This is a genomic window from Streptomyces sp. NRRL F-5123, from assembly GCF_000721495.1.
Lineage (GTDB): Bacteria > Actinomycetota > Actinomycetes > Streptomycetales > Streptomycetaceae > Actinacidiphila.
Genome location: NZ_JOHY01000048.1, coordinates 1 through 54,718, shown reverse-complemented (window position 1 = coordinate 54,718; position 54,718 = coordinate 1). Strand labels below are relative to the sequence as shown.

The 54,718-nt window shown below is 72.0% G+C and carries 65 protein-coding genes and 1 pseudogene (1 of these 66 cut by a window edge); 41 read left to right on the top strand and 25 right to left on the bottom strand.

Going from position 1 to position 54,718, the window contains the following annotated elements; translation table 11 throughout:
- From IH54_RS0129595 to tap, 11 genes are all read right to left on the bottom strand, one after another.
- Positions 1-443: the 5' portion of a hypothetical protein gene (locus tag IH54_RS0129595; RefSeq protein ID WP_052398006.1), read on the bottom strand. 661 nt of this gene lie to the left of the window's left edge; 443 of the gene's 1,104 nt are visible here — the first part of the coding sequence; its start codon is at positions 441-443; the stop codon falls past the left edge of the window.
- Between the two features lie 22 nt (positions 444-465).
- Positions 466-768 carry a hypothetical protein gene (locus IH54_RS0129590; RefSeq protein ID WP_031522684.1) on the bottom strand — a complete coding sequence of 101 codons (303 nt, stop codon included), beginning with the start codon at positions 766-768 and terminating at the stop codon, positions 466-468.
- Between the two features lie 181 nt (positions 769-949).
- Positions 950-3,028, bottom strand: coding sequence for a hypothetical protein (locus IH54_RS0129585; RefSeq protein WP_031522682.1), 2,079 nt, complete (start codon positions 3,026-3,028; stop codon positions 950-952).
- Positions 3,029-3,061: 33 nt separating this feature from the next.
- Complete coding sequence (locus IH54_RS40380) at positions 3,062-3,562, bottom strand: hypothetical protein (RefSeq protein WP_043182628.1); 501 nt, start codon at positions 3,560-3,562, stop codon at positions 3,062-3,064.
- A 2-nt stretch (positions 3,563-3,564) separates the two neighbouring features.
- The gene (locus IH54_RS0129575) at positions 3,565-4,347 is read right to left on the bottom strand and encodes a hypothetical protein (protein WP_159012160.1); all 783 of its coding nucleotides are present in this window, start codon (positions 4,345-4,347) and stop codon (positions 3,565-3,567) included.
- 401 nt (positions 4,348-4,748) lie between these two features.
- Positions 4,749-4,997: a hypothetical protein gene (locus tag IH54_RS0129570; protein WP_159012158.1), complete on the bottom strand. Its 249-nt coding sequence runs from the start codon at positions 4,995-4,997 to the stop codon at positions 4,749-4,751.
- A 46-nt stretch (positions 4,998-5,043) separates the two neighbouring features.
- Positions 5,044-5,358, bottom strand: a complete 315-nt coding sequence (locus IH54_RS0129565) for a hypothetical protein (RefSeq protein WP_031522675.1) — start codon at positions 5,356-5,358, stop codon at positions 5,044-5,046.
- Between the two features lie 71 nt (positions 5,359-5,429).
- A complete protein-coding gene (locus tag IH54_RS45805) occupies positions 5,430-5,648 on the bottom strand; it encodes a hypothetical protein (RefSeq protein ID WP_159012155.1) in 219 nt (72 codons plus the stop codon).
- 241 nt (positions 5,649-5,889) lie between these two features.
- Positions 5,890-6,447 (bottom strand): telomere-protecting terminal protein Tpg, encoded by a 558-nt coding sequence (gene tpg, locus IH54_RS0129560; protein WP_031522673.1) that lies wholly within the window; start codon positions 6,445-6,447, stop codon positions 5,890-5,892.
- A 2-nt stretch (positions 6,448-6,449) separates the two neighbouring features.
- Positions 6,450-6,911, bottom strand: a complete 462-nt coding sequence (locus tag IH54_RS0129555) for a hypothetical protein (RefSeq protein WP_031522671.1) — start codon at positions 6,909-6,911, stop codon at positions 6,450-6,452.
- Positions 6,912-6,917: 6 nt separating this feature from the next.
- Positions 6,918-9,128, bottom strand: coding sequence for a telomere-associated protein Tap (gene tap, locus IH54_RS0129550; protein WP_031522669.1), 2,211 nt, complete (start codon positions 9,126-9,128; stop codon positions 6,918-6,920).
- A 139-nt stretch (positions 9,129-9,267) separates the two neighbouring features.
- Here tap and IH54_RS0129545 point away from each other — a divergent pair, with 139 nt between their 5' ends.
- Complete coding sequence (locus tag IH54_RS0129545; RefSeq protein ID WP_031522667.1) at positions 9,268-11,070, top strand: zeta toxin family protein; 1,803 nt, start codon at positions 9,268-9,270, stop codon at positions 11,068-11,070.
- On the opposite strand, the gene IH54_RS0129540 is transcribed toward IH54_RS0129545, so the two are convergent.
- A complete protein-coding gene (locus tag IH54_RS0129540) occupies positions 11,037-11,318 on the bottom strand; it encodes a hypothetical protein (RefSeq protein ID WP_031522665.1) in 282 nt (93 codons plus the stop codon). The two genes, IH54_RS0129545 and IH54_RS0129540, sit on opposite strands and share 34 nt — an antisense overlap.
- Positions 11,319-11,508: 190 nt before the next feature.
- Between IH54_RS0129540 and IH54_RS0129535 the strand changes: the two genes are divergently transcribed.
- Positions 11,509-14,217, top strand: a complete 2,709-nt coding sequence (locus IH54_RS0129535) for an ATP/GTP-binding protein (protein ID WP_324607830.1) — start codon at positions 11,509-11,511, stop codon at positions 14,215-14,217.
- A gap of 17 nt (positions 14,218-14,234) precedes the next feature.
- Here the strand turns inward: IH54_RS0129535 and IH54_RS0129530 are convergent, their stop codons facing one another.
- Both IH54_RS0129530 and IH54_RS0129525 read right to left on the bottom strand, forming a co-directional pair.
- Positions 14,235-14,531, bottom strand: coding sequence for a type II toxin-antitoxin system PemK/MazF family toxin (locus IH54_RS0129530; RefSeq protein ID WP_031522661.1), 297 nt, complete (start codon positions 14,529-14,531; stop codon positions 14,235-14,237).
- Entirely contained in the window at positions 14,528-14,719 is a 192-nt protein-coding gene (locus IH54_RS0129525) for a toxin-antitoxin system HicB family antitoxin (protein WP_043182626.1), read from the bottom strand. Before IH54_RS0129525 ends, IH54_RS0129530 begins: the two co-directional genes overlap by 4 nt.
- 157 nt (positions 14,720-14,876) lie before the next feature.
- Here IH54_RS0129525 and IH54_RS0129520 point away from each other — a divergent pair, with 157 nt between their 5' ends.
- On the top strand, positions 14,877-15,203 hold the full coding sequence (locus IH54_RS0129520) for a hypothetical protein (RefSeq protein ID WP_031522657.1): 327 nt from the start codon (positions 14,877-14,879) through the stop codon (positions 15,201-15,203).
- A gap of 153 nt (positions 15,204-15,356) precedes the next feature.
- Here the strand turns inward: IH54_RS0129520 and IH54_RS0129515 are convergent, their stop codons facing one another.
- Positions 15,357-15,884: a hypothetical protein gene (locus tag IH54_RS0129515; RefSeq protein ID WP_159012153.1), complete on the bottom strand. Its 528-nt coding sequence runs from the start codon at positions 15,882-15,884 to the stop codon at positions 15,357-15,359.
- A gap of 265 nt (positions 15,885-16,149) precedes the next feature.
- Here IH54_RS0129515 and IH54_RS0129510 point away from each other — a divergent pair, with 265 nt between their 5' ends.
- The gene (locus tag IH54_RS0129510) at positions 16,150-17,067 is read left to right on the top strand and encodes a Ku protein (RefSeq protein ID WP_031522654.1); all 918 of its coding nucleotides are present in this window, start codon (positions 16,150-16,152) and stop codon (positions 17,065-17,067) included.
- Between the two features lie 133 nt (positions 17,068-17,200).
- On the opposite strand, the gene IH54_RS0129505 is transcribed toward IH54_RS0129510, so the two are convergent.
- The 5 genes from IH54_RS0129505 to IH54_RS0129485 all read right to left on the bottom strand — a co-directional run bounded on the left by IH54_RS0129505 (position 17,201) and on the right by IH54_RS0129485 (position 22,525).
- Positions 17,201-17,410 (bottom strand): hypothetical protein, encoded by a 210-nt coding sequence (locus IH54_RS0129505; protein ID WP_031522652.1) that lies wholly within the window; start codon positions 17,408-17,410, stop codon positions 17,201-17,203.
- A gap of 91 nt (positions 17,411-17,501) precedes the next feature.
- Complete coding sequence (locus IH54_RS0129500; protein WP_063762400.1) at positions 17,502-18,461, bottom strand: DciA family protein; 960 nt, start codon at positions 18,459-18,461, stop codon at positions 17,502-17,504.
- Entirely contained in the window at positions 18,458-20,014 is a 1,557-nt protein-coding gene (locus IH54_RS0129495) for a transcriptional regulator (RefSeq protein WP_234344019.1), read from the bottom strand. Before IH54_RS0129495 ends, IH54_RS0129500 begins: the two co-directional genes overlap by 4 nt.
- An 898-nt stretch (positions 20,015-20,912) precedes the next feature.
- Positions 20,913-22,169: a helix-turn-helix domain-containing protein gene (locus IH54_RS43735; protein ID WP_078862626.1), complete on the bottom strand. Its 1,257-nt coding sequence runs from the start codon at positions 22,167-22,169 to the stop codon at positions 20,913-20,915.
- Positions 22,169-22,525, bottom strand: a complete 357-nt coding sequence (locus tag IH54_RS0129485) for a putative quinol monooxygenase (protein WP_052398004.1) — start codon at positions 22,523-22,525, stop codon at positions 22,169-22,171. The genes IH54_RS43735 and IH54_RS0129485 overlap by 1 nt, the downstream gene beginning before the upstream one ends.
- Positions 22,526-23,113: 588 nt before the next feature.
- On the opposite strand from IH54_RS0129485, the gene IH54_RS0129480 reads away from it, so the two are divergent.
- The 34 genes and pseudogenes from IH54_RS0129480 (at position 23,114) to IH54_RS0129300 (ending at position 44,327) form a co-directional block, all read left to right on the top strand.
- On the top strand, positions 23,114-23,476 hold the full coding sequence (locus IH54_RS0129480) for a hypothetical protein (RefSeq protein WP_052398003.1): 363 nt from the start codon (positions 23,114-23,116) through the stop codon (positions 23,474-23,476).
- Positions 23,473-23,631 carry a hypothetical protein gene (locus tag IH54_RS45800; protein WP_159012152.1) on the top strand — a complete coding sequence of 53 codons (159 nt, stop codon included), beginning with the start codon at positions 23,473-23,475 and terminating at the stop codon, positions 23,629-23,631. Before IH54_RS0129480 ends, IH54_RS45800 begins: the two co-directional genes overlap by 4 nt.
- Before the next feature lie 160 nt (positions 23,632-23,791).
- On the top strand, positions 23,792-24,058 hold the full coding sequence (locus IH54_RS0129470) for a hypothetical protein (RefSeq protein ID WP_031522640.1): 267 nt from the start codon (positions 23,792-23,794) through the stop codon (positions 24,056-24,058).
- Between the two features lie 150 nt (positions 24,059-24,208).
- Positions 24,209-24,562: a hypothetical protein gene (locus tag IH54_RS0129465; RefSeq protein WP_031522637.1), complete on the top strand. Its 354-nt coding sequence runs from the start codon at positions 24,209-24,211 to the stop codon at positions 24,560-24,562.
- Between the two features lie 344 nt (positions 24,563-24,906).
- Complete coding sequence (locus tag IH54_RS0129455; protein ID WP_031522635.1) at positions 24,907-25,128, top strand: hypothetical protein; 222 nt, start codon at positions 24,907-24,909, stop codon at positions 25,126-25,128.
- A 132-nt stretch (positions 25,129-25,260) separates the two neighbouring features.
- Positions 25,261-25,452, top strand: a pseudogene (locus IH54_RS0129450) (DUF5999 family protein); the annotation flags it as partial.
- Between the two features lie 316 nt (positions 25,453-25,768).
- On the top strand, positions 25,769-26,014 hold the full coding sequence (locus IH54_RS0129445; protein ID WP_031522630.1) for a hypothetical protein: 246 nt from the start codon (positions 25,769-25,771) through the stop codon (positions 26,012-26,014).
- Between the two features lie 103 nt (positions 26,015-26,117).
- Entirely contained in the window at positions 26,118-26,582 is a 465-nt protein-coding gene (locus IH54_RS0129440) for a hypothetical protein (protein WP_031522627.1), read from the top strand.
- A complete protein-coding gene (locus IH54_RS0129435) occupies positions 26,582-28,726 on the top strand; it encodes a hypothetical protein (protein ID WP_031522626.1) in 2,145 nt (714 codons plus the stop codon). Before IH54_RS0129440 ends, IH54_RS0129435 begins: the two co-directional genes overlap by 1 nt.
- A gap of 163 nt (positions 28,727-28,889) precedes the next feature.
- Positions 28,890-30,311 (top strand): hypothetical protein, encoded by a 1,422-nt coding sequence (locus tag IH54_RS42005; RefSeq protein ID WP_052398002.1) that lies wholly within the window; start codon positions 28,890-28,892, stop codon positions 30,309-30,311.
- A gap of 29 nt (positions 30,312-30,340) precedes the next feature.
- Entirely contained in the window at positions 30,341-30,517 is a 177-nt protein-coding gene (locus IH54_RS0129415) for a hypothetical protein (protein ID WP_159012151.1), read from the top strand.
- Between the two features lie 151 nt (positions 30,518-30,668).
- Positions 30,669-31,178, top strand: coding sequence for a hypothetical protein (locus IH54_RS42000; protein ID WP_052398001.1), 510 nt, complete (start codon positions 30,669-30,671; stop codon positions 31,176-31,178).
- Positions 31,175-31,693: an RRQRL motif-containing zinc-binding protein gene (locus IH54_RS47190; protein WP_063762399.1), complete on the top strand. Its 519-nt coding sequence runs from the start codon at positions 31,175-31,177 to the stop codon at positions 31,691-31,693. The genes IH54_RS42000 and IH54_RS47190 overlap by 4 nt, the downstream gene beginning before the upstream one ends.
- 89 nt (positions 31,694-31,782) lie before the next feature.
- Entirely contained in the window at positions 31,783-32,157 is a 375-nt protein-coding gene (locus IH54_RS0129400) for an RNase adapter RapZ (RefSeq protein ID WP_031522616.1), read from the top strand.
- 22 nt (positions 32,158-32,179) lie between these two features.
- A complete protein-coding gene (locus IH54_RS0129395; protein ID WP_031522614.1) occupies positions 32,180-32,425 on the top strand; it encodes a hypothetical protein in 246 nt (81 codons plus the stop codon).
- On the top strand, positions 32,422-32,892 hold the full coding sequence (locus IH54_RS0129390) for a Pycsar system effector family protein (protein WP_234344016.1): 471 nt from the start codon (positions 32,422-32,424) through the stop codon (positions 32,890-32,892). Before IH54_RS0129395 ends, IH54_RS0129390 begins: the two co-directional genes overlap by 4 nt.
- 101 nt (positions 32,893-32,993) lie before the next feature.
- Positions 32,994-33,653 carry a hypothetical protein gene (locus IH54_RS0129385; protein ID WP_031522610.1) on the top strand — a complete coding sequence of 220 codons (660 nt, stop codon included), beginning with the start codon at positions 32,994-32,996 and terminating at the stop codon, positions 33,651-33,653.
- Positions 33,654-33,730: 77 nt separating this feature from the next.
- A complete protein-coding gene (locus tag IH54_RS0129380) occupies positions 33,731-34,285 on the top strand; it encodes a hypothetical protein (RefSeq protein ID WP_031522608.1) in 555 nt (184 codons plus the stop codon).
- A gap of 89 nt (positions 34,286-34,374) precedes the next feature.
- Positions 34,375-34,947 carry a hypothetical protein gene (locus IH54_RS0129375; protein WP_031522607.1) on the top strand — a complete coding sequence of 191 codons (573 nt, stop codon included), beginning with the start codon at positions 34,375-34,377 and terminating at the stop codon, positions 34,945-34,947.
- On the top strand, positions 34,920-35,327 hold the full coding sequence (locus tag IH54_RS0129370; protein ID WP_234344013.1) for a hypothetical protein: 408 nt from the start codon (positions 34,920-34,922) through the stop codon (positions 35,325-35,327). The genes IH54_RS0129375 and IH54_RS0129370 overlap by 28 nt, the downstream gene beginning before the upstream one ends.
- An 87-nt stretch (positions 35,328-35,414) precedes the next feature.
- A complete protein-coding gene (locus tag IH54_RS47980; protein ID WP_031522602.1) occupies positions 35,415-35,642 on the top strand; it encodes a hypothetical protein in 228 nt (75 codons plus the stop codon).
- A gap of 87 nt (positions 35,643-35,729) precedes the next feature.
- Positions 35,730-36,419: a hypothetical protein gene (locus tag IH54_RS0129360; protein ID WP_031522599.1), complete on the top strand. Its 690-nt coding sequence runs from the start codon at positions 35,730-35,732 to the stop codon at positions 36,417-36,419.
- Between the two features lie 102 nt (positions 36,420-36,521).
- On the top strand, positions 36,522-37,208 hold the full coding sequence (locus IH54_RS0129355) for a GGDEF domain-containing protein (RefSeq protein WP_031522597.1): 687 nt from the start codon (positions 36,522-36,524) through the stop codon (positions 37,206-37,208).
- The gene (locus tag IH54_RS0129350) at positions 37,205-37,642 is read left to right on the top strand and encodes a hypothetical protein (protein ID WP_031522594.1); all 438 of its coding nucleotides are present in this window, start codon (positions 37,205-37,207) and stop codon (positions 37,640-37,642) included. The genes IH54_RS0129355 and IH54_RS0129350 overlap by 4 nt, the downstream gene beginning before the upstream one ends.
- Positions 37,639-37,875, top strand: coding sequence for a hypothetical protein (locus IH54_RS0129345; RefSeq protein ID WP_031522592.1), 237 nt, complete (start codon positions 37,639-37,641; stop codon positions 37,873-37,875). The genes IH54_RS0129350 and IH54_RS0129345 overlap by 4 nt, the downstream gene beginning before the upstream one ends.
- Complete coding sequence (locus IH54_RS41990) at positions 37,872-38,576, top strand: WhiB family transcriptional regulator (protein ID WP_052398000.1); 705 nt, start codon at positions 37,872-37,874, stop codon at positions 38,574-38,576. The genes IH54_RS0129345 and IH54_RS41990 overlap by 4 nt, the downstream gene beginning before the upstream one ends.
- Complete coding sequence (locus IH54_RS0129335) at positions 38,573-38,797, top strand: hypothetical protein (RefSeq protein WP_324607829.1); 225 nt, start codon at positions 38,573-38,575, stop codon at positions 38,795-38,797. The genes IH54_RS41990 and IH54_RS0129335 overlap by 4 nt, the downstream gene beginning before the upstream one ends.
- Positions 38,798-38,805: 8 nt before the next feature.
- Positions 38,806-39,726 carry an Lsr2 dimerization domain-containing protein gene (locus tag IH54_RS47185; protein ID WP_031522584.1) on the top strand — a complete coding sequence of 307 codons (921 nt, stop codon included), beginning with the start codon at positions 38,806-38,808 and terminating at the stop codon, positions 39,724-39,726.
- A gap of 3 nt (positions 39,727-39,729) precedes the next feature.
- Complete coding sequence (locus IH54_RS0129325; protein WP_031522582.1) at positions 39,730-40,287, top strand: hypothetical protein; 558 nt, start codon at positions 39,730-39,732, stop codon at positions 40,285-40,287.
- Positions 40,288-40,485: 198 nt separating this feature from the next.
- Positions 40,486-41,418: a ParA family protein gene (locus IH54_RS0129320; protein WP_052397999.1), complete on the top strand. Its 933-nt coding sequence runs from the start codon at positions 40,486-40,488 to the stop codon at positions 41,416-41,418.
- On the top strand, positions 41,418-42,335 hold the full coding sequence (locus IH54_RS0129315) for a hypothetical protein (RefSeq protein ID WP_031522577.1): 918 nt from the start codon (positions 41,418-41,420) through the stop codon (positions 42,333-42,335). The genes IH54_RS0129320 and IH54_RS0129315 overlap by 1 nt, the downstream gene beginning before the upstream one ends.
- A gap of 482 nt (positions 42,336-42,817) precedes the next feature.
- The gene (locus IH54_RS0129310) at positions 42,818-43,018 is read left to right on the top strand and encodes a hypothetical protein (protein ID WP_031522575.1); all 201 of its coding nucleotides are present in this window, start codon (positions 42,818-42,820) and stop codon (positions 43,016-43,018) included.
- A gap of 1 nt (position 43,019) precedes the next feature.
- Positions 43,020-43,625: an RNA polymerase sigma factor gene (locus tag IH54_RS0129305; RefSeq protein ID WP_052397998.1), complete on the top strand. Its 606-nt coding sequence runs from the start codon at positions 43,020-43,022 to the stop codon at positions 43,623-43,625.
- Between the two features lie 3 nt (positions 43,626-43,628).
- Positions 43,629-44,327 (top strand): hypothetical protein, encoded by a 699-nt coding sequence (locus tag IH54_RS0129300; protein WP_052397997.1) that lies wholly within the window; start codon positions 43,629-43,631, stop codon positions 44,325-44,327.
- 88 nt (positions 44,328-44,415) lie between these two features.
- Here the strand turns inward: IH54_RS0129300 and IH54_RS0129295 are convergent, their stop codons facing one another.
- Positions 44,416-45,126 (bottom strand): HNH endonuclease family protein, encoded by a 711-nt coding sequence (locus IH54_RS0129295; RefSeq protein WP_078862619.1) that lies wholly within the window; start codon positions 45,124-45,126, stop codon positions 44,416-44,418.
- Positions 45,127-45,638: 512 nt separating this feature from the next.
- Here IH54_RS0129295 and mobF point away from each other — a divergent pair.
- Positions 45,639-47,516: a MobF family relaxase gene (gene mobF, locus IH54_RS0129290; RefSeq protein ID WP_107060295.1), complete on the top strand. Its 1,878-nt coding sequence runs from the start codon at positions 45,639-45,641 to the stop codon at positions 47,514-47,516.
- Positions 47,517-47,560: 44 nt separating this feature from the next.
- Here the strand turns inward: mobF and IH54_RS45795 are convergent, their stop codons facing one another.
- A complete protein-coding gene (locus IH54_RS45795; RefSeq protein WP_159012143.1) occupies positions 47,561-47,785 on the bottom strand; it encodes a hypothetical protein in 225 nt (74 codons plus the stop codon).
- Positions 47,786-48,128: 343 nt separating this feature from the next.
- Here IH54_RS45795 and IH54_RS0129280 point away from each other — a divergent pair, with 343 nt between their 5' ends.
- On the top strand, positions 48,129-48,569 hold the full coding sequence (locus IH54_RS0129280; RefSeq protein WP_031522563.1) for a hypothetical protein: 441 nt from the start codon (positions 48,129-48,131) through the stop codon (positions 48,567-48,569).
- 17 nt (positions 48,570-48,586) lie between these two features.
- On the opposite strand, the gene IH54_RS0129275 is transcribed toward IH54_RS0129280, so the two are convergent.
- Both IH54_RS0129275 and IH54_RS0129270 read right to left on the bottom strand, forming a co-directional pair.
- Positions 48,587-49,093, bottom strand: a complete 507-nt coding sequence (locus IH54_RS0129275; RefSeq protein WP_052397994.1) for a DUF6233 domain-containing protein — start codon at positions 49,091-49,093, stop codon at positions 48,587-48,589.
- 270 nt (positions 49,094-49,363) lie between these two features.
- Entirely contained in the window at positions 49,364-49,543 is a 180-nt protein-coding gene (locus IH54_RS0129270) for a hypothetical protein (protein WP_031522559.1), read from the bottom strand.
- Positions 49,544-50,504: 961 nt separating this feature from the next.
- Here IH54_RS0129270 and IH54_RS0129265 point away from each other — a divergent pair.
- Positions 50,505-51,785, top strand: coding sequence for a replication-relaxation family protein (locus IH54_RS0129265; RefSeq protein WP_159012140.1), 1,281 nt, complete (start codon positions 50,505-50,507; stop codon positions 51,783-51,785).
- A 187-nt stretch (positions 51,786-51,972) separates the two neighbouring features.
- Here IH54_RS0129265 and IH54_RS0129260 read toward each other — a convergent pair whose 3' ends face one another.
- A complete protein-coding gene (locus tag IH54_RS0129260; protein WP_234344011.1) occupies positions 51,973-54,504 on the bottom strand; it encodes a DEAD/DEAH box helicase in 2,532 nt (843 codons plus the stop codon).
- Positions 54,505-54,718 lie beyond the last annotated feature (214 nt).

The window sequence follows — 54,718 nt, the reverse complement described above, 5'->3', positions numbered from 1 at the left end:
ATGACTTCGGTGACGGCGCCGACGGCGTTGATGACGGTGTAGAGGACCAGCGGGGTGAAAGCGCAGGCCATCACCGCGACCCACAGCAAGCCGACCGCTTCACCGAGGGCGGTGCCCATCGGCACGCCGCGCACCGCGCGCTTGGCCACGGCCAGCAGCCACAAGATCAGCGTCAGGATCGTGGAGGCGGCGAAGACGACCGCGTACTGCTGGAGGAAACCCTGGTTCGTGAAGTCGGTGGCCGACCTGTTGAGGACGACGTCGCCGAGGTGGCGCGCGGTCCAGTCGGCGGCGTTGGCGACCTGCTGGGAGACCTGGTGCAGCGGGTCGACGCTGTCGAGCACCCCGTCGCCCGAGCCGGTGCCGGGGCCGGTCTTGCCGTTGCGGCAGTAGTCGCCGGCGGCGCCCACCACCGCCTTGCACGGGTCATCGGCCAGAGCCACGACGTCCCCCTCCTTGCGTCACTCAGTGCAGCGTACGGCGTGCGTGCCGTAGCCGGGTAGCCGCGGTGACCAGGTGCTGCCCGGCCTCGTTCAGCGCGGCCGTTTCCTGGGTGGTGTGCGGCCCGGGGCGGTCCTGTCCGGCGTGCGCGGCGGCCAGCTGCTGCACGGCGGTCGCGGCAGCCTCGCACAGCCGCGTCAGGTCCTCGGTCGCCTGACGGGCTGCCACCGGTGTCCACTCGGCGCGGCCGAGCTGGACGTCGCGGAGCAGCCGGGCCAGAGCGTCGGCGGCAACCCGGGCGTGTACAGCGGGATTCTGTGCGGCCATGGGTCCCTCCCTGGGGGTCGAAATTGGCCTGTCTGGCCTGTCAGTGCAGGTCAGGGCCTGGCGGTGGCCTGTCCGGGCCGGACAGGCCGACAGGTCACCGGGCGCGCCGGGCGGGGCTGCTGACAGGCCGCCGGCGGGCCGGGGACAGGTCGGGACAGGCTGTGGACAGGCCGTGGACAGGTCACGGTGCCGGGTCCCTGAGGGCGGTGTGGATGTCGGCGAGCCGGTACGCGGTCGGCTTCCCTGGGGTGTCCAGCCGGACAGTCGGCACTGCCACCCCGGCCTTCCTCAGCGCGGCTTTGAGGGTGCGTCCGATCATCGCGACACGGTCGGCGCGACCCTCCCAGCGGCCCCACACGGCCGGGTCAGCGGCGACCAGGCGGTCGGCGAGCGCGGCCACGGGCAGCGCCTCGGGGTCACCCTGCGCAGCGAAAATCGCGAGCAGGTGCTGGACGATCTCGGGGGCGCCGGCGGGGTGCGGGCCGGTCGCGGTGACGGTGTCCAGGGGTGGCAGTCCGGCGGCGGCGCGCTCGCGCGCGAGGGCGGCCGCGGTGGCCGCCGTTACCTGAGGGCAGTAGCGCAGGACCGGGTCGCGGTGCCGGGGGGTGATGCAGTAGAACTTCCCGGCGTCGGCCGGCTCCCACTCGCCGGGGGAGGGTACGAGCAGGTGCGGCAGCCAGCCGCGGGAGACGGCGTCGGCGGTACCGACCACGAGCGGCACGTCGGCCTGACGGCACGGCAGCATGATCCGCACGCCGAAGGCGTCGGCGACCGCATCGCCGAGGACGTCGGCGGTTGCGTCCTGGGAGCACACCACCAGCGTGATCCGCGCCTTGCGGCCGATGCGCAGCAGGGCGAGCGCGGCCTCCTTCGCGCGCTTGGTCAGCTGCGGCCATTCGTCGACGAACGCGATGACCGCCGGGCTGGTCGGGCTGACGGGGTGGTTGTCCTCGGTGGTACCGAGGTCGGCGATCCGCTGCTTGGCTTTGGCGAGCAGCCGCTCGAGCACCCGTTCCGCGTCGGCCGGGGTGAGGGCGCGCAGCGCCGCGCACGGCCCGAGCGGCCCGAGTCCCCGCCCGGTGGGGTCGACGTCGACAGCGACGGCGTCCCGGCAGGCGGTGGTGTACTCGGCCATGGTGCGCACCATGGTGCTTTTGCCGCCGCCGGAGTCGGAGACGACCAGCACGTGCTGGCCGGCGAGCACCACTGGGGTCGCGTCGCCGTCGATGGACCTGCCGATGCTGACCGGGGAGGTGATCGTGGCCGACAGTGGCGCCCGGTGTGGTGGTGGGGCCGCCGAACGGAACGGGTCCGAGGTCAGGATGCGCAGCAGCACGGCGGAGGCGTCCTCCGGGTCGCTGCGCTGCGCCAGGAGGCGGTTGTCGCCGACCCGCAGCGTCACGGCCACTTTCGGCAGGATCCGGATCAGGTCGCCGAGGGTGCCGCCGGACAGCGCCAGCATCACGTTCCAGCCCCAGTCGGTTTCGGTCGGCGTCCTGACGGTGCCGATCCGAGCGCCCTCCTTCCGCAGGGCCAGGACCACCGACTCGCAGGCGCGGGCCGGGTCGCGGCCGGCCTCGCGAAGCGGGAACGGCTCCGGCTCCGGATCGGCGGCCAGCTCGGTGTGGTCCGGCACACTGGTCGGCACGAACATCAGCTTCGGCACCGGCGGGCGCCGGTACGTACGCCGGTCACCGGTCACCGCGGACGCGAAGACGAACAGCACGACGGCCGCAGCGGTCACGGCGAGCACGGCCAGCGCGGACACCCACCACAGGCCGACCCACACCGCAGCCAGCCCCGCCATCCACGCCAGCGCCGCACGGCGCCGGGTCCGCCGCACCTGCCCGTACCCGACCTGGAGCATCGAGTCGGTCACCTCGAGGTGCCGGAACTCCTGCTGCCCGACCCTCATCTGCAGCTGCGCCCACTGCATCATCCGGTAACTGATGATCGGCGACGCCCCGCCGCCCATCCCGCCGTAGTACCCGTAGCCGCCGTACCCGCCCCGGGCAGCGCTGCGCTTCATCATCTGCATCCGCTGCATCTGCGCGTACGTCTGCATCCGCTGCTGGTCCTTCAACAGCTTGATATTGCTCGTGACGTCGGCGTTCAGCCGCTGCCGCTGCGCCCGCCACATGCGGTACTGGTCATTGAGGATCTTGTGGGCGATGTGGGTGTCGGTCAGGTCCTCCGCCCGCCACCACCGGCCCCACTCCTCCCGCAGATGCCGCGCCCCCGCGCCGACCCGCCCGGCCATCCCCTCGCCCCTCCCCTGCTGTTCTCGTGCCGCTCAGATCGTGTGGATCAGGATGTTGCCGACCGAGTTGCCGGAGGTGCGGATCAGCCCGAGAGCCATCCCCACCAACCCGGCCGATGCGCCGAGGAACACGCCGACGCCCGCGCCGCGCAGCACCGGCTCCTTCAGGTCCGCCCTCCCGGACTTGATCAGCCCGAGGTAGAGAGCGAGCAGGCACAGCCCCGCGACCGCGCCGCCGACGGCGACCTTCTCCCCTCCGGTGACCGGGCCCATGGCGCCGGCCTTCGCGACCTGCCCCGTGCTGCTCTCCAGGGCGTAGCTGCCGATGCCGTCGCCGAACGCCGCCGCGCTCCCGCCCACCACACCGAGCAGGCCGCCGCCGAGGAAGAGCAGCGCGGCCAGAGCGACCCCGGCGAAGAAGTGCACCTTCGGGGTCGGGTCGCCGCCCCTCCACCGGCCGATCTGGTAGAAGAGCAGCACCAGGCCGAGGACCACCGCGCCGACGCCCCCGGCGCCGGCTCCCACGTCGTTCACGTTCACGCTCCTGTCAGGAAGTGGATGAAGGCGCGGCCGCCGAGGAACGCGGCCGCGAGAACGAACGACCACACGAGCGCGGCCACCAGGACGCGCAGCACGTAGCCGATGTACGGGGTGGCCCAGGCCCGGCGCACCAGCTGCACCAGACCGCGGACCACACTGGTGACCAGGTGGCTGAGCGCCTCGCCGAGCATCGCGCCGACCGGCAGCATCATCAGAACCAGCAGCAGCAACCCGAAGAAGACGACGACGCCGAGCGGCGCGAACAGCCCGTCCGACCGGATGCTGCGGATCATCCGGCTCACGCCGCTGTGCCCGCGCCACGTCACCAGCAGCGCGATCAAAATCCCGGGGATGTTGTACTTCAGCAGCAGCCACCGCAGGTCCAGCCCCCGCTTGGCGGCCGCAGCGTACGGGTCCGGCAGCCGGGCCGCGATCGTCTCCCCGATGTGCGCGCCAACCTCGTGCGCCGCGGAGAACACGTCCTGCACGCCCGGCGGCCCGTAACCGTCGCCGTCCTGCCACGGCGGCGCACCATCGCCGCCGTGGGCGCCGGGCCCGGCGCCCGCACCCGGGTCGCCGCCGCCGTCCGCATCGGCGGCAGCCGCGGCCGGCGGCGGGTCCGTGCGCGGCCGGGGAATCCGCGGTGGTGTGCTCGGGGGAGGCGGCGGCGCAGATGTCCGCCACCACTCGTCACCGCTCTTGCCGTCCGTCATCGCCGTCCTCGCCAGCGGGAGTTGGGGGTCGCCTGCGTGCGGCTGCTGGTCAGGCCAGTCCCCCACGCGATCACGTGTGGCAATCTACGCCGCACGCCGCGTGATTACAGGCGCATTGTCAAGGACGGATCAACAGTGCACCGCGGGGCTGCTGGTCGGCGGCCCGGAATGCGGCGGGAAGGGCCCGTACGTCACCTGGTTGACGTACGGGACGGTTACGGATCCGCCCTGAGGCGCCGCTGCTCTGATTCAGTGACTGCCGCCGGACGGGCGCTGCTGGCTGCAGTTCGTCGTGTGTCGTCATGCCCGTACGGTGCGGCGACCGCCCTGTGGACAGAGGCTGGCACCCAGATCTACCTCACCCTGGCCTGGATCCGGCAGGTCAGGCATGGCAGCGCCCCTTCCCGGCAGCTTGGAGGTCGGGAAGGGGCGCCATCGCACGACTGTGGCGCGCTGTGCTGTAGGTGCTAGTTGCCGCTCACAACACCTTGGATGATCGCGTAGAGGAAGAAAACGACAAGGGAGAAGCCGAGGAGCCGCCACGTCCACTTCATCGCGTTCTGGCCAGCAGCGTTGTACGCCTGGATGTCCCGCTGCCGGAGCGCGTCCTGCTGGGCTTTCCGTTGCTGCCGGTCCCGGGCCAGCCCGTCGGCAATCGACTGCGGGTCCGCCTGGTTGATTCTGATCTCGTCGGCGTTGTACTGAGGCCCGTACACGTGCTGACCTTGCTGGTCAAAGCGGGCCCCGGAACCGTGCGGCCTATCAGCCACCGAGTACTCCGGTGCCCCGTACGAACGCGCCGGCTACCTCGGCCAGAGCTCCGCCCATGGCACGCAGTCGACTCATACGCTCCTGCGCGTGGCTGGTCTCGCCGGCCTGGAGGTCCGCGCCTGCCGCTTCCAGTTCGGCTGTCGCCTGGCGGCGCGTCATCTCGTCCAAGTCCATGGTCTGTACTCGGTTCAGCGCCAGGCTCAGCTCCTGGGCCACCACCTGCCGATCAACTTTGTTGATGTTGATCGTTTCAGCGTTGCTTTGGTCCCCGTAGATGTTCTGGCCCTGCTGGTTGAAAGTCGCCATGGGGGCATGATGCCGTACCTATGGCTGGCGCTGGAGCTCGTTGACGGAAACTCCACAATTGGCCGAGCGCATCACGGCGGGCCCGCCAGGCGGAAGATGATCGGGGCAAGGATGCCGCCGATTATTGTGACAGCAAGCAGGATTGCCGGCATCAGGCAGCAGCACGTCTTGGGGTTGAGTTTGGGGCTCCAACCAGTTGGAACGTACTCGCCGCGCGCTCGCCTGACACCGCGTTCGACCGCATCTTCGATTTCCCAGGGTTCAGGGCCCTGGTAGCCCCCCTTAGTCATGGTGCGGAGTGTAGCGGCGGGCGAAGTGCCGCCAACATTTTCCAGTCAAGCAGTGCTGAGAGTCGGGCTTCATGTGGCCTTCGAACTCATGGGGGCCTGGGGGGTGTCTACCCACAACACCACCTACACCGCGCGCTTCTGGGGCGCGGGAGTGGGTGCCCACCAACCCCCCCACCCTGCCCCCCTTCCGGGGCGGGCGGCCGCCCCCCCCCTCGGATTGGGGGGGGCGGCCCGCCTGCGCTCAGAAGTCGAGCTCGATGTAGTCGATGTCGGTGAACTCCACCTGCAGGTCCCGGGCGCGGCGGCCGCGGTCCTTGAAGTAGATCTCCTGCAGGCCTTCGGCTGCGATGCGCTGCAGCTGCTGCTCGGTGGCGCCGGCGGACTGCGCGTCGAACAGCTTCGCGGCGTAGACCGGCGGGAGGTGCTGGGTGATCCGGCGGATCCGTCCATCGTCCGTGGAACCGGGCGCAGCGGTGAACCCGAACCGGGCCCTCGTCTCGATCACGATGCCGCCCCGCGAGGCGGCCTGCTGCTTCGCCCGCTGCTGGACGCGGGGCTGCCAGTCCTTGCGGACCTCCCGCTCAAGGCGGGCCGCCAGGTCCGCGCGGGGGCGGCGGAGCGTGCCTTTGAGGTAGCGCTCCACGGTGCGCTGAGTGACGCCGAGACGGGCGGCCGCAGCCGCGGTGGAACCCTTCTCCGACTTCACCAGGAAGCGCATCTGTGCCTGTGCGCTCTTCGGGATGGGGCGGGTTGCGGTGGCCGCACTGGCCCGCTCCAGGCTGTCTTGCAGCTTTCCCACGGTCAGGCTCCTTGGCTGAGGGTGCGGCCGGCGGCGGCGACCAGGTCGTCGGTGGCGGTGATGGCGTGCTCCCGCAGGGTCGCGAGGGCGTCGATGTCGGCGGCGCCGCGCAGGTCGAAGGCGGCCTGGGCTGCGGCGCGGGCGGCCGGGGCGAGGTCGGGCTCGAGGATGGACACGGTGACGAGCGGGCCGGTGACGGCGGAGCGGGTGGTGTGGCTGGCTTCCCGGGCTGTGTCGTAGTCGGTGGCGGAGGCGCCGGTCAGGCGGAGGTGTTCGCGGTGCCACATGGTGCGGCGGTGGTCGCCTACCGCGGCAACCAGTGCACCGAGCGCGGCGCGCAGGTCGTCCGCGCGGCGGTCGGCGCGGTCGGCGCGGCGGGCAGCTTGGGTGCTGCGGGCCTGGAGTAACGCGGTGAGGAGGCCGCCAAGCAGGGTGCCGGCCACCGCGATGACGGTGTCGCCCATGGGGTTCTACTCTCCTTCGTCCACGGCGTCGTCGCCTTTGATGTGGCGTGCAGGGTTGTGCTGCTGCTCGAGCAGGTCGACGGCCCAGTACAGCTCGCGGGTGCCTTCGTGTTTGACCATGCCGGGCGGGACGCCGAGCCGGAACGTGCCCGGGGCGGGCTTGCCCGCGGTGTTGTAGGGCAGGACGTCCAGCGGCGACGGTCCGGCCGACGGGTAGACCGCGCAGTCCGACAGCAGCGCAATCGGCAGCAGCGCATCCTCACCGAACACGACGGAGCCGGTCGGCGCGGGGCCGGCCTGCGTCGCCAGCGCGGTCTTGACCAGCTTGCGGTGCATGTTGACCCGGGCCGCCGAGATCACCGCGGCCCGGATGTCCGGGCGCCAGGTCGGCCGCTCCAGCGCCGGCCACCGCTCGCCTGGCCGGTAGTTCGTGCCCTGCGGGCGCTCGCGCAGCTTGCCGATGCCGCCCTTGACAGTGGACTTGATCGCGGACAGCACCATGGTCATGCCCGGGTCGCTGCCCTTGTAGCCGGCCATCGCGTCCAGGAACGCAGCCGGGGACAGGTCGGCGGTCACCCCGAGGTCGGCCATCGTCTGCTTGTAGGCGTCCGCGAGGTGCTTGTACCAGGGGTCCAGATACGGCCCGGCGTCGCGTCGCACGTAGGCCACGAGCGGGCGGAGCTCCACCTGCAGCCGGTACTGGTCGATCAGCTCGGCCGCGTAGGCGACGGTGGGGGTGGCGTACCAGGCCGGGCCGGTCGGGCGCTCGCCGTGCGGCGTGAACGGGCTCGGCAGCCGCGGGTCCAGCTTGATGCCGGACAGGTCCACCAGCCACGAGCCCGGCACCGCCTTGTCGAACCGCGGAGCCTTCACGTACTCCGGCGCCCCGAGGCCGACCATCAGCCGGTTCGCGGCGGCGAGGAACGCGGTGTTCACATCGACGCCGACCGCGAACTGCTTCGCGCATTCGGCATCGGTGAGCAGCTCGGTCGGGCGGATCCAGTCGAACGCCTCCTCGTCGAGGACCTCCGCCTCGGTGCGCGGGTGGGCAGACGGGTACAGCCCGTGCACGACGGGGTGCTCGTCGGGGGCCTCCGGCGGGGCTGGGTCGACCGCCGCGGTCAGCGAGCCCGGGACGGGCCCGGACACCCACGTGCCGGTCGCGTCGTCCTTCACTGCGCGGGTCGGCGGCCGCAGCGCCGTCATCAGCTCCAGTCCCGCGACCGCCGTGCTGCCGCGCGGGGTCAGCACCCGGGCGGCGTACGCGGACAGCACCCGGGCGAGTTCCGGCGGGGGGAGCTGGTCGGCGTCGCCCCACGAGCGGGAGTCGAGCGCGCCCCAGGGCAGCACGGCCAACTGCACGCACTGCCGCCGGTCGCCCTGCGCGGGCCGGTAGACCCTGGCCCACGGGCCGAACCCCCGCCGCGTCAACTGCCACTTGGCCTTCGCGATCTGCTTGACCACCTTGTGGTCCTCCGGCAGCCGCATCGCCCGCCGGTCCTCGAGCACCAGCGGCAGGCCGAGCTGTTCGGCGGCCGCGCCGGTCAGGACGATCAGCGGGTCGGAGTCCTTGCCCGAGCGGTGCAGCCGGCTCGCCCCGAGCTTGGCTTCCGCCAGCGTCCAGGCCACCAGCTCCGGCACCGTGCCGACCGGGCAGTCCAGGACCAGGCCGCCCGCGCAGTACAGGGAGCCGTCGCCGTCCAGCACGCCGAGCGGGCCGTGCGCGAACCGCGGATCGACCGCGGCCGGGACGGGCGCGGGCTTCGCGGTGGCCTTCTTCGCGGCCGTGGTCGCCGGGCGCGGCGCGGCGGCCGGAGCAGAGGTCGCAGGTGGGGGGGTCGGCTGGGTGTTCTCGTGGTTCGTCATGGCCGCAGCGTCGGACACCGGGCCGGTGGACAGCGATGGCGCTTGCTTCGGCCGCGGTGCATCGGTCGGCGGTGCCGGGGCTTCTTGAATAGGCGCGGGCGCGCCGTGGGGGGCGGGGTAGAGCTCGGCGAGCTGCTGCAGCAGCCGCGCGTATGCGTCGCGCTCCGGTGGGCGGGGTTCGGTCTTGCCGGATTCCCAGGCGGAGACAGTGGCTCTGCGGACCCCCAGTGCGGTGGCCACCTCGTCGGTCGTCAGCCCGTGTGCGGTGCGCAGCCGTTTGCGTTCCGCCGGTGGCGGTAGCCAGGCGCGGGACGCGATCAGCGCGTCGACCGCGTCGAATAGTTCGGACATGGAACACCTCCTGACTTCATCCTACCCCCCGAAGCGTACGTATCGCGTACATTCTGCGTACGAATCGCGTACGCTTATGAGTGGTGGTGCTGATGCGCTGCCAGATCACGAGGAGGATCCGGTGGCGGGATCGGGCGACATGCCAACTGCGCTGTCCGAGCGCGAGCACTTCGAGGTCCTGAACCAGGTCATCCTTCCGGTGGCGACCCGTGGGGCGGTGCGCCAGCAGCGGCCGGTCGTCGTTGTCGTGGCGGGCCAGCCCGGGGCGGGCAAGACGGCGATCGCTGACCTCGTTCAGACGGCGCTCGACCGTCGCGGCGGCGCGGTACGCGTGGGCCGGGACCTGTACAGGGCCGCCCACCAGCGCTACGCGGGCCTGCTGGCCGCCGACGTCCGCACAGCCGGAGCGCTGGTCCGCCCGGATATCGCGCGCTGGCAGGCCGCAGTCGAAGACCGCGTCCGCGCAGGGCGCTTCGACGCCGTGGTGGAGTCCGCGCTCGCCGACCCCGAAGGCTTCCGTGCCGCCAGCCTCGCCTACCGGGCCGCAGGCCACCGGATCGAGGTGGTGGCGCTGGCCACCGCGGAGGCGTTGAGCCAGCTCGGCATCCTGGACCGCGTCCTCACAGCGGGCCGGTACGTGGCCTGGGACAACCACGACCGCTGCGCGAAAGGGATGCTGGCCACACTGGCAGCGATCGAAGCTGAGCAGCTCGCCGACCGTGTCACCGTGGTGCGGCGCGACGGCACGGTCGTGTACGCCAACGAGTCCGCCCCTGGCGGCGGCTGGCGGCGCCGTCCGGCGGCAGCGCAGGCGGTGCGGGGTGAGCGCGCCCGGCCCTGGACCGCCCCGGAGACGGCCGTCTTCCGCCGCGCCCTGGCCGCGACCGACCGGCGTGTGCACACCGAACTTGCGGGCGACGACCGGTGCCTGGCGGTGCAGCGCGACAGCGAGCGCGCCGCCGCCTGGTCCGAGCCGGTCCGCCGTATCGCCGGACCCGCCACTGTCCCGCCCGGTGTCCACTACCACCGACTGTCCGCCGATGAGCACCGGTGGATCTTCGACGAGCTGATCGCACCGACGGTGCTGCGCGGCGCCGTGGAGCGGGAGCACCCCCGTGCTGTGTACGTGGTCGGGCAGCCCGGGGCAGCCAAGACCCAGGCCGCGTGGATGGTGCGCCGCGCGATGCGGTCCGGGACGGTCCACCTGGCCGGTGACGACTTCAAGGCCGCCCACCCGGACTACGGGCAGCTGCTGCGGACCGACCCGCGCGGCGCCGGTGCGGCCATCCGTACCGACTACCGGGCCTGGTTCACCCGAGCCGAGCAGTTCGTACGGGACCGGTGCGCCGACGTGGTCATCGAGGCCGCACCGGGCAGCGCCGACGAACTCCTGGACGGGGCACTGCGGTTCTCCGAGGCCGGTTACCAGGTGGAGCTGGTGGTACTGGCCGTGCGGGCGCCCGACAGCCGCCTGGCCACCGCGCTGCGCTACGCCCGCGCCCTCCAGGCCGGAATCCCTGCACGGTTCACCACCAAGGCCGGGCACGACCGCTGCTACCGCGGCGTGTCCGACACCGTGGCGGCTGCCGCAGCGCACCCGGCAGTCACGGCGGTCACGGTGATCCGCCGGGACGGCCGCGCCCTGCTGCGCCAGGAGCGACCGGCCGCAACCGGACGCGCCTCGTGGGCACTGACGGCCGAACGCCTGCGCCCCTACACCGACCAGGAGGCCGCCGCGTTCCTGCGGCTGCACCAGGGCCTGCGGCGGGCCCTGCCCCAGCACCGCGCCGAACTGGACGGCATCGCCGCCCTGGCCCGCCCGCTACTGCCCGCCGGGCTGCAGCCCTCCCCGATCCCCGCGTCCCAACATGCGGTGCGGCTGCTGCCGGTGGCGACCCGGGCAAGCCGCTACGACTCCAGCTCCCTCAGCCGCGCCGCGTAGAGCTCCGCCAGACGGGAGCGCTCGGCCGGGTCGGCGTGGGGCAGCCGGTCGAGGTCGGCGAACGTGGCCTCCCGGTCGGCCGTCCACTGCGCGATCTGCTCCTCGTCGGGTACCGGGGCCCGGCGCCCGGCGACGATCCGGGCGGTGTACCAGTTCAGGACGGCCCGGACGGCGTCGGCCGCCTGCTGGGCTTCGTCGCCCTCGCCTTCCAGGCCGGTGAAGTCGGGCTCGTGCGGTGTCCCGGTCACGGCAACCCCCTTCTTTTTCGATCTTGGTGTCGGTCGGGAGCGGCCATTGTCCTCTCCGGACTCGCGGCGCGGCCGGTGCCGGGCACGCCGCGCGCATGCGCCGGGCGGGTGCCGTCGTCCGCGGGCCCGGGCGCTCTCCCCAACACAGCGGCAGCGGGCATAGGTTGGGGTGCAGGGATGATCACCGGGGGTGGGTGTGGCCGAGGGCCGGGACCTGAAAGCCGTGTTCGGCACGAACGACCGCGGCGTGGCCGCGACGGAGGCGTTCACCAACCGCCAGGCCCAGTGGGAGGCGTTCGCTGCCGCACTGACCGAGCACCTCCGGCAGGTCGCCGCGCCGGGCTTCGACCCGCAGGACCTCGAGGCGCCGCGGCGGAATCTGCTGGTCTTCCACGGCATCGGCGGCATCGGCAAGACCACGCTGTCGCGCACCATCGAGGCCGCGCTGGCGACCGACGACCGGCCCGCGCAGTGGGCCCGGCCTGCCTGGTCCGGCCCGCGGCCGCTGCCGGTGCGTATTGATCTGGCCCGGTCGGCCGGCACCGACTTCGAGCGCCTGGTGCTGACGATCCGGCTCGCGCTGACCGCGACGGGCAGGGCGCTGCCGGCCTTCGACCTGGCGTTGCGCCGCTATTGGGACGCCAATCACCCCGGGGAGCCGCTGGAGGACTTCCTGCGCCGCGGCGGGCTGAGCGCCCGGTTCGGGCAGGTCTTCCCCGAGCAGGTCCAGTCCGTGCTCGCCGACGTCGCTCAGGCCCTGATGCTGCCCGGCACCGTGGGCGCCGCGGTCGGACAGGTCACCGGCGCGCTGACCCGGGCGCTGCGGGAGCACCGGCAGTCGGTGCGGGCGCTGGCCGGCTGCGCCCGCCTGGCCGACCTGCTGGAGGCCGAGCCCACCGTGGACGCCCTGTCCTACTACCCGCACCTGCTCGCGTACGAGGTCGCGCAGCTACCCGCGCGCGCCGCGGTGACCCCGGTGGTCCTGCTCGACACGTTCGAGGACACCGGGGACCGCACCCACCGCGACCTGGAACGGCTCATCCAGCGGGTGGTGTGGCTGATGCCGAACGTGTTCTTCGTCGTCACCGGCCGGAACCGCCTGCAATGGGCCGACACCGCTCTGGCCGGGCAGCTGGACTGGACCGGGCCGGTGGCCTGGCCCGGCCTGGCCGACAACGCGGGGGCCCGCGGGCGTCAGGTCCTGATCGGAGATCTCGCCCCCGAGGACTGCCAGGACCTGCTGGCCCGCCGCCTGACCACCGGCGGCCGGCCCCTCATCGACCGCGGCATCCGGGAGGTGATCACCGCCCGCTCCCACGGCCTGCCGCTCTACCTGGACCTGGCGGTGATGCGGTTCCTGGAGCTGCGCCGCACCGGCCGCACCCCGCAGCCGGCCGACTTCGACCACGACTTCCCCGCGCTGATCGCCCGTACCCTGCGCGACCTCACCGGCCCCGAACGGCACGTCCTGCGCGCGGTGTCGCTGCTGGACGCCTTCGACATCGACCTGGCCACCCAAGCTGCGGGCCTGGACCGGCAAGGCCCCGCGGTCCGGCTGGCCGAGCGGCCCTTCGTCGGCGAAGACGCCCTCGCGCTGTGGCCCTACCACCTGCACGGCCTGGTCCGCTCCAGCATCCGGCAGGCCGACGACGCCACCGACGACAGCTGGACCCCCGACGACTGGCACGCCGCGGCCCAGCGGGCGTTCACCGCGCTCGGGCAGCAATGGCACACCGCGCCCGGGGACCGCAGGCTGCTTGTCGGCTGCCTGCGCCAGGGCCTGCACCTGGCCCGCGACCACCGCCTCCCGCCCGGCTGGCTCACCGACGCCGCCTGGGCCTACGTCGACGACTCCGTGTGGGAGCCGTTGGCCCCCTCGCCCGGCCCCGACCCGACCCGCACCACCACCGACACCGACGCGGCCGCGGCCGCGGGCGTGGAAGTGGGAGTGGAGAGCGGCCTGGTCACGCCGGCCGACGCCGTGGTGGAGCTGCTCAGCGCCCTCGCCCGCCGGCAGCACGAACACCGCGAGCGCACCGCCGACCGGCTCGCCGCCGTCACCGCCACCGGCCTGCTACCTCCCGAACTCGCCGACATGGCGGTGTACTACCTGGCCAAAGCCCAGCGCGACCTCGGGCGCAACGAGGACTCGCGCCGCAACATGGCCGCCGTCGTCGCAGGCGGCGGCCGCCGCGCCGCTGCCGCCCGGCGCGGCCTGGTCCATCTCGCCCGCGCCGCCGGCGACTTCCCCACCGCGCTCGAGGCCGCGCAGCACCTGGGCTGGGAAGGCCGCCAGCAGCGCGTTGTGGGCGATCTGTGGTGGCCCCAGGGCGACATGGCCCGGGCCGCCGACGCCTACAAGGGCGCCCGCACCGAGGCCGAGCAGCACGCCGTCACCGGCGAGGCCGCCATCGCGCAGTCCATGCGCGCCCTCGTTCTCGCCTTCGCCGACCCCGACTCCGCTGTCGGCGAGCTGGACCTGGCCGAGCAGCTCCTGCGCGGGCACCACCAGCGCGCCACTGCTTTCACCATCCGGATCGCCGGGCTCGTCCGCGACGCCGGCGCTGTCGGCAGCGGCATCGACGACCGTGCCCGGCTGTTGCGTACCAAGGTCACCGACGCCGGGCTGGCCGGCTCCCAGACCTTGCGCGACCTCGAGCTGGCGGTGTGCTTCCACTACGCCGTCATCGGCAACCGCAACGACCTCCAGGCGGCCATCTCCCGGCTGCACGGGCTAACCGCGGGCGGCGGCTACGCCTACTACACCGACATCGCCCACTTCATGGCCGGCCACCGCCTCCCCGAGCAGCCCGCCTCCCGTGCCCGATGGCTGGACGGCCAGCGGACCACACGCACGCGCTGGCAGGCACTTGTGGCCGCACGGCGCGACGGCACCTGAACCGGCACAGGCCGGTGCTAGAGGTCGAGGACCGCGCGCAGCGCCTGGTCGACGCGCTCCATGACGGCCTGGTCGACCAGTCCGAGGCATTTGCCGTCCTCGAAGCGTGCGACGCGCAGCTGCTGGAGGTTGACGGCGACCGCGGTGCACGGCAGCGGATCGCTGATCACCACGGACATGGCCGTGTCCGGGTAGCGGCCCGAGGGGTGCAGCACGATCGCCAGGACGGCGCCGTAGGTGGTCTCCAAGCCGTCCAGCGAGACCACCAGGACGTTGCGCCCGTCGGTGAGGGTCCAGATCTCCCCCCGCTTCACAGGGTGTCGCCCTCGCCGGCCAGGTCGTCGCCCAAGCCGAGCGCAGCCAGCTTTTGCGCGGCGTCCAGCACCGCCTGGCGGCGGGCGGCGCGCACGATGTAGGCGTTCAGGCTCAGCCCGGCCGCTTTCGCACTGGCACGGATCGAAGTGTCCAGGTCATCAGGAATGCGCAGCGTCATCACAGACATGCCACCACTTTAGCCACCACCATCTGGTTGCACCATCCGCTACCACGCTGGCCTCCGTACGCCGACCGCTCGGTCTCCCCCCCGGGCCCCACCCCGCAGCCCACCGGCTCGGCCACCAGGCACACGGGATGTCTGACCTGCGCCGTAGTCTGACTCCGTGGCCGATATCGAATTCCCGTCCGAACTCGTGGACCGCCAGCGCGCCGCCGACCAGGCATGGGCTGCGCTGGAAGCGCATCGCAAGCAGGTCGACGGCCAGCGCCGCCAGGACACCCCGGACACGCCCGGCAGGCCTGCGTGGACCGCCCGCCCGATGCGGCCGTGGACGAAAACTGAGGACGCCGAGCACCAGCGCCTGATGACCGCGGCCGTCAGCGCGCAGGAAACCCTCCGGGCGGCGCTGGCCGGCGCCCGGCTCAGCCCGGACGCGGCCACCGTGCAGGGCCTCAAGAACGCCGCAAGGGCCGAGCGCCCGGCGGTGTGACCCCGCCGGGCGGCGCCCGGCGCCGCCGCCCCACGGCCGTGACCCGGGCGTGAGAGCGCATCGTCCGGGCCGGTGGTGATAGCCGGCCGCGCCTTCCCGCGCTCGGGCCCCCGCAGCCCGCCTTCGGCGCGACGGCCACAGAGGCGTTGTTCCTTACCCGCGGCCCGGTTCGGCGGTCAGGGAGTCGAAGGTCTTGCTCATGAGCAGGTCGGTGGCGCCGGGCTGCTCGACCATGGAGTCGTGCAGGTCCGCGAGCAGCCACAGCACGAAGGTGTACAGGAGGGCCTCCTGCGGCGCGATCGCCCCGAACTGGTCCCGCCAGCCCACCGCGTCCATGCCCATGGACGCGGCCATGAGGACGCCGGTGGCCATCGGCACCTGGGCAGGGTCGGCCATCTCAAAGTTGGGGAGCTTGCGGATGACAGCCGGGATCAGGTCACGCAGCGGGTCGAGCTGGTCGTCCTGCCCGCCGTCTCCCGGGCCGATGATCTGCGCGGTCAGCACACCGATCAGGAAGACCGTGCCCCGGGCCACTTCGTCCCGGCCGTGGCTCTTCATGGCGGCCTGGATACGCTGCTGCGCCTGCCAGCGCGCCTTCGCCGGGGTGCGCTTTTCTAAGAGCCGGTAGGAGTCCCATGCTGCGCGGACGGCCCCGTCCGCGACTATCGCGTCACTGGTCATCCACCGACCGTAGCGGGTTCGAGGAACTGCGACGAAGCCGCCCGCACCGCAGATCGCGCTCGGCGGGCGTCCGGCCGCAGAGCGCGGGGCGGTGAGCTGGCGGACTGATTGCGCCGCCTGTCGACGGGTCATCCGGGTGCGTGCACCGCTTGATCGACATCGCCCATTGGCGCAGGCCGGGCTGGTGGGGGTGTCGGCTCGGCCTGCGGGGCCCGGGGGTGCGGCTTAGCCTGCGGTTGGGGGCCGCCAACGGGAAGGGACGGCCATGCCGCCGATCTGGAGCGGGACGATCACGTTCGGGCTGGTCGCGATACCTGTGAGGGTCCAGCCCGCGGTCCACTCGCACAGGGCCGCTTTCCGGCAGATCCACAAGGACGACCACGGGCGGGTGCGGAATCGGAAGGTGTGCGAGCTCGAGCTCGAGCTCGACGACGGCAGTGCGCAGCCGCTCGGGCCGGAGGAGATCGGCAGAGCGTACGAGGCCCCGGACGGGACGCTGGTGCCGCTGTCGGACCAGGAGCTCGACGACCTGCCGCTGCCCACCGCGAAAACGGTCGAGGTCAGCGGCTTCGTCGACCTGGGCAACGTGCCGGGCGAGCAGTTCGGTGCCCCCTACTTCCTCGCGCCGGCGAGTCCGGCGGCGAACAAGCCGTACGTCCTGATGCGCGAGGCCCTGGCCCGGGCCGGGAAAGGCGCCGTCGGGAAGCTCGCCTTTCGCGGGACCGGCGAGGCCCTGGCCGTGGTCCATGCGCAGGGCGACGTCCTGGTCCTGCACCGGCTGCACTGGCCCGACGAGCTGCGCAGCGCTGACGACGCCGCTCCCCGCGGACAGGTCGACCTGTCCGACGAAGAGGTCCAGGCGGCGCTGGACTACATCGGCGCGGTCGGCGACGTCGACATGAGCGAGATGCACGACGAGTACGCCGCGGCGGTCCAGGAGCTGCTGACGGCGAAGGCCGAGCACAAGGCCCCGCCGACCCCGCAGATGCCGGAGCGAGAGGAGGCCGGAGTCACCGACCTGATGACCGCGCTGCAGCGCGCGGCGGAGCAGGCGAGGGCCGATCGCGGCGAGGATGCGCAGGTCCACCCGATGGAAGGCCGGCCTCCGGCGAAGAAGAAGACCGCCAAGCGCGCCACGAAGAAGGCGTCGACCAAGAAGACGACCCGGAAGAAGGCCGGCTGACCCGGCGGCCCCGGTCACGCCGTACACCGCGGAGGTCGTGCGGGAGGCGGTCCGCCCGGCCCGTTCATCAGCCGGCCACGCGCCGGGCCGATGGCCCAGCGCAGCACTTGAGGTGGCAGGGGTGCCGGGTGCGTCAGATGTGGATCTGTCCGACGCTGTGTACGAGTTGCGACAGGGTGTGCAGGATGCCGTGACCGAGCTTCGTCGGTGCGATCAGCACCCCCAGGGCCAGCACGATGACCGCGGAGAGTTGTTCGTCGGTGCGGCTCCTGGCCTGGGTGCGACGGCGTAGCCGTAAGACAACAATGACGGCCAGCAGCAGCGTCACGTTGATCGTCAGCATCCGCCCACCTCCTGCCGTGGTCACCGCTTTCGCGGTGCTGATGCGATTCCGGCTTGAGCATGGCGCCGGCCGCCACCCGCAGCTCGGGGAACTAGTGGTGCTGCCTCAAACTCCACGCATAGTGGCTAATACCGCCTTCTTGCGCTGCGACAGAGACGTCCAATTCGGAGGTGGGCTGACCTCGGCGGCCCTCTTGGTCACCCGTACGCCGCACCGTCACCGCGGGAGCAGCTCGCCCGGCTCGCTCATCGGCCAGCCGCTGAAGCGCCCGTGCGCGGGCGCGGTCCGGCGCCGCCTCCCGCGCCACGCGGGCCTGCATCTGCTCGAGGGCGGCTTGGCCGTCGCCGAACTCTTCTTCCGGTTCCCGGCGAGCCTGCAGCATCTGGTCCTGCCGTTCGATGGCGGCGCGTACGGCTGGTGCGAGCCGGTCGCCGTCCCCGGGCCGAGCGGCCTGGTGGGCGGCGAGCGCCTGACGGTAGCCGTCCGATGCGTCCTCGCGGGTGCGCACCGGCCCGGCCGACTCCGGTAGGGCAGCCGGGGACACGTCGACGGCCGGTGCGGAGATGTGGGTGCCGGGCGGCAGGACGCGGATGCTGCGGACCGCTTCGCGGCCGGCCGCCTGGTTGGCGAGCGCGATCAGGCGGGCGGTGCTCATGCGCAGCTGGGTGGCGTAGGCGGGCGACTCGGGCAGCAGGTCCAGGCCGCCGGTGCCAGCGTCGAACCCCACGGCCCGCACGTGCGCCGCGAGGTCGGGCGCGATGGCCGGCCACTGCTGCAGCACAGTTCCGCCGGCAGCCGGGATCTCCCAGGCCCGCTCGGTGACGAGCTGCTGGAACGCCGCCGCCAGGCCGAGCGGTTCGCGGCCGTTGCCGCGTACGGATCGGCGAGTGCGGGCGCGTCCGGGCTTGCCCGCCCCGGGCTGCTCGCCGCGCTTGCGGGCGCCTGCCTTGGCAGCCTGCAGCGCGACCCGGGCCAGGTCCACCCCGGACGGCGCCGTCGACGTCGCGTCCTCCGGCGACGGCGCGCCGAAGGCGGGGTCGGAGCTGGTCACTGCTGCCCCCTGTCGATGCCGAACGTGCTCAGCGACGTCATGGAGGCCAGCTGCCGGGCCCGGTGGACCAGGGTGCTGCCGTAGATGCGCTCCGCGGCCGCCGGGCCCCACCACTCCATGGCCATACTGATCAGCGACGTCTCGCCGGACATCAGCTCCGCGGCCGCCGCCTTGCGCATCTCCGCGACCTCGGCTGCGGTCAAGTCCTGCGGGCCCGAAAGCTCCGGCAGCCCCGGCTCGTTGCCGGCCGGCAGTGTGGGTGCGAAGGCCTCGCCGAGCAGCTGGTCGACCTCACGCCGCACAGCGGCGCTGCGCGGCGCCTGCCAGGCGCTCTCGCTGCGTTCTTGCTGGTCACGGACCTGCTGGATGCGGTTCTTGCGGGCGGCATCGACGGCGGCGTTGCGGTGGTTGACCTGCACCTGGCGCTGCTGCCTGGTGGTCCAGCCGGGCATGGTTGCCATGCCGCGCATCCGGGCGGCCAGGAAGCCCGAGGCGCGCCGTACGCCACCGGGCGGCTCCTGTCGCAGGTCCAGGGCCGCCAGGACCTCATCTGCGCTCCAGCCCGCGTCGCAGACCTCGCCGACCGCCCACGCGATCCGGTCCTTGTCGGCCGGACGCAGCCACGGCACCCGCCGCATCAGCTCACTGGCCAGCACGAACCGCTGCCCGACGCGGTTGCGCTTCCGCGGCCCGCGCTTGGCCTTCTTCGGGTGAGACGACGTGCGCTGCCCGCTTGCGAGCTTGTCCTCAGAGGGGTCAGGGGTACTACCGGCAGTGGAAACAGCTGAGGTACCACCCTGCATTGGGGTGCAACGGCCATCGCCCAAATCGGTGTCGCCGACGACTTCCTGAGCGCCGGTCACAGCCTGCGGCGAACCCTCTACCGGTGGCGGCAGCGAGGCCTTCGCCGACCGCCTCGAGGGCGCCTTCTTCCTCGGCTTGCGAACCTTCCGGGCCGCCAGCTTCGCCAGCTTCGCCATCAGCGCCCGGCCCGCATCGGAGATCCCGGCCACCGCCCGCGTGTAGTCCGGCGCCGCCTCGTGCCGCTGCACCGTGCGGATCCCCAGCGCCGCGTCGAACACCGGCGGGATCACCAGCACGTACTCGCTGGCCAGCCGCTTCCCGCCCTCCTCCCGCGTGCCCAGGGCGACCCAGACCAGCAGGCCGGTCTCCCGCAGCATCTGCAGGTGGTACTTCACCATCCGCTTCTTCAGACCGGTGCGCTCCATCAGGAACTCGATCCCCGGGCGGCACTGGATGAACGCGGCCAGCTCCTGCGCGATGAGCAACGTCGACGGGCCGAACCCGACCGCCCCGTCCTTGCGGTGCCGGCGCGGCACGTACAGCCCGCTGCCCGCCACCCAGTACACCGCCTGCATCCAGGAGTACCCGTCGCCCGCCAGCCGCGACGACGTCGTCGACAGCCACTGCGAGGCCTCCGGCACGAACAGCTCCGGGAGCTCCGCCAGCACGTCGACCACGCCGTCGACCGGCAGGCCGGGACGGCGCGGCGACGGAACCCGCACAGCGACCATCGCCGCCGCGGCACTCACCGGCCCACCCGAGCCGACGTCGGGACACAAGTCATCCGGCGACCGTGGACCAGGACGCCTGTGAACAGAGCTCGACGAGCGCCGCAGCGACCGATCGCGCAGGCTGTCCCGGGGACACCAGATCGTGTGATGTCCGCCACGACATGAACGTGACGACGCCGCTCGGATGGCTGAAAGCTGGGTTCGAGGACACGCCAGAACTGGCGCACTTCCTCGTGCGTGTGCAGAATGGCAACGCCTCCTCGTTAGCGAGGTCGGGCACAACGAAGTCCCTCGCGGTGCTTCGTGATCTCTTGCAAGATCGAAATGTTCGACCGGCGCCAACCGGACGAACCCTCGGAGAGTCGCCAAACTCTCCGGTGACATGTGGGTGTGAACGAGGGGCAGACTCGTCACACACCAGGGCGGCCTAGCCGCCCGCAGACCTATGACATCCCGGCCCCCTCACCAGCAGAGGTGCGGACCGGGATGTTCTGCGTTTGGGCAACACAAACGCCCCGGCGAAGGGTCAGCAACGTGCGGCTGCTGACCCCACGGCGGGGTGCGGTGTTCTCGGTGCTCAACAGGAGTACGCTAAAGATCAACGTCGCACCTTCTCTCAAGGCTTGTGCGGCAGGCCGCCTGACCCCTCTCACAGGGTCCTCGGCCACGTGGTCCCTCCCGCCCGGAGGGGCCACATTCTTTTTTTGATCAAGTACGGGGGCCACTGTACCCCTCTGTGAACACCCTGCGTGCGTGAGGGTGTGACGTGTCGTCACCAGTCGAGCGGCCATGCACACCTTCTTCCAGCAGCCGGGAACTGAACCTATCCGTGTACGACGTAGTTCGCTGCAAACCTTCTTGTGCGCATTGCTGGCCTCGGGGACTTCGGTTGCGCTGAGCCCCACTTCTTAAGTGCTCAATCAAGGGCGTCTGCCCGTTCCGCTAGCGCCAGAAGTTCGCGTGGTGCGTTCGGGCCGGCGATCAGCACCAGTTCACGGATGGTCGCGCGCGACGCGTGGTGGGTCTGGATCGTCTCGGGGGCTACGGCTTCTGCGCGCAGCAAGCAGTCGAGGGCCTCGCCTCCGTGGCGCCTCTGCGCGTGCGCTCGCCCCAGGTCCATCAGCAACCGCCCCTGGCGTTCGGGCGAGAGATCATCGGCCTCGACACCGAGACCGATGTCCAGAGCTTCGCCAGCGTCACCGAGGTCGACGGCGGTGCTTACGGCTTGGATCTCAACGTTGACGGGGCCGAACTCCAGGTTGAAGTCATTGCGGTTCTCACCCAGTCGGGCTGCGATGGCACGAGCCTTTGCGATCTCCTCCTTGGCTTCGGTGCGGGCGCCCGAGCGCGCGTGGACCAGGGCAAGCGCTAGGTGGAGGGAGCCGAGAACGGACAGGGCTGGCGGGGTGTCGACAGCCTGGGCTTCCAGTGCGTTGATCGCGGTCCGGGCTGCGTGCTCAGCCTGGCCGAGGCTCCGTAGCCGTACGAACGCTTGGACCATGCGGAAGACGCTGGCGCAGACGTGGAGCGGGTCCCCCGACCGCTCTGCCGCGAAGACCGCGCGGTCGGCTGCCACCCAGGCTGCGTCGGCTTCGTCCTGCCGGACGAATGCGGCGGACAGCGCCTGATAGGCCCGGGAGAGCAGCAGGTGCAGCTCGGTCCTGTGCTGTTCTTGGGCAGTGCGGGCGACGCGCTCGAGCTCGGGGAGCAGACCGCCAGCGAGGGTGCTGACCTGCGCGAGCTGACCGGCGTGGGTGAGTTCCCACAGGTCGTCGATGTCGCCTCGCAGTGCGTCCAGCGATCGATCTGCCTTTTCGCCTGTGCCGGACAGCAGGGTGGGCAAGGCGGGGTGGCCGGAGATCAGCCGCCGGGTTTCGTCCAGGTCGTTGGACAGGGACAGCGGGGCGGGCGCTGATGACTGCCCCCCCAGCTCTGCTGGCGCACCGGGCCGCAACTGCTGTACGGACACTCCCAACTCGTCAGCGAGTTGCTGGAGCAGGTCGACGCGCTGCACAGGTTGCACCCCGCGCTCTACCTGCGACATCCAGCTGCTCGTCTTGCCGAGTGTCGCTGCGAGTCCAGCCTGAGTGAGGCCTCGCTCCTTGCGGAACTTCTGGACGCGCTGACCGAAGGCGCGGTCAGCCGGGTCGACGTCTCTTCCAGTCGGCTTCATCACCCCTCCGATCCGGGGCGCTTGCTGAGGTCGGCCTGCTCGTGGAGGAACGTCACCTCAGTCCTCTCCAGGAACTGCTCGCGGGCCATCAGGAAGTGCTTGGTGTGCGCCTCGTCCTCGTGCGCCTGGAAGGCCGCCTGGTCGGCGTAGAGCTCGTAGAAGACCCGCACTAGCGGTTCATCGACTGGCGTGTGCACGGCGTAGACGAGCGTGCCGGGCTCCGTGCGAATACCAGCTGCCGTCTGTCCGACCAGGTCATCGAACTGCTGGGCAGCGGCAGTGTCTCGCAGGGTGAAGCGCACTACCAGTGCGTATCCGCTGGGCACGGGGCTGCCTCCCTCTCTCTGTCGTGTCATCACGGACACATTCTCACACTAGACGCCACAGTGCGAGCTAGCACCATCAGTGTTGACTAGCACTCAAAGTGCTACTACCTTCTGGGGTGGCGCCTGGACCTCCCCTCGCGGCGAGGGAAAGCAGCGCTCGTTCCTTGAGAACTCCATAGCGTGATCCACCACCGTTCGAGGGCTGTGGCCATGCCAACCCGAGGTGAGTGGAAACCCGTCGTGAGGCGCCATTACCGCTGGTGGTGGCAGCTCGGCACGGATTCTGACCCGTCAGATGCTCATTACTGGCGGCGAGTTCGGAGGGCCGACAGCCCACGACGTTAAAGAACGACGCGGCACAACTTGATCGCCTAGCGCACGTCCGGATGGACCTCCCGGCCGGTGCCCGCGATCCGCGTCTGTATGAGGTCTGGCACCCACTCAGGGTGTCGCGCAGCTTTCGCAGCCGTTCCTGTGCTGCCTGTCTTCGCCGCCCGCACTATCGGGGCGGCGCTGGCGGGGGGATGCAGGACCGACGCACAACATGGCGAGGCCCCTGGGACCCTTCGTCGTCGGCCGCACCAGCCCAGCCAGTCACTTCGAGAGGAGATCCACCTCATGAGCCGCACCACCTCCACCGACCTGGACGCCGAGACGCTGGCGCTGCTGGACGCGATCGACGTCCCGCTGCCGGACTTCTGCGTCGATTGGGACATCCTCTTCGGGACGCCGCTCGAGATGTACGAGGCCGGCCTACTGGAGCACGAGAAGCTCGCGGGCCTGGACGACCTCGCGGCCGCCGACGCGATCCAGGCCCGCCACGACCGCCTGCTCGCGGCCGCCGACATCGCCTCGGACGACCCGACCATCGCGCAGCGCGTCCGCGAGGTCCTGGTCGACGCGCTCATCCCCTTCGCCCCGCAGCTGCTCCCCGCCCGCACGTCCACGCCAGCCGCGAGCGAGACGGCGGCCGCGGCGTGATCCCCGACCTGAGTCCGCGCCAGGCCTTCCTCATCGTGGCCGTGGCCACCGGCGTGATGTCCGCCCTGACGCTCACCGCGCACCTCATCGGCGCCGGCCCGCTCCTGCTGTGCCTCATGGCCGCCGCCTCACCCGCCCAGCTCGCCCGGTCCTGACCTCTCCCCTCGCCGCCACCCGCAGGTGGCGGCGGTAGAAGCGGCCAGATCCAACAGGTTGCCCAGTCGCCCGCCGTACCGCCTCGAGCGGCCCGGTGGGCGGTGGGGAGCCCGCAGGAAGCACCGCGCTCCATCGATCCCCGATCCGGCAGGAGAGCACATGAAGTCCCTGGTCCACCCCACCTACACCGACATCACCAGCCATCGAATCGGCCCGCTCCGGGGGCAGCACAGCTCGCACCCGACAACCGAGGCCGAGGCGCACCGCACGCTCGGCGCGAACACCTTCATCGGCTTCACCCCGGTCGTCTACACGACGAACGCCCGCGGGGAGCGGCTGGTCAACCGGGACGGTCGCCCGATGTCGATCGCGACGCTGCACGGCAGCGGCGGCGTCTTCTGCATCTTCGAGTTCCAGGAGTCCTGACCCGCCTCCTGCTGCTGCCTGTCGCCGCCGCCCTCACCAGGCGGCGGCGGCAGGGGGCCGGCAGGCCCCGAACGCGACGACGACCCCGGGGGGCAACCCGGGGTCGTCACAGGTCGCGGCCCGTTTCCTGACACAGAGCGAGGTACGACCTTGACCACGATCGTAGCGGCGCCCCCCGCCGCCATCACCCACTCCACCCTCCCCTTCCCCCGCGTCCTCTTCCCGGCCGTGACCGCCGGGATCCTGGAGGACTTCGAGGAGGAAGACGAGAAGCGCGGCTACGAGGACGCCGACGACGCGTTCTGGTCCGTCGTCCGCGGCGCGCTCAACGACGCCTGCCCCATCTGCGGCCTGTGGAGCTGCAACCGGGTCGGCTGCGTCGGCGGGCAGACCGCCCCGCAGCTGGCCCCGGTCGGCGCCTCCGGCCAGTGCAGCGTGTGCGGCCACCGGTACGAGGGCTGGGACGGCGGCGTCTGCGACGCCTGCCAGAACGTGGGCCGCTGATGCCGGACTGGACCCTCAACGGCGACTACAGCCACGAGCCCGAGGAGACCGAGCCGCCCGAGCAGCCGGCTCCGCACAGCGAGTCGCCCGGGTCGGGCGAGTAGCCCACTTCCCGTCAGGACACCAGCCCTGTCTCACATATCCCGGGCCCGCGCCGCCTGCTACGCCGCGGCGCGGGCCCTTCACCGCTACGGCCCGGCCCACCCGGCCGCCCGCGCCCTGCTCGACATCGCCGCAGCGTCGGCGGCCCGAGCGTGGGACGCCGGTCACCGGGTCACCGACCTGCACCGCTACCCGGCGGCCCCAGCCCGGGCGCCGCGCTTCGCAGCCCGAGGAGCCAGGCGATGAGCCTGTACGACCGGATCATGACCATCACCGACGGCGACACCGCCACGCTCAAGGCGACGTACGCCGCGCAGGGCGCCGCCCGGGCCGCAGCCGAGAGCGGCCACCCCGGCCTCGCCGCTGTTGCCGCGGTCGGCGGCGCGCTGTTCGCCGCGGTCGACACCGTGATGCACATGCCGAAGGCGGCGCCCGGCAGCTACGCCGACTTCGGCACCGACTGACTCGCCGCAGCCCTGCGCTGCCCAGTCGCGGCTCGCCTCACAGGGGGCGGGCCGCGGTGGAGAACGCAGGGACCAGCCGCACCAGCCGCTCGGTCCGCACCTCAACACCGCCCAGCACCGAGGGAGTTCCCCATGGCCAGCACGTGCACGCACACCCCGACCTGCCCGACCGCGGACAGCCCCGACCGTGAGGCCGCGGTGACGGTCGCCTGTCACCCCGAGCAGGGCTGGAGCCTGCTGTGTAACTCGGTCGTGGTCTTCGAGGACACCGGGGACCTGCTGCCCGACGGGCAGATCGTCGCCCCGCACCGGCCGGTCGGCTCCGACACCGGCGTGGACGACCTGTTCCTCCGCTACATGGCCGCCTTCGAGGCGTCGCAGAACCACTGCGCCGCCTGCCCGGCCTGCCAGGGCAATGCCCCCTGCCCGGTCGGCGCCCCCGTCCACGACCTGTTCCTCGAGCTGCACGAGCAGTACCACGCCCGTGCCCGCCGTCGCGGGGCCGGCCTCGCCGCCGCCTGAACCGGCTCCCCCGCAGCCCTGCGCTGCCTGCCCCGCCGCCCGGCCCCGGGGCGGCGGGGCGGAGAACGCAGGGACCCCCTGGTTCTGTCCGGCCCTCCCCGAAGTCCTGGAGGACTCGATGATCATCGTTCTGCCCGTTCTGCTGGTCGCGGCCGTCGCCGCGTACGTGTCCTGGCGCATGGACGCCCGGATGCCGCTGGCGATCAGCACGGTCGTGCTCGGCTACGCGCTGGCCACCTCGCCCCTGGCGGGCGGCATCAACGCGTTCGGCGCGGGCGTCGGCAACGCCGTCCACGACGCCAGCAACCACACCCAGTCCGGCACCACGGCGCCGGCGGGCTACTCCACCACCCGCAGCCGGTGACCTGCCGCCTGCCTGTGGCGCCGGGCCCGGCCCGGCACCGCGGGGAGGTGACAACCCCCCAGACCTGCGTCAACCCCGTCCCGCACCCTCTGAAAGGACCGCAATGAGCGAGAGCGACGGCGAGAAGCTGTCCGGCAACCTGGCCCAGCTCGTCCAGCAGCTGGAGAAGATCGAGTTCAAGACCGACCGGGACCTCTACCAGTACGCGCGGATCCTGCGCGCGATCGGCCTGGAGCTGCACATGCGGGTCTCGATGGACGCCGACATGGTGTCCGCGATCCTCAGCCAGTACAAGGGCAAGTGGTACACGTTCGGCGTCCAGTCCAAGATGCGCGCCAAGCTGGTCGGCGCGCACCTGCGGACCGGCGGGAGCGCGGCGAAGGTGCTCGGCCTGTCCGGCATCAAGATGTACGCGTCCTTCGTCAAGCACTTCGTGCAGCCCGAGATCGAGGCGGAGCGCAAGGCCCGCGAGGGCAAGGGCGCCAAGAAGCCCGGCTTCGCCATCGGCGACAAGCCCAACACCGGCTCCGCCGGGCGCCCGGGCGAGGCCGGCGGGAGGGTCGCCTGATGGCCCGCCGCGCATCCCAGACGTCGAAGATCGACACCCGCACCGATGAGGAGAAGACCTCCGACCGGCAGCTCTACTTCACCTACGGCAGCCCGTGGGCCATCACCTTCGGCGCGCCCATCCTGGTGGAGACCGCCCACGCCGTCCTCGCCCAGCAGCCCACCTCCCTCGCCCTGGCCGCCCTCGCGGCCGCCGGCGTGGGCGCCGGGCTGACCAAGCTCGTGGCCCGGACGGACGAAGTCGCCAAGCGCGACAAGGACACCCGCGCCCTCCACCTCGTCAACGCCACCGCCATCACCGCCGGCACCACCCTCGGCACCGTCGTCGGCCTGGAGTCCAGCGCCACGATCGGCGGCTGGATGCTCGCCGGGATCTCGCTGTCGATCGGCAACAACCTCTGGTCGAAGTTCTACAAGAAGGGCGCAGCTGAGAAGGCTGGCGGCAAGTGGGGCGCACTGGAGAAAGAGATCGGGCTGGCCAAGCACGAACTGAAGGAGGCCAAGTCCAACGGCAAGGGCACCGTCATCGCCAAGGTCGAGGGCCAGAACGGGGCGACCGCCGACGAACTCGCCCGCCGGATCCCGGCGCTGGCGTCCGCGCTCCGGCTCGGGCAGGGCCGGATCACCCACACCGTCGACGACGACGACTCCGCCGACATCACCCTGCGCGTCCAGGTCGCCGACCTCCTCAAGGAAGGCACCAGGTGGCCCGGCCCGTCCGCGTTCGGCGCGGGCTTCGGCGACGTGCCCATCCAGATCGGCCGCTACGAGGACGGCGAGACGCTCAAGCTCAACCTCCCCGGTGTCCTGACCGACCCCCAGGAGGTCGCCGGCGGCGGCAACGTCGAGCACTGCATCGCGCAGGGCACCAACGGCGCCGGCAAGACCGTCGGCAACGCGCTGATCGTCACCGAGGGCGCCACCCGCACCGAGGTCAGCATCATCATCATCAACTGCTCGAAGTTCATGCAGGACTACGGGCACGTCCGGCACGCCGCGGACATGGTGATCGACACCGAGGCGACCGCCCGCCGCTTCTTCAAGCAGCTCCACACCGTCATCAAGGCCCGCGGCGACTACCTGGCCGCCAAGGGCCTGTCGAAGTGGAAGCCGGGCTGCGGCCTGAACTTCCTGCTGATCATCGGCGAGGAAGCCGCGGACTTCGCCGACGGCGAGGCCTACGCCAAGGTGCTGCGCACCCTGCGCTCCACCGGCGGCTGGTTCCTGTCGTCCATCCAGCGCGCCACGCACGACCAGATGGACACCACCGCGCGCTCCAACCACCCCGGCGGCATGGCCTACGGCCTCACCGACGGCGCGGAGGCGCAGTACATCCTGCCGCCCGAGGCGATCGAGGCCGGGGCGTTCCCCGGCTGGGGCAACCGCAAGCCCGGCTACCTGTACGCGGCGGGCATGGGCATCGCGCAGGAGCGGTGGGCGGTCACCGCCCGCACCTACGACGTCGACCGCCCGACCCTGGCGGCCGCCGTCACCGCGGGCCTGAACGTCCGCACGCCCATGGACGCCACGACCGCGGAGGCGTTCGGCCCGCTGTGGACCAACCGCACCTTCTACACCACCCCGCTGCTCGAGGGCGACGACAACGGCACCGGCGCCTTCCCGCAGAAGCCCGCCCACCCGCCCACCGTGGGCACGGCCTCCCAGCACACCGACACCGGCGAAGAGGAGGACGACGACATGGACATCGAGGTCGACGAGGACCTGCTGGCGAAGGAGACCGAGGACTTGGACGAGGAGCTGCGCCGGATCCTGGCCGAGGAGGACCCCGAGCCCGGCGAGTACGAGGACCTCGACATCGACCAGGAGGTCGCCCCGCCCGCGGACGACAGCCCGGTCTTCGAGCTGCCCGGCCTGGTCGCCGACACGCAGCGGATGGCCCCCGACGCCTGCCGGGACGCCATCCTGGCCCGCCTGGACCAGTGGTACCGCGAGGGCAAGGACAACTTCGAGCCCAAGGAGCTCAACGACCTGTGGATGGCGGTCGACCTGGCCGGCCAGCGCTCGTGGTGGAACCGCCTCAAGGCGCAGCTCCTGGACGACGGCGTCATCTCCAAGGACGACTCCGAGGACGGCTACGGCCGCTACGACCTGCTCCGCTCCCCGCTCGACGGTGACGCGCAGTAGCCGTGCCGGGGTGCGGACTGTTCGCGACCGCCGAACTGTCCGCACCCCGGGGTCCCTAAGGGATTCCGCAGAACATCCCGACTAAAAGTCGCGAACATCCCAGTTTGACCCTGGCGAACTGTTCGCCGAACACTCCCCGCGAACACTACGGAAGGTAATCGACATGGCTGCGCCGCACGTGGCCGGCCCGCCCGGACCCCGGCCCCCCGTCACCCAGCAGGACGCCGACGCCGCCCGCGTCTCGATCGACCACCTGGTCCGCGTCGGCGCCATCGTCACCAGAGCGCTGCTCGCCCTCGGCGGCGGCGCCCTGGTCTTCACCTGCGTCAACGTCACCCGCTTCGCCACCAGCCACGACATCCCCGCCTACATCGCCTGGATGCTCGACCCGCTCGCGTCGGTCGCCCTGATCACCGTGCTCTACGTCGACGGTGTCCTGGTCGAGCACGGCGGCACCTACAAGCCGTCCGGCTGGCCCGTCATGCTGCGCTGGGCAGCGGGGTTGTTCACCTGGGTCATGAATTGCTGGACGTCGCTGTACCCCGACGGCCGCGTCCACCCCGTCCCCCAGCACCCGGACGCCGGCGGCATCCTGCTCCACTCCGTCGCCCCGGCCCTGCTGATCCTGCTGTCCGAGGCCGCGGCCGGCTACCGCCGCTACGTCTCCGCCCGCCGCCTCGAACTGGCCGACATCATCGACCAGTTCGCGACCGCGGTAGCCGAGAAGAAGGAGAGCGAGGCCCGCCGCGCTCGGGAACTCCGCGACCGCGCGGACGCCGACAAGCGCGCTGCCGCAGAACGCGAGGCGGCCCGCGCCGCAGAAATCGAGGCCGCAGAACGCGAGGCGGCCCGGGAACGCGAGCGCCGGGCCGCGGAAATCGCGGCGGAACGCGAGCGGGTCGCACTGGCCGCGCAGGCCGCGGAAATCGAGGCGGAACGCGAGCGGCGCACCGCGGAGATCGAGTCGGCCCGGCGCCGCACCGAGGCCGAACTCGCCCAAGCTGCGCGGGACCGAGAGGCCGCCCGACAGGCGGAACTGATCAGGGCAGAAGCCCAGGCCAAGGCACTGCAGGAGAAGGCCGCAGCTGAGGCCCGCGCCCTGGAGGAGAAGGCCGCCGCCGAAGCCCGGGCCCTGGAGGAGGCCGAGCGGCTCAAGCAGCAGCGGGCCCTGGAGCGCGCCGCCGCCCGCGCGCGGGCCACCTCGGAAACCGCCTCGCAAAGTGGTGGTCGCCGCGCCTCGATTTCTGGCGGTGCCGCCTCGGAAACTGCCTCGCAAAACGGGGCCGCGCTCCTCGCAGTTCGCGAGACGGCCGCCTCGGAAACCGGCCGGGTGCCTCACGAAATCCGCGGGCGGCAGCGCGACGACGCCGAGCGGTACGTCGCGAAGTGCCTCCTGGACAACATCACTCCGGACCTGGACGGCCTCGCGCGCTACTACGGCAAGGGCGAGACCTGGACCGGCGACCGCGTACGCGCCGCCCGCCGGCGCCTCGCGGAAGAGCCCGGCTTCGAGGCGGCGGTCCGTGCCGCCGACCTCGAGGCGTTCACCACCAACGACAACAACGACGCGGTCGGCGCCGCCTGAGCGCCGACCCGCACGAGATGGAGGACGACATGAACCTGCACACCGACGAGCCCACCGGCGAGTTCACGCTCGGCTTCACCCCCGAGGAGCGGGACCCGCTGCCCCTGGCCGACACCGCCCCCGCCCACCCGACGACGATCCTGCGCAACAACCCGGACGACAACCCGGAGATGCTCGCCACCCGCTACGGCGCGCTGACCGACTGACCGCACACCACCGAGCAGCTGCTGTTCCGGCGGCTCCACTGGCTCCCCGAGATGAATGAAGCACCTCGGGAAGCCGGTGAAGAGGCCGGAGCCTCACCCAGGCGCCCACGTCAATGAACCGCCTGGCTCCCTCAACAGAGGAGACACCATCATGCCGCCCAACGGCCACGACCCCCAGACCGCCTCCCCGGCCGCGGCCGGCGACCTGGTCCACTCCCCCACGCCCCTGCACGGCCCGATGGACACCACGGCCGTCAGCGACCCGATCGTCTTCGTGCCCCACGGCACCGGCTACGTCGGCGTCCCCAAGACCTCCCTGCCCGACGGCTACCTCCACCCGTACGTCATGCCCGCCCCGCAGCCCCGCGACCTCACCCCGGTCCCGCTGATCGACCCCCGCGCGCAGATGGTCGCCGCGTCCGGCATCAGCGCCGGAGCCGCAGGGGCCGGCATCGGCTGGGGCATCGGCCAGGCCGCCGCCGGAATCAGCGCGATGTCCGGCGGCAGCGCCCTCGCGGTCATCCTCGCCGGACTGCTGCTCACCAAGCTCTCCGGCCGCAACAGCGGCGGCACGCGCGTCCACAACGAGACGCACATCACCAACAACAACCGGTGGTTCGGGAAGTCCACCACCACCGGCAGCACGACGCACCTGCGGTGACCGCCGCCACGGCCGCCGCACGCGGCGGCACTCACGACGCCGCGGGCGGCCCAGGCGACGTCTCCCACGGCGACGACCAGCCGCCCGGCCTCCCGACCTACGACTGGAACACCGCCCCGCGCCATCTGCTGGCCACCCGCCGCCAGCTGCGCGCGCGAGGCCTGCGCCCCGGGGGGCAGAACCCGGTAGCCCAGCTGCGCTGCAAGGACTGCACCGGCCTGACCCGGGACTGCGGGCGCATGGCCTGGCTGTACCAGGTCGCCCTCGCGCTGCCGGTCCGGCAGATGACCCTCGCGAAGGAAGTTGCCCTCGACCGGGCCATGGCCGCGCGGCAGACCTGCCCGAAATGCCGCCGGCGTTTCATTGCATGCCTCCCGCTGCGCACCCTTGGCAGCTGCCTGGAGTGCTACGACGGCACCCCCGTCGACCCCCGCCTGGTCATGTTCCCCGCCCCGCAGCCGGATCCGGCCGCGGCGGACACCGCCACCCTCCCCCGCCGTGACGTGGCGGCCTGACCGCTGACGGCTGCCCGATCCGCCCGGACCCGTCCCGGGCGGTGAGGAGAGCCGGACAGCCCGGCCCTGGTCCAGGAGGAAGGATCCCCGTGCGCGAGATCAAGCTCATCAGCTTCGGCTTCCTGCACGACACGCCCCCGGCCGCCGATCTGGTCTTCGACCTGCGGCCTTACCGCGACCCGCACGTCAGCCCCGAGCTGCGCGAGCTCACCGCCCACGACCAGGTCGTCGTCGACACGGTGCTGTCCACCCCCGGCATCAACGAGGTCATCGAGAGCGTGACCCGCGCCGCCGCGTTCGCGCTCATCACCGGTGACACCGACGTCACCGTCGCCATCGGCTGCTCGGGGGGCCGGCACCGCGCGCCCGTCGTCACCGACCAGGTCTACCAGGACCTGCGCGAGCAGGACTGGCCCGTCGCCCTGGTCCACCGCGACCTCGAACTCCCCGTCGTCCACCGCTGACCCGAACTCGAAAGGACTCCCCATGAGCACCGTCACCTCCCTCTCCGCCTTCACCGAGCCCGACCGCCCCGCCGACCTCCAGATCCGGTTCGTCACCGTTGGCGGCTCCTACGTCGACGTCCTCGGCGGAGGCGAGTACGTGAAGAACCGCTGGACGTGCCACGGCTGCAAGGACAGCTCGCGCCTCCCGGAGCAGGACCACCTGTGGAGCATCCGGGAGAAGGCCAACGGGCACGCCTCCGCCTGCCGCGCGATCCCGCTGACGTGACCACCGCATCCCCCGCCACCATGTCGCCGGACGTCGCCGACGCCCTGAACCGGGCGGTCGCCGACACCGACGCGCAGATCAGCCGCACCGACAGCAAGGCCTCGCTGCTCCTGGCCTTCGACGGTGCCGCCCTGGCCGGCCTCGCCTCCGTCGCCGACACCCCGCTGCCGATCCTCGGCACGGTGGCCGGCGCCGCCGCGATCGGTGCCCTGGCCGTCTCAGCCGTCCTGCTGCTCCTGGTCGTCCGCCCGCACCTGCGCGACGACGACCACGGAAGTTTCCCGTACTGGTCGACGCTCACCGGCGACGACCAGGTTCGTGCGGCCGTCACCACCGGCTCCAAGGAGACCCGGCTGCGCGCTCTTTCCGGTATCGCGCTGCGCAAGTACACGCAGCTGCAGCGCGCTGTCGACGTCATCCTCGGCGCGCTGGCCCTGCTCGCCGTCACCGCCGCCTGCGCGGCCTGACGAACCGCCGTGAACTCCCGCGGGCCGGCCGCCTGGTCGCCAAACCCGGCCGGCCCGCGGGTTCCACCCCTTCCATCCAGCAGAAGGAGAACACCCCCATCATGACCAACCACCTGCGCCGCATCGCCCGCGCGATCGGCGACTCGCTCACCGAAATCGGCATCAACAGCCTCATGTGGGCCGGGGCCGGAACCGGCGGCTACATCGGCTTCGACGCCGCCCCCGACTCGTGGGGCACCGGATGGAAGGCCGCACTCGCCGGCCTCGCCGCGGTCGCCTTCGCCGTCGGTCTCGAGGACCTCACGGACGACATCGTCGCACCGCTGCGCCGCCTGACCGACACGCGCCCGCTCGTGACCCGGTACGGCACCGAGCCGGTGAAGCCGCCGGCCAGCACCCACGAGGGCCTGACCCGGCTCCGGGAGGCGGCCTGCGCCGACTCCGCGCACCGCGCGGCCTCCGACGCCTACCGGATCGACCGCGGCCAGGTGCTGCTGACCGACGGCGACCGGTGGCAGGGCTACCCCGACGGCACCGCCGCCATCCTGCTGGTCCCGGGCGCGTACCTGCGCTACTGGCGCGACAGCAAGACGGACGGCACCACCCCGTCGACGGCGTTCACCTTCGTCACCGGCGAGGCCGACAACCCCGTCCACGTCACCGACCTCTGGCAGCTCCGGCAGCTGACGGCGGACTACGCCGCCCGCACCGCCGATGGCGAGAACGACACCACCACGGACGCCGGCCTCACGGCGGCCTGACCGCTGACCGTGCCGTCCCGGCCCTTCCCGGCCGGGACGGCGCGGCCGCTCGTCAGCCCACCAGACAGGAGCCCCGCATGCCGCCGCCCTCCCTCAGCTCCCGGATGACGATCCAGCGCATCGGCGTCTCCCGCCGCCTCCAGCGCACCGTCACCGACCGCGTGCCGCCCGCCGCCCGGCTCGTGCAAAACCACTTCGGGCGCCGCCCCCTCAACGGCGTGCACCTCGTCCTCGCCAAACCGGCCGTGCTCCCGCAGTTGGCCGCCGAGGCCCAGGGCGCAGCCGCCGGCGTGCCGAAGAAGCTGTGGCACGCGCACCCTCTGTCCATCACCCGCCGCCCGTCCGACCTGTACGGGGCCGTCGTGATCGCACCCAAGGGCGGCCTGCAGATCCTCCTCAACGCGAAGCGGCTGCGCCGCGCCGGTGAGATCGACGCGACGCTCGTCTACGCGTTCATCGAGATCGACCAGCTCATCCGCCGCGGCGCCCTCGAGCGCCGCATCGCCCTGGTCCGCCACGAAATGCACCACCACCGGCTTCGCAGGGGCGACTACGACCAGCTGCTCCAGCAGATCCGCGCCGAAGAGGACGAAGCCGAGCAGCTGCTCAAGCAGCTCGCCACCCGGAACTGACAGCCCCTGCGTGCCGCCCCGACCACCGGGCCGGGTCGGCACGCAGGGACCGGACAGCCCGGCCCGCAAAAAGGAAGGGACACCCCTACATGACCAATTCCACCCGCCGTCTGGCGCTGTTCGCCGCGCTCAGCACCACATTCGAGGCCCTGCACGGACTCGGTGACCACTGGGTCCAGAGCTCCCGCGACGCGTCCGGAAAGGGCGTGCACGGCGAGCACCTCGTATACGCCACCGACGGGACGCCCGTCGCCGACGGCCCCGGCCGGGACGGGCGGACGATGACCGCCAGCGCGTACGGGCGTGGCTGCGTCACCCGGCACGTCGCCTCCTACAGCGCCGTCCAGACGGCCGCGGTCGTGGCCGTCACGCACGCCTGCGGCGTGCGCATCCCAGCCCGGGCTCTGCTGGCCGGCGCCGCCATCAACAGCCTGACCCACGCCGCCCTGGACCGCCGCGAACCGCTGCTGTGGCTCGCCGCCCGGACCGGGAAGGCCGGCTACATCCAGCACGCCACCGCCGTACGCAAGCCCGGCGACACCACGGCGGAGCTCTCCGGCCCGGGCACGGCGCTGATGGCGCTGGACGAGTCCGCGCACCGCGCGATCGGCGTCGCCGCGGCGCTCGTCACCACATGGCTCGCCACCCGGGCCGCCCGGTGACCGCCACCGCCCCCGGCGCCACAGCGGAAGACCCGCGGATCGGCCGCGTCCGCGCGTCGGTCGGTATCGCCCTGCTTGCCCTGCAGCAGATCCAGGACGACCTGGCCGACCTCGCCGACCCGGCTGTGCTGGCCGAGATCCTCCGCGAGCTGTACCGCGAAGACGACCCCCAGGCCGGGGTGTTCGGCTCCCTCGCGCAGCTCCTGGCCGTCGCCGGCGAGGCGGTCGACTGCTGCCCGTTCGAGCAGGACACCGGCATCGACCTGAACGGCGACGTCACCTGCCAGCTCGAAGAAGCAGCCGCGCTGGTCGTCGACTCCGCAGGCCTGCGCCTGCACTACGTCACCCGCACCCTGCACCCGGCCGGGGAGCGGCCCTAGCTACGCCCCGGGACAGCCGCCCTGCTTGGCGGCTGACGGCTGTCCCGGGCCACCCAACCCGTACGAAACGAGAGGGAGATCGCCAGTATGGACTCCGTCCCGCGCGTCACCACCGCCGTGCCGTCTATCAGCAGACGCCGCCTCCTGCTCGGACACGACCCGGTGGGAGCTGGCCGCACGAGCCTGGCGCCCCTGCCCGACCTGGTGGAGCCGGCGGCCGGGGACGACGCCACCGCCGCACGGTGGTGGCCCATGTCCAGCCTGCCGCAACTGGCGCTCGACCACGCCGAGATCCTCGCCGCCGCCACCTCCTGACTGCCCGCCCCCTGTGCCGCCCCGGTCCACACGGCCGGGGCGGTGCAGAGGACCGGACAGCCCGGCCCGCGACGAAAGGACTTCGTCATGCAGGACTGGAACACCCCCGACCACCACATCGCCGACACCGACCACGGAATCCTGCGCTTCGCCGGCGATGTGGACCTGGTGCTCGCCGACTGGGAGTTCACCGAGAACGCCCCCGACGCCGACGGCCGCGTCTACGCCTCCGTGCGCGGCTGGCTCGTCAACGGCACCGGCACCGGCAAGGTCAGCGACCGGTACACCGAGCCCCTCGAGGCCGGACGCGCCCGGCTGGTCCGCGGTGAGCTGCGCGGCCGCCAGGCGCTGACCGACCTCAACGTCCACATCGGCTACGACACCCCCGTCCAGCCCTACCCGAACACCTGGGACCACCCCGGCTGCCTGGTCACCGTCTCGTGGATGGACCGCCGTATCGACGCCGACGGCCACCCGGTCCCGGAGACCGAGATCGGCCGCACCCAGTGGACCCATCCCGACACCAGCCAGGTCTTCGACCTCACCGCGGCGTACGTCCCCGCAGGCAAGTTCTACGACCCGGCCCGCCCGTCCTTCACCTGGCAGCACTACGACCACTGGTCCGGCGGCGTCCCGGTCCTCCACCTGTTCCACGGCGACGCCAGCGCCCCCAGCCGCGGCTTCGGCTCCAGCGGCCGGCTCATCACCGACGGCGAGTGGGTCAAGACCACCGACGCCCCGCGGCTCACCGAGCACCCGATCCCGGCCGGCTCCTGACCGCCTGCAGATCTGCACCCCGGGGCAGCCGCCATGGCCGTCAACCTCACCGGCCGCCCCGGGCACCCACCCCGCATCACCGACACGAGAGGGAGCCTCAGTATGGCCTCCACCGTGCACGTCACGGGCCGCATGGCCCACATCCCGGCCGCGGCCGCCGCCGTCACCGCAGCCGCCGTCCCGCTGGCCGGATGGACCGTCCACTCCGTCATCTGGCACCGCCGCTTCGCCGCCGCCCGCCGCGACCCGCTCACCGAGTCCCTCGGCCGCAGCGACTTCACCCTGCGCGCCGACCGGCTGATCCGCGCCTACGGCAACGACGTCCTGGTCCTGCTGGCCGACGTCGACCACTTCAAGGCCGTCAACGACACCCACGGGCACGCCGCAGGCGACCAGCTCCTGGTCGCGGTCGCCGACCGGCTCACCCGGTGGGCCGGGCCCCGCGGTGTCGTCGGCCGCCTTGGTGGTGACGAGTTCGGCGTCGCTGCCTACATCGGATCCGGCCGCCGCCACGCCCGCATCGACCAGCTCGACAAGATGCTCGCCGCCCCCGTGCCGCTCGAGGACGACGTGCTCCTCACCCCGGCCGTGTCGGTCGGCGCCGCCGCCCCCGACCTGGTCGGCACCCGCGACCTGTCGGACCTGCTGCGCGCCGCCGACACGGCGATGTACGCGGGCAAGCACACCGGCCGCACCGTCCTGGCCGGCCCCGAGCACCGCAACGCCCCGACCGTCAACGGCCGCCGCGCCGGCCGCCCCGGCACCCACACCAGCAGGCAGGCGGCATGACCCGGCCGACCCCCGTCGACGTCCGGGCCATCACCGTCAAGGACCCGTGGGCCGCCGCCATCACCCACGGCGGCAAGAACATCGAGAACCGGCGCCGGACATGGAAGTGGCGCGGACTGCTGCTGATCCACACCTCCGCCACCATCGACGTCCCCGCGCTGGCCGACCCGCACGTCGCCGCCGCCGTCCGCGGCCGCGAACTCCAGCCTGGCAAGGCCGTCGCCGTCGCCCGCCTGACCGACTGCCACCCCGACGACGGACCGTGCAGCCCGTGGGCCCAGCCCGGCCTCCACCACCTCGTACTCCACGACGTCCGCCCGCTCCCCGAACCGCTGCCCTGCCGCGGCGCACTCGGCCCCTGGACGCCGTCCACCGACCTTTGGGACCAGGTCCTGCACCAGCTTCCGACCCTCACCGTGGAGGCCACGCCGTGAGCCGCTCCGTACTCCCCGCCCCGGACCGGCGGGCCGCCGCGAAGATTCGCGCCGTGGGCCGCCGCCGCCCCGGCGCCCGGCACTACGCCTGCGGGCACTGCGCCGTCACCTGGGCCGGCCCGGGCAACGCCTGCTGGGTCTGCCAGCGGCCTGCCGTCACCGAGTACACCTCGCCCGTTGGCGCGCTGCAGCTGCTCGCGCGGCTGCGCAGGCCCACGCAGGTGACCTCGTGACCGCCGCCGACGACGACGCCCGGACCGCGCCCCGCATCACCGAGTCCGCACCCGGGATCCCGTTCCCCCGCACCGAGCAGCCGACCGCCTGTCAGACCAACCCCGCCCGCTTCTCGCACGACAGCAGCAGCGGGGGCAGCGCCGCCGCTGACGTCGCCCGGGACGTGCGGCTGGCCCGTGAGGACTGCGCCCTGTGCCCGATCGTCACCGGCTGCCTGAAGTGGGCGCTGGCCAACCCCAAACTCACCACGGTCGGAGTGTGGGCGGCCACCACCAAGCGCGAGCGCAGCACGCTGCGCCGCCGCCAGGTGGAGCGGCTCGGACCGGACTGGGTCGCCAAGGTCGCTGCCGCGGACCGCCGCCGCGCCGAACGCGGCCGCAGCGCCGGCCGGGCACCCCGGACCACCCCGCCCGGCAACTCCCCGATATCCCCGAGCCCGTCGCCGGCGCCTGCGGCGGCCACCACGACGATGCCCAGCGCGGCCGCCATGGAGCGCTTGGCCGCGGAACTCATCCCCACCCGGCCCGAGCCCCGCGGGCCGGACACTGCCACGGCGGCCGTCGTGGAGCGCCTGACCGCCGAGCTCATCCCCACCCGCCCCGAGCCCTACCAGCCCAGGACCGCGCCGATCACACCCGAGCGCGCCACCGCCAACCGCCGAGCCCTCGCCCGGTCGATCGGAGTGAGGACCGCCGCGTGAGCCCCCGGCCGGGCCAGCAGCCGATGCTCCTGGACTGGCACGACGGCCGCCACTTCACCGGTGGCGGCCGCTGCGTGCTCTGCGGCCGCCCGACCTTCCTGCAGTCCCACTCCGGTGAAGACGTCCACAAGGTCTGCGCCGAACGCTGGAATGCCCGCAACCCCGGCGAGGCCCGATTCGTGTCCGACCCGCCCCGCGCCCGCAGCAAACCGGGCGCGTAGGAGGCGAGATGTACGACAACTTCGACATTCACGCAGCAGCAGAGTCCATCCCCTTGACCGTTTCCGCGGCCACCGAGAAACACGCCGCGGCCCGCATGACCGCCCGCCACGCCCGCGACAAGGCCGACCTGGCGGAGCTCCTGGCCGCCCTCGCCCTGCCCGACGACGTCGACACCATCACCACGCTGCTCCCCCTCATCCCCGACCCGACCAACGACTCCCCGGCCGAACCCGAACCGACAGGAGACGAGCCTGCGATGCCCGATCAGACCCCCGCCACCCCAGCCACCGGCCTCAACGCCTTCGAGGCGATGGCGATCTCGATGCACAAGGCCGGCGACGACATCCCTGCCATCACCGAGGCGACCGGGATGTCCCAGCAGGAAGTCGAGGACCTTCTCACTGCCCACACCGACACCGCAGTCGGTGAGACCGCCTCCCCGGCCGGGGAAGCGGAAGCACCCGCCGAGCCCGCTGGCAGTACCTCCATCCCGGCCGCCACCGCGCCGGACGTCGCCGACGTCGACGTGCTGCTGCTTTGGGCACAACAGCACCCGCTCGCCAGCGTCCGTGCCACGGCCGGACGGATCCGGCAGGACCTCGCCGACCTCAACCAGCGCCGCGTCAACGAGCAGGCCGCCACCGAAGTGGAAGCCCGCATCGCCAAGCTGCGGGCCGAACTGCAGGCCGAAGAGGACCGCCTGCGTCAGCTCAAGGTCGGCATCCCCCACGCTGCCGGGACGATCGGGGCGCCCACCCCGCTTCGCCACGAGCCCGCCAAGCGCTCCCGCAAAGACCTCGCCGCGATCCGCTCCTGGGCCCGCGAGAACGGCCACCAGGTCGGCGTCGCCGGCGTCATCAAGGCCTCGATCGTCGCCGCCTACGACGCCGCCCACCAACAGCCGGCCACGCTGGCGAAGGCGGGCTGAGCGATGACGACCGACGGGATAGTTCTGGACGGCTACCTGGACGAAGAGGTCGCCGCCGACGACGAGACCGGCACCCGCGCCCGCTTCCGCCTCATCGTCTCCCCCACTGACGAACTCGTTGACGAGATGGTGCTGCCCTGCAGCGTCGCCGCTCCCGAACTGACCACCGCCGTCCTGCACGAGTTGCGCCCGGGCGATCACGTCCGCGTCACCGGACACCTCGGGCTGCCCCGCATCAGCGGGCACCCGATGTGGCTCCAGGTCCTCACCCTCGAACTGCTGGGCACTCCGCCCTTGGACCTCGCGGACGACCACGCCCTGGACGACCAGGCCGACGACTCCACCGCCGGGGCCGCCCCAGCAGCCCCGGTCGACCGAGACACCCTGTCCGACGTCGGCCGCCTCGAGCGGCACGGCCCCTACATCGTCTGGTCCGACCCCGACCTGTGCGCCGACACCGTCTGGACCGAGACCGGTGACCTGCTCGGCACCGCCGTCTACCCCGACACCGCCACCACGCTCATCGACACCCACCAACGCCGCGCCTACGGCGACATCTGACCCGCAGAGCCGACGCCCCGGCCCGCAGCAACTCGCTGCGGGCCGGGGCCTTTTTGCGTTCCCCGTCAACCGGGGCGCAGCTTCGACTCCCCAATTGGGGAGTGATGCCCGCAAGCCAGTCCTGGCAAGGAAACCAGGGTGTGCCAAGATGCCTGTGCCGCCCACCGGGCGGCCCAGAGCAAGAAGGAGGGGCACCCGGTGCTGAGCCAGAGCACACCCCAGGAGATCGAGCCGCCCGAGGACAGCACCGTCGTCGGTACGGGCAAGGGCGGCGTCGGCAAGAGCACCGTCGCCGCGCACCTCGCCGGCCAGTCCGCCGCGGACGGCCACCGCACCCTGCTCGTCTGCGTGACCGGACAGGACGACGACGACCTCGGCATCAAGCGGCACGGCCGCGGCACCCACCCGCCCGGCGCGCCCACCATCGACGGCGAGGGCCTGTACCGGGCGATCCACGACCGCACCCCGCTCCAGCCGATCCGTGAAGTCCGCCCGAACCTGGACGTCCTCCCCGGCGGCCCCAAAGTCGCCGAGCTCGCGAACCTCCTGATGCTGAGGATGATGCAGGAAGGCCCCGCCGTCGTGCTGAGCCTCGCGCGGGCCCTCGCACCGATCGCGCCGCTCTACGACCGCATCGTGTTCGACAGCGCCCCCGAGAGCGATTCCCTGGAACAACTGGTGCTCGCCAGCGCCCGGACGCTGATCGTGCCGACACGCTCGGACGTGTCGTCGATAAACGGTATGGAGCGCATCAGCCGGAACTTCATGGCGGTCAAGCAGCAGGTGAACCCGCATCTCCAGATGGCCGGCGCGTTCCTCTACGGGTCGAACCGCTCGGCAACCCTGATGCACGCCTCGGTCCGCCGCGACGTCCGGCAGACCCTCGGCGACAGCACGCCGATACTGGACACGATCGTCGGCTACCGAGAGGTCCCCGCGCGCAACGCCCGCAAGAAGGGCCTGCTGTTCAGCGAGTACGCGGAGCTCCTCCCGCAGTCCGCGACCCCTGCGGACGTGAAGGCCGGCCGTGCAACGGACGCCGACATCGTCCCGGACAGCATCGTCCCGCTCGCCAAGGAGATGCGGGAGCTGAACCAGGAGATCACCGAATTCTGCAGGAGGGCCGCCTGATGGGCCTGTTCAGTGACAACTCGCAGCAAGCCCCCGCCGGCGGCCTCTTCGGCGGCCTGCCCGCGCAGGCCGCCACGAGCGTCGTGGTCCAGGCGCTCCCCGGGACGACCCTCGCCTCGATCCCCGCGCCCTACGAGCCTCACGGCGACGGAGAACTCAGCGACCAGGAGCAGCAAGACCTCGCCGCCTGCAAGGCCGGCGTGGACAACCTCCGCAACGCCTTCTGGATCGCGGGCAAGTCCCTGGAGACCCTTCGCACTGCGGAGCTCCACCGGGGCGAGAACCCCAACTTCGCGGAATGGGTCTGGGACACCTGGGAGATCTCCGAAACCCAGCTCTACCGGCTCATGGACGAATGGCGTGTCGGGGAAGCCCTCGCCAACCTCGGCCACAAGCCCCTGGAAGGCCAGGTGCGCAAGCTGACCGAGGTGCGCCGCCAGACCAACGACAAGATCGCCATCACCGTCTACGACACCATCGCCCGCTGCACTGAGCGCGTCACCGGGAAGCTCGTCGAAACCGTGGTCGATGCGCTCGGCCCCCTCTCTCCAGACGTCAAGGCCGCAGACATAGGCCGCCGCGTCCGCGCCATCCTGGACGCGACCGCGCCCCAGGAAGCCGACAGCGAGAACGGCGACGTACCCGACATCAGCTCCATTGGAAAGGACTCCCCAATTGGGGAGTCGAGCCCAGAGCCCAGCAATACCAAGGCCGACGCCCTCACGAGCAGGGACATTGAACGCCTCCAGGCGACCCTCAGCTCCCTCCAGGCGGCAGCCAAGACGGTCAACAAGGCGACGGCGCGCCGCGCTGTAGAGGCCCAGCCGGACGTCGCGATCCCCCTCATCAAGAACATCGGCGCGGTCCTCCAGCAGATCGACCGAGCCGTTGCCATGCGACTCCCGAAGCCCGAGTAGCGCTCCTGCGGCTGGCGGCGCTCACCCAGGCGGTATTCACGCGCACTCGAACGGTCCGGGACCAATTGGTCCCGGACCGTTCGAGTGCGCGGAACCCTTTCGCAACGGTTCGGGTGCGGCCTGGCTGGCGCGGTTTCGATGCGGCTTCATGGTGATGCCTGTCACACTGCGCCCGCTTCGGGTCCGGTTGTCGATGGGGGATTCAGGGGCAGGGGGGCGCCGGGAGTGGGGGGGGTCGTCTTGGGAAGCCGCTGGTCAGGCTTTGGTGCGGAGAGTATTCATATGATCACAAAAAGCTGTCGGGGTGCCGTCGGGGAAGATCATTCTTCGTGACCGGAGGATCGCTTTCCGTATCTTTCTTCGGGGTGCATTCCACGTTTGACCGCCCTGGCCCGGTTTGCTGTCGCTATGGACCGCACGGGTCCATCGGAGCCACGCCACACGGGGGGCGGGCGCCGCCGGTTGGAGAAGAAGGAAGAGTCGTGAAGCTCAGCGATCCATCCGCTCTGCTGGTGCTTGCCACCGTGGCGCGCGTCTTCATCCCCGATGCCCGGGCCCTGACCCGGGCGCTGCTCCGCACGGGCGTGCGGGTGGGAGCCGCTGCCCTGCTGGAGGAACCCCTCCGCTCCCGCCGCCACTCTCGCGAGCCGCTGGTGCCGGCCGGACGCGAAGAGGAGGCGTGAGGTGAGCGCCCCGAACCCCGACGCCCCTGTCCCAGACGACTACGGCGAGCACCTGGCCGAAGTGGACTATCCGCTGCCACCGGCCCTGGAGGCCTTCCACGACCTGTACGTGAAGGCCTACCTGAACTACGCCTTCCTCATGACCGGCGACAAGGAAGCCTCCCTCGCCATCGTCCGGCGCTGCTTTTCGCACCTGACGCTGAACTGGGCCCACGCCCTGCAGTTCGAGGACGGCACAGAGGCCTACGCCTGGGCCCTGCTGAAAAGCCGCGTCGACAACCACCTGCGCATGATCGGCCTGCCAGCCCAGATCGTGGAGACCGCCGCGTTCCAGCGCACCGCCCGCTCCATCTTGGAAAGCGTGCGCTGCAAGTTCGAGGTGATGGAGACGTCGCTGGGGCTGTACACCGCGATAGCCGAACTGCCCGAGCGGCAGTTCGACGCCGTCGTCCTGCTGTACGTCCTGGGCTACCCCAGCGCCCGCGTCGCCGACATCATGGGCGTCACCAAGGACACCGTCCGCTCCCACCGCCACCTTGCTCGCCGACGCATAGCCCGCAAGCTCGGTCTGCCCTGGACTGCCGTCCACGACCAGGACAAGGAGTAAACCGTGCCCAACCAGCGCCCCATCGACCGTGTCCTGGACGACGCCGTGATCCCTGACGCCTTTCCCGACTTCGATCTTGCCGCGTCCCGCCGTCAGATCGCCCGCGACGTCGCCGACGTGCTGATGTACGACAACGCCGCCACCCGCGCCGCCGGCATCACCCGCAAGACCCTGCGCGCACCGGCCAGCCACCACCCCACCCTGCACACCCAGGCCGCCAGGGACCTCTACGACCTGTGCGCACACATCATCAACGGCACCCACGCCGGCGACTACCTCGCCGCGCTCGACAACTCCCGCCAGCGCATCGACCCCGACGGCGCCTTGTACTTCGCCTGCCTGCTCTACCTGGCTGACGTGTGCGACGGCGCCCAGTTCTGGTGGCAGTTCGCCGCCGGCGGCGGCAACCCCACCGCCGCGTACTGCATGTACCTCACCCACGTCAGCCGCGGCGAACTCCGCGACGCCCAGCACTGGGCCCTGCAGACCTCACAACTGGACGAACTCGCCGAGCACGGCGACTACACCCACCGCATCATCCTGGCCCTGTGCGCCCACAACGGCCGTACCCGGCGGCCCGACCCGCTCCTGCGCGAAGCCGTCCAGCAGCTGACCGTCGACCCCGACGACGACTTCGGCGCCGTACCCCAACCCGACCCGGGTCTCGCCGACCGCCTCGAGGAACTCGCCGGCGCCTTGTAACCGAAACCCCCACCCGGTCTCCGCACTCGGGTGGGCACCGCCGCCCCACGACGGGGGTGGCCCGGAACTGCGGGCACACCCCCGGGTGTCAGCGGGCGGTGGTGACGGTGATGGGGGCGTCGGGGCAGGCGGCGAGGTCCTGCTCGAGCGCGGCCTGCTCGCCAGCGTCGACGCTCAGGCCCCAGCGGATCTTGTCCGCGATCCAGTCGGTGACGTACGTGCAGCGGTAGCCGGCGGCGGGCGGCAGCCAGGTGGAGGGATCCTGGTCGGCTTTGCTCCGGTTGGACTTGGCGGACACCGCGATCAGGTCGCGGGCATCGCCGAGGTCATTGGCGTAGGCCTCCCGCTCCTTCGCCGTCCACGCCGACGCCCCGCTGTCCCAGGCCTCGGCGAGCGGCACCAGGTGGTCGATGTCGAGCGCGCGGGCGTCGGTGAAGTAGGTGTCGTCGTACGGGCTGTACCACTCGCCACCGGTCAGGACGCAGCCCGGGCCCTGCACGGGCGCGACGATCGCCTCGGCCTTGAGGACTTCCTTCCTCGTGTCGCAGCCGTCCTTGTCGGCATCGACCCAGTGCTTGAACGCGGTGCGCTGGTAGCCGGTGCGGTCCTCCGCGGTGACCGGCAGCTGCGCAAGGGCGTCGCGCACGGGAAGGGTGACGGTCTGCCCGGCGGCGCGCGCCGCGCCGGGACCGGCCGCGGTGGCGGTGGCGGGGGAGAGGAGGGCCGCGGAGGCGGCCAGGGCGACGGTGAGGGCGGCCGCGGCGGCGCCGCGGCGGCGCAGGCACAGGAAGGTGATCATGGACGGTGGTCTACTCGCTGCCGGTGCCCGGGGCCGGGACCGTCACCCTGACGTGGGCGGGCCGGGCTCCGTGCTGACCGGGAAACCGCCGGTCACCGGCCGGCCCGTGGAGTCTGTGCAGGTGGCTGTCGGTGGTGGGCGGCAGGCCCAGCGACGTCACCTCCAGAACCAAGGGCCTGTGCGGCCAGGAGTGCACTCCTGGCCCGGGCTCCGACACCGTTTCAGTAGAAAGCCGTGCGGCTGGCGTCACGGCGAGACACTCATACGCCTTCCAACAGTCCGGGACCAATTGGTCCCGGATCGATCGACGTGAAGTCGAACGGGGAGCGTTCGGTCTTCGGCCCGAGCGTCGGAGCTTTGGGACATCGCGCCGCCCCGTACCCACGCAGTGCCGCAGTCCCGCCCTACGGGACGGTCCGAGAAGTTCTCGGGCCGTTCCTTCCGTCTGGCGGGACCTGGTGCCCGCTGTGCTGTCCTACCTGGCCAGGGCGCGGTGCTGTGGCTGGGTGACGATGTCGATAGCGCGGGTCAGGCCGGGTTCGGCGTACCGGTACTACTTCAAGAGCGTGGCGGTGGGCGACGGCGCTCGGGAGCGCGGGGTGCCGCTGCCGGTCGGCCAGGAAGCGGCCGGGGTGCCGGCGGGGGAGTGGACCGGGCGCGGGGCGCCGCTGCTGGGGCTGTCCGGGGTGGTGACCGAGGCGGAGATGGAGGCGCTGTTCGGTCAGGGCCTGCACCCGTACCCGGAGATCCTGACCCCCGGCGCCCTCGAGGGCGACGTGCCGGCGGTGCGGCTGGGACGGAAGTTCGTCCGCCCGACGTACGACGACGACCAGGAGCCGGGGGAGCCGGAAGCGGTGGTGCCGGACGACGACGGCCAAGTGCGGTCGGGGCGGCGGCGGAAGATGAAGCGGGGACCGGTCGCGGCGTTCGATCTGGTGCCGCGGCCGCCGGCGTCAGTGTCGCTTCTGCGGGCGCTGGGGGACGACGCGACCGTGGCGGTGATCGACGCCAGTCACGATGTCGCGGTCACCGACGTGCTGGCGTGGCTGGAGGACGAAGCGATCATCGTGTACTCCGGGGCGGGCGGGAACCGGTGGGAGCGGCCGGTGGGCGGCCTGGTCGTGGCGCGGTTCCGGCACTGGGACTCCCGGCATCGGATGCCGCTGCTGCACGACCACCTGGTGGTGTCGGTGAAGGTGCTGCGCGCCGACGGCAAGTGGGGCCATCTCGACTCACGCCGCCTGATGGCCCACGTGGTCGCGGCCGGCGCCCTCTACAACCAGCGGGTGCTGGAGGAGGTCTGCGACCGGCTCGGGCTGGCGACCGAGCCGCGCACCCCGACGCCGGGACTGCGGCCGGTGATGGAGATCGCGGGGGTTCCGCCGGAGCTGATCGACTGGACAGCGACCCGGCAGCGCGACACCGCCGTGCTGCTGGAGCAGGCGGAGGCGGACTACATCGCCGATCACGGGTACCCGCCCACGGCGCGGGTGCGCAGCCGGCTGATGAAGCGGGCCGCGGACGACAGCCGCCCGGCGAAGAAGACGCCGCTGCCGCTGAGCGAGCTCCGCCGCCGCTGGCGGGCCGACGCGATCCGTCGATTCGGCGCCGACCTGGTCGACGGGCTGCTCGAGCTGTGCCGCCGCGCCGCGGCCGCGATCCGCGCCGCCTGGCCCACCCCGGCCGGGACCGAACCCGGTGGCGTCGACGTGGAGCTGGCGGCCGTCGACGTCGCCGCGACCGTCTACACCCACCGCGAGCACTTCCGCCGCCGGCACCTCCTGGCGGAAGCCCGCCGCCACCTCGCCCGCGAACTGCGCGGCCGCCGAGCCGAACCCGGCCTGGAGAGCCGGATCGTGGACGCGGCGATCGGCGCGCACTGCGTCGACGTCACCGCGCCCCAGCCGCCGGGCCGTCGGCCGCGCCCGCCCGGGCACACCGTCTACACCGCCAGCTGGCACCCGCTGCTCTCCGCCGGGCGAGACCGCTTCGAGCTGGCGGAGGACGCCGTGCCGCAGATGAGCCTCCACGCCCGGGCGGTGGCCACCAGCATCAGCCTCCAGGCCCTTGTGCGGGCCTCCAGGGCACCGGTCGGGGACGTCCAAGGCGCCCGCGCCGCAAACGCGGCCAAGCCGTCACCGCAGGACCAGGCGACCGCCGCGGCGCTGTACGAGCAGCTGGCCTTCGCCGACCCGGCCGACGCGGACGACGACGGCCAGGAGGACCAGGAGCAGCAGCTGGTGCTCTCCCCGGAGCGGCTGGCGTGGCTCGAGGAACTGCAGCGCCGGATCGGCGACCTCGCCCGCGAGGCGCCGAAGCCCAAGCCGGGCGAGCACCGCAGCGAGTCCGCGACCCCGCCGCCGCAACCCGACTACCGGCCGCGCCGCTGAGGCCGACGCCAGGTGCCGTGCCGGTAGGCGACCCGCGCCGAAGGTCAGGCTGTGGGCTGTGGCGGGTGGATCAGCACTCCGCCGACAGCGGGCGTGCAGCGTGTGCCGGGCGGGAGGTGTTCGATCAGCCCGAGTTCCTCGGCCTGGCCGGTTGTCAGGACCCGGCGCAGGTGGTCCTCGCCGTACAGGACGGCGCCCGGATCGGCGAGGGTGCCGGTCACGCAGATCACCGGGTCGGCGACGAACCGGCCGCCTTCCTCGGCAGCCACCCGCAGCTCCGCCGCGTTCGCTTCGGCCTCCGCGGAGTCGGCCGGCGTCTGGCAGCCCGGACAGATCACCCCGACCGGGCGCCCCTGGCGCCACTGCACATTCCAGTCCGCGGCGTCCTGACTCCTCAGATCGGCCGGGGCCGCGTTCCCGCAGCGCCCGCACCTCGCGTTGTGCCCCATGCCCTCCTAACGCCTCACCCGATCGGGGGACACGGTCCGCACACAGGTCCGCGCGGCACCCCCGCCCGGCGGCCGCCACCGCATATCGCGGATCCGGCCGGGACGGGGGGTTTCACCAGTTTCTACGGTGGTGCCCGGCGAGCCGTGCGTAGGGTCCGACGTCATGGACGACATCGAGCTGACCGGCGATGAGCACCTGCGGGCCCTGGCCGCGCTCGAGGCCGTCGTGGGCAATGACGACGCCGCGCTGGTAGTGCTGGCGGGCGGGGCGGGGGAGCGCCCGCTGCCGGAGCTGCTGGCCGCCTACGGCAAGCACACGCTGGAGCGGATCCTTCTCGCCGCGTTCGGGATCACCGCGGCCACGGGCGGGACCGAGATGGGCGAGCGCCTGGGGGAGCTCAACGGCGATCCGCAGGCCCGCATCACCTTCCTGCTGGCCGATGCCTGGCGCCACCAGGCGGCCGCGGCCGGCGCCGACCTGGCCACGGCCAAGTACATCGGGATGTCGGTCCTGATGGGAGTCCACGCCTTCACCGACGCCGACGAATCCGACGCCCTGACCCTGCTGCGCGCGCTGCGCAACGAGGTCCTCCAATCCGGCTGAGCGCGTAGGAGCCGTGCCTACGCCGCACTCCGCAGCGGCCGGTCCGGGCGGCACAGCGGGCATGGTGCGGCGTCGTCGCGCTCGAGGACGGCGCGGGCCTGCTCGGTGCTGGCGGGCCGGGTGAGGTCGCGGGCGGCGCGGCAGTCGCCGCGGTGCACGATGCGGGCCGGGCCGACGTCGCCGGTGAGGTACACCTTCTCTTCGACCTTCCAGGCCGGGGTGACTCCGGGCCGCTCGGTCGGGACCTGGTCGTAGGGCTGGCCGTCGATCGGCTGGCACAGGGATGCCGGGGCGCGGAAGTCGACCGGCGCGGGCAGGACCAGGAGCCGGCCGCGGTCGCTTCCCTGGCTGGGCAGGTGGATCTGCAGGGCGTACCACCAGCCGTCCGGCTCCCTGATCCGGGACTTCACCACGGCGAACAGGTGCTGCCCGTCCGGGAGGGTCACGTCGACCAGCGGGCCGTCGGCCTGCGGCAGCGCAGCCGGCTGCCCCACGCCGTGCTCCTGGTCCTGGTCGTCGCTCACCCCTCCAACCTAGTTCGATTCCCCGTTCGATTCCACGGTGGAACGGTGCGTTCCCCCGGACCCGCCGCGCGTTCCACGGACATCACTACCGCAGGTCACAGCCGTGGGACGGTGGAAAGCGGCGACCCGGGCGTGCGGGTGAGCAACCACCCCGGCTGCTCACCCGCACGCCCTTGGGCTGCGCGGATCGGTCTGGAACGGTGGGGAACGGCGGGTATGGGTGGGGAACGGGGCAATCGCGGCGCGATGGAGCGTGAGGCGTTCCGCCGGCTACCGGCGAGCGCGCGGCCGCCGACGGGAGCGGCGGCCGCGATGGAGCTGTTGCAGGGCCGCGCGGATCTGAGGTGCGGTCGGCGCGGGGCGGCCGTGTGCGGCCAGGCCGTCGAGCAGGTTCTCCACCAGCCGCGCCAGGTGGTCGATGCGGTGGCTGGTCCGGGGGCTGCGCCTCATGGCCGTCTCCTTCGGTCGGGTAGCGGGGGCCGGTTGCTGCCCCCTGCCTATAGGCCGCCCGTGACAACAGGCGGTGCTTCCTGGCGACAGTGAACAAACTTGAGGCGGGTGTGGCTGGTGTGACTTCCGGACGGGGGCTGCGCCGCGAGGCCTTCACGGCACGACCCCCTTGTCCGACCCCTTGACCACGCCGCGGCGCGGTCGGCTGGCCCCCGCGTTTCTCCTGGACAGCGGTGGCTGCCCGGCAGGAACAGACCGCGGACAAGGGGTGCGTGTGCAGGCTGCGACCGGATCGTCGGCGGTGGGCGCCGGCGGGCGGAGGGAGGGTCGTGGTGACAGGCGCAGAATCGGGCGGGCGGAAGAGGACCGCGCCCGCGGGGCTGGCGCGGGGTGCACCCTGGAGGGACCCCCGGAGCGGCACGCGAGTGCACTGCTGCGGCGCGGCAAAGTACATGGACGCGGCGGGAAGCGGTGTTCGGGCAGGTCAGCGCGTCGGGCAAAGTGCACGGCCGCCGGTCCGAACGGCATGGCGGTCACCGGCTGGTGGTCGCCGGCGGGGTTCGTGTGCGCGGTGGACCGGTCCCCGGGGTGGCCGTACGGGGCCGGCTGCCGCTGGTTCCCCGAGGGCGCACCCGAGACGGCACCCGGGACTGCACCCGACCCCCTCGCGCCTGACTGGAGCGTCGTCCCTGGTCAGGCCCCTTGTCCAGACATCACTACGGATGCCGACAACCCCTCTGCCCTCCACCCTCCTTGGCCGTACCTGGGGGAAGGGGACGGTGCGGCGTAGGCGGGCGGCAGGGCGAGGGGTCATGGGCGGATCTGGCCTCCGGCGGGCCCTGGCCGGGCGGCTGGCCGCCGCTGGTCGCGTCGGCCGGGGAAGAGAGCCGGGCCGGGCTGTCAGCGGCACAGGCGACGATGGAAGGCCTCCACGGAGTGAGCGTTGGCGGGGAGGCGTCAGGTGGCGAACGGGGCAGGCTCGGTGACCGGGCCGAAGGCGGGGAAGCAGGCGCGGCGGCCGCGGTCGAGTGTGAGCGACCGGCATGACGTGCTGCGCGTGCTGGGGGTGCTGAAGGTGGCGACCGCGACGCAGATCATGCAGCTGGTCCGCCCGCACCTGTCCGACAACAAGGCGATCCGCAACGCGCTGCTGGTGCTGCAGGCGGAGAAGAAGGTGATCTCGGAGGGCAGCACCGCCGGGCCTGCGGGGAAGTTCGGTGCGCCGGACCGGCGCGGTGAGCCGTCGCAGAAGCTGTGGGGCCTGACCCCGTTCGGCCTGGACGCTGCCACGAAGGCCCTGAACCGTGACCCTGATCTGATGGGCGGCTACGCCCGCGGCGCGGGCACCGGGGGCGCTCCGCACGCGATGGCGGTCAACGCCACGATCGTGGCCTTCATCCGCGGCGGCAGGGCACCGGGCTCCCCGGCCGGGATCGGCGGCCTCGAGGCCTGGCGCACCGAAGTGCCGCACCCGCTCTCCAGCTCGGGCAAGCGCAACGTCCGCGCCGACGCGGTGTTCCAGGACAAGACCGCCGGTGTGCCGCTGCTGATGGTGGAGGTCGACCGGGCAACCGAGCCCGCGCACGTCCTGGCGGACAAGGTCGGCGCCTACGCCGACTTCTACGCCCGCCGGGTGCGGCCCCCGGGGATGCCGAGTACCGGCCGCGGCACGATCGGCGACCTGAACACGGTGCCGTTCTGGGAGACGCTCTACCCGCGCACCGGCCTGCCCGGGTGGCCGCCGCTGGCGATCGTGCTCACCGGGGCCGGCCCCACCGCGCTCACCAACCGGATGCTTACGGTCGGCGAGCTGTCCCGCGAGTTCTGGGCCGGGACCGAACACGCCGACTACAGCTACGGGGCGACCGACGCGGGCGACGGCGACTTCTACCTCGACTTCACCGCCAAGGTCCCGCTGGTGATGACGACCCTGGACCGCCTGCAGCAGCACGGCCCGATGGGACCGGTATGGTTCCGCGTCGCACAGCACCGTGGCGGTGAACCCGAACCGCTGCTGAAGGCGCTCACCGACACCCACACCGCAGCCGAGTACCACCAGCGCCGCAAACAGCGTCAGCGTGCGGCGGAGGTTGCCGAAGCCGAGAAACAGCGCCGCGAGGCAGCCGAGCGGCAGCAGCTGGATGAGCAGCAGGCACAGACGGAGTGGTTCAGGAAGCGGAAGAGGAAGATGAAGAAACTTGCCGGTCTATGGGATAAGCCCAAAGCCACCGACAGGCGGTGAACCCCAGGCCCACGCATCTCACTCTGGCGACAGTGGCGACAGCCGGATGTGTCACCGCCGCGACAGTGCCGCTGAGCAACCGGTGCCGTGGTGCTGGAGCACGTCTCGACGGCGCACAGGGCGGCGCACAAGGGCCGGGCCGGACTCTTCGGGGGAGTCAGGGCCCGGCCCTTGTGCGCGCTGCCGGCTACCAGCGCATGCCGAGTGCGTCGAGTTCCGCGCGCCGCTCCGCGCTCAGCTTGTCGGCTCGCCGCCTGCAGTTGTCCACGAACAGCCCCAGCTTCACGGCGGTCTGTGACCCGTCCGGCTCGGTGAGCTGGACGACGGCCTTGCGAGGAACCGTCTGCAGGCTGCCCTCGCGGGCGTGGAACTCCCTGGCGGCCCGAATGTTCACCGCCCACTTGTCGGCCTGCGTACGGGGCGCCGGGGGCCGCTCGTCAGGTTCTGCCGGGCGGAGGCCAAGCATGTGCTCGAGCATCCAGGCCTGCGCGGGCAGCAGCTGGTCCCAGCCGTACCGCTGCGCCTGCACCCACGCCCCCAGGTCCTCTCCCTGCAGCGTGGTCTGCCCCGGAGCGGTGGGGAGCGGGGCGCCGACGGTGATGAGGGTACGGCACAACATGTAGGCGCGTTGCCAGGCGACGGGCCAGGCGGGGCACCAGGAGGGGTCGATGTTGTCGAGCGCGTCGCGACGCTCTTCGGTGAGCGCGCCGACGGTGGAGCCGACCGGCTGGCCGGCCTCGCGCCGCGCCTCGATCTCCATGAGCTTCCGACCGGCCGTCCTCAAGTTCTTGGCCCATACCCCTACAGGGTGTCCGTTCCAGGTGGCCGTGGTGGGCGGGAGGAAGTGCCCGTGTTCGGCCGCCCACCCCTGCGCTGCTGACAGCCCCTCCTGGAACGCGACGTCCCAGTGCGACCAAATCATCCCTAGTTCTTCGAGTTCCTTGGCGCGCACGGGCTTCATCTCACCTGCATTGAAAAACCGCCGCTGGTCCGCAATCCACGTTCCCAGTGGAAAGTCAGCGGGCTGCCAATCCTCCGGCGTGACGAACGAATACGGGACTCTCATATCCCCGTTCTCTTTCACATACCGGGTCGCGGCCTGGATTCCCTGACGCCAGTACGTGTTTTCCGGACGGAGAATCCGGAGCTTCATGAACTGCGCCAGGATGGCGGGATCGCGAGGCGTGGAGAACTGCAGCAGGCTCTGCGCGGGGGCGGAGGTGCCGTGCTCCTCACCCCGCCCGGCAGCATCGCGCTCGGCCGCCGCGGCCTTCCGGTTCCGGCTGGTGGCCTGCTGCTCGGCCAGTTGCTCGATGGTCTCCGAGTCGTGACTACGCAGCGCAGCCAAAACCTTGGCCAGAGCGTTGTACCCCTTGGACGTGAGCATGGCGTTTGGGTCCTCATCCTTGCCCAGGAAAACCGGCACAATCAAGCTCGCCACCTTGCCTTCTCCGGGTCGCATGCGAAGCGCACGGCCGACGATCTGGAGGATGTCGACCGCGGAACCGCGCACGTCCCCGAAGTACACAGAGTCACAACCTGGCGTGTCCACGCCTTCCCCGAGCACGCGAACGGAGCTGAGCAGCCGCAGACGCATCGGCACCAGGTCCCCGTCGTGCCGCTCCCCGACCGGGTCGGCGAACGTGGCCAGCGTCGCCCGGCGGTGCTTCGGCTTGTGCTCCCCGCAAAGCCAGTCCGCCCACACCCGCTCCGGCTCGGGGTAGGTCTCCGGGTCGTCCTCCCACAGGCGGCGGGCCACCGCCGGCACCCCGGCTGCCATCGCTTCGGCCTCGCTGGTCCGGTAGTGGAACGTCAGCATGCGCCGAAGCCCCCGCTCGGCTGCGCACTTCACCGCGGCGGTCTGCAACGCCGCGAGCCGGGAACCACGCACGTTGTCCGACCTGTTGTTGATCCCGAGCAGCGCTGCCGCCTGGAGCTCCGGATCGGTGACGTCGACGCACACCACCTGATACGCCGCGACCAGCCCAAGATTGCGAGCGGTCGACAGCGTCAACTTGTAGGCGACCTCGCCGAACAAGCCGTTCACGTCGTCTTCCATGCTCGCCACCAGCACCGGAGCACTACCGCTGCCCTCATCGGCCTCCGGCGCCTCCCACACCCGCGGCGTCGCAGTCATGTACAACCGCCGGTCGGCCGGGATCCTCACGTTGTCGTGGATCGCAGCCCACGGCTTCGCCCCGCGTCCGCTGGTCCGGTGCGCCTCGTCGACGACCACCAGCGACCACGGCGCGAGGCCGGACTCATGGGCCCGTTGGAGTGTGCCCATCCCCACCGACGCGTAGGTGGCGAAGACCGTCACCTGCTCCAAGCCACGCGTCCACGCCACCAGCTCATCCACATCCGTCGTGCACGCCACCCCCGCCGGCGCCTCCTCAGCCCGAAGCGAGCACACCCCGTAGAAGGGCCCCGTACGCCCGCCGGCCCGCCACGCGGCCGCCATCTGCGCCAGCAGGTCGAGCGTGGGCACCAATACGAGCACCCGGCCCGCCCGGAGTTTCCGGGCGGTCAAAACACCCATGAAAGTTTTGCCCGAACCGGTCGCCGCAATGACCTGCGTCCGCAAACCCTGCGCAGGCATTTCCTGACCTGGCAGTAATTCGAGTTTCCGCACCGCCGCATCGGATGCCTCGATCTGATGCGGGAGCGGGTCCATTTCCCATTCGGTGTTCTCGGATTCGGTCTCGACTACCGCCACCATGGTTGTAACGCTCCCTCATCCCGAGACGATGCGTGGCCCCGGGCGGGAGTGCTCCGGGGGTGGTGTCTGAGTCCAGAGGCTAGCGCAGTCGCGGAGTTGACGCACCACGGATCGGCCGACACGATCGGAACTGTCCGAAACCGATCCGTCCCCACCGCCCCCCGATCACCCCAGACCCGACCACACCCACCCCCGCATCCCCTCCCTCCTAGCC

Coding starts and splice junctions, on each gene's coding strand:
- IH54_RS43735 (WP_078862626.1), bottom strand. CDS start 22,169: ATGAAGCCGACTGGAAGAGACGTCGACCCGGCTGACCGCGCCTTCGGT.
- IH54_RS0129525 (WP_043182626.1), bottom strand. CDS start 14,719: ATGTCTGTGATGACGCTGCGCATTCCTGATGACCTGGACACTTCGATC.
- IH54_RS47185 (WP_031522584.1), top strand. CDS start 38,806: ATGTACGACAACTTCGACATTCACGCAGCAGCAGAGTCCATCCCCTTG.
- IH54_RS0129270 (WP_031522559.1), bottom strand. CDS start 49,543: ATGAGGCGCAGCCCCCGGACCAGCCACCGCATCGACCACCTGGCGCGG.
- IH54_RS0129280 (WP_031522563.1), top strand. CDS start 48,129: ATGGACGACATCGAGCTGACCGGCGATGAGCACCTGCGGGCCCTGGCC.
- IH54_RS0129435 (WP_031522626.1), top strand. CDS start 26,582: ATGGCCCGCCGCGCATCCCAGACGTCGAAGATCGACACCCGCACCGAT.
- IH54_RS0129555 (WP_031522671.1), bottom strand. CDS start 6,911: ATGGGCGACACCGTCATCGCGGTGGCCGGCACCCTGCTTGGCGGCCTC.
- IH54_RS0129505 (WP_031522652.1), bottom strand. CDS start 17,410: ATGCTGACGATCAACGTGACGCTGCTGCTGGCCGTCATTGTTGTCTTA.
- IH54_RS42005 (WP_052398002.1), top strand. CDS start 28,890: ATGGCTGCGCCGCACGTGGCCGGCCCGCCCGGACCCCGGCCCCCCGTC.
- IH54_RS0129395 (WP_031522614.1), top strand. CDS start 32,180: ATGAGCACCGTCACCTCCCTCTCCGCCTTCACCGAGCCCGACCGCCCC.
- IH54_RS0129325 (WP_031522582.1), top strand. CDS start 39,730: ATGACGACCGACGGGATAGTTCTGGACGGCTACCTGGACGAAGAGGTC.
- IH54_RS0129545 (WP_031522667.1), top strand. CDS start 9,268: ATGCCAACTGCGCTGTCCGAGCGCGAGCACTTCGAGGTCCTGAACCAG.
- IH54_RS0129385 (WP_031522610.1), top strand. CDS start 32,994: ATGACCAACCACCTGCGCCGCATCGCCCGCGCGATCGGCGACTCGCTC.
- IH54_RS0129260 (WP_234344011.1), bottom strand. CDS start 54,504: ATGGTGGCGGTAGTCGAGACCGAATCCGAGAACACCGAATGGGAAATG.
- mobF (WP_107060295.1), top strand. CDS start 45,639: ATGTCGATAGCGCGGGTCAGGCCGGGTTCGGCGTACCGGTACTACTTC.
- IH54_RS0129445 (WP_031522630.1), top strand. CDS start 25,769: ATGATCATCGTTCTGCCCGTTCTGCTGGTCGCGGCCGTCGCCGCGTAC.
- IH54_RS0129515 (WP_159012153.1), bottom strand. CDS start 15,884: ATGACCAGTGACGCGATAGTCGCGGACGGGGCCGTCCGCGCAGCATGG.
- IH54_RS0129355 (WP_031522597.1), top strand. CDS start 36,522: ATGGCCTCCACCGTGCACGTCACGGGCCGCATGGCCCACATCCCGGCC.
- IH54_RS0129480 (WP_052398003.1), top strand. CDS start 23,114: ATGAGCCGCACCACCTCCACCGACCTGGACGCCGAGACGCTGGCGCTG.
- IH54_RS0129360 (WP_031522599.1), top strand. CDS start 35,730: ATGCAGGACTGGAACACCCCCGACCACCACATCGCCGACACCGACCAC.
- IH54_RS0129315 (WP_031522577.1), top strand. CDS start 41,418: ATGGGCCTGTTCAGTGACAACTCGCAGCAAGCCCCCGCCGGCGGCCTC.
- IH54_RS0129470 (WP_031522640.1), top strand. CDS start 23,792: ATGAAGTCCCTGGTCCACCCCACCTACACCGACATCACCAGCCATCGA.
- IH54_RS0129565 (WP_031522675.1), bottom strand. CDS start 5,358: ATGGCGACTTTCAACCAGCAGGGCCAGAACATCTACGGGGACCAAAGC.
- IH54_RS0129415 (WP_159012151.1), top strand. CDS start 30,341: ATGAACCTGCACACCGACGAGCCCACCGGCGAGTTCACGCTCGGCTTC.
- IH54_RS0129485 (WP_052398004.1), bottom strand. CDS start 22,525: ATGACACGACAGAGAGAGGGAGGCAGCCCCGTGCCCAGCGGATACGCA.
- IH54_RS0129375 (WP_031522607.1), top strand. CDS start 34,375: ATGACCAATTCCACCCGCCGTCTGGCGCTGTTCGCCGCGCTCAGCACC.
- IH54_RS0129440 (WP_031522627.1), top strand. CDS start 26,118: ATGAGCGAGAGCGACGGCGAGAAGCTGTCCGGCAACCTGGCCCAGCTC.
- IH54_RS0129350 (WP_031522594.1), top strand. CDS start 37,205: ATGACCCGGCCGACCCCCGTCGACGTCCGGGCCATCACCGTCAAGGAC.
- IH54_RS47980 (WP_031522602.1), top strand. CDS start 35,415: ATGGACTCCGTCCCGCGCGTCACCACCGCCGTGCCGTCTATCAGCAGA.
- IH54_RS0129510 (WP_031522654.1), top strand. CDS start 16,150: ATGCCGCCGATCTGGAGCGGGACGATCACGTTCGGGCTGGTCGCGATA.
- IH54_RS0129590 (WP_031522684.1), bottom strand. CDS start 768: ATGGCCGCACAGAATCCCGCTGTACACGCCCGGGTTGCCGCCGACGCT.
- IH54_RS0129455 (WP_031522635.1), top strand. CDS start 24,907: ATGAGCCTGTACGACCGGATCATGACCATCACCGACGGCGACACCGCC.
- IH54_RS42000 (WP_052398001.1), top strand. CDS start 30,669: ATGCCGCCCAACGGCCACGACCCCCAGACCGCCTCCCCGGCCGCGGCC.
- IH54_RS0129295 (WP_078862619.1), bottom strand. CDS start 45,126: ATGATCACCTTCCTGTGCCTGCGCCGCCGCGGCGCCGCCGCGGCCGCC.
- IH54_RS0129370 (WP_234344013.1), top strand. CDS start 34,920: ATGGCTCGCCACCCGGGCCGCCCGGTGACCGCCACCGCCCCCGGCGCC.
- IH54_RS0129380 (WP_031522608.1), top strand. CDS start 33,731: ATGCCGCCGCCCTCCCTCAGCTCCCGGATGACGATCCAGCGCATCGGC.
- IH54_RS45805 (WP_159012155.1), bottom strand. CDS start 5,648: ATGACTAAGGGGGGCTACCAGGGCCCTGAACCCTGGGAAATCGAAGAT.
- tap (WP_031522669.1), bottom strand. CDS start 9,128: ATGTCCGAACTATTCGACGCGGTCGACGCGCTGATCGCGTCCCGCGCC.
- IH54_RS0129585 (WP_031522682.1), bottom strand. CDS start 3,028: ATGGCCGGGCGGGTCGGCGCGGGGGCGCGGCATCTGCGGGAGGAGTGG.